At 33.3% G+C, this 57,671-nt stretch carries 52 protein-coding genes, 1 pseudogene and 1 other annotated feature; of the genes and pseudogenes, 50 read left to right on the top strand and 3 right to left on the bottom strand.

The window, feature by feature from the left end; genetic code table 11:
• Positions 1-128: 128 nt before the first annotated feature.
• Positions 129-1,505 (bottom strand): MocR-like pyridoxine biosynthesis transcription factor PdxR, encoded by a 1,377-nt coding sequence (gene pdxR, locus KA873_RS09845; RefSeq protein WP_210140278.1) that lies wholly within the window; start codon positions 1,503-1,505, stop codon positions 129-131.
• Positions 1,506-1,602: 97 nt separating this feature from the next.
• Here pdxR and pdxS point away from each other — a divergent pair, with 97 nt between their 5' ends.
• Positions 1,603-2,490, top strand: a complete 888-nt coding sequence (pdxS, locus tag KA873_RS09850) for a pyridoxal 5'-phosphate synthase lyase subunit PdxS (RefSeq protein WP_019468591.1) — start codon at positions 1,603-1,605, stop codon at positions 2,488-2,490.
• A 1-nt stretch (position 2,491) separates the two neighbouring features.
• Complete coding sequence (gene pdxT / locus KA873_RS09855) at positions 2,492-3,067, top strand: pyridoxal 5'-phosphate synthase glutaminase subunit PdxT (protein WP_119517583.1); 576 nt, start codon at positions 2,492-2,494, stop codon at positions 3,065-3,067.
• A 69-nt stretch (positions 3,068-3,136) separates the two neighbouring features.
• Here pdxT and KA873_RS09860 read toward each other — a convergent pair whose 3' ends face one another.
• Positions 3,137-4,351 carry a NupC/NupG family nucleoside CNT transporter gene (locus tag KA873_RS09860; RefSeq protein ID WP_107384973.1) on the bottom strand — a complete coding sequence of 405 codons (1,215 nt, stop codon included), beginning with the start codon at positions 4,349-4,351 and terminating at the stop codon, positions 3,137-3,139.
• A gap of 156 nt (positions 4,352-4,507) precedes the next feature.
• Between KA873_RS09860 and KA873_RS09865 the strand changes: the two genes are divergently transcribed.
• From KA873_RS09865 to tuf, 28 genes are all read left to right on the top strand, one after another.
• Positions 4,508-4,969 (top strand): CtsR family transcriptional regulator, encoded by a 462-nt coding sequence (locus tag KA873_RS09865; RefSeq protein ID WP_019468588.1) that lies wholly within the window; start codon positions 4,508-4,510, stop codon positions 4,967-4,969.
• A 24-nt stretch (positions 4,970-4,993) separates the two neighbouring features.
• Positions 4,994-5,545 carry a UvrB/UvrC motif-containing protein gene (locus KA873_RS09870; protein WP_019468587.1) on the top strand — a complete coding sequence of 184 codons (552 nt, stop codon included), beginning with the start codon at positions 4,994-4,996 and terminating at the stop codon, positions 5,543-5,545.
• Positions 5,538-6,548, top strand: coding sequence for a protein arginine kinase (locus KA873_RS09875; protein ID WP_019468586.1), 1,011 nt, complete (start codon positions 5,538-5,540; stop codon positions 6,546-6,548). The genes KA873_RS09870 and KA873_RS09875 overlap by 8 nt, the downstream gene beginning before the upstream one ends.
• A gap of 11 nt (positions 6,549-6,559) precedes the next feature.
• Entirely contained in the window at positions 6,560-9,022 is a 2,463-nt protein-coding gene (locus tag KA873_RS09880; RefSeq protein ID WP_107384975.1) for an ATP-dependent Clp protease ATP-binding subunit, read from the top strand.
• 347 nt (positions 9,023-9,369) lie between these two features.
• Complete coding sequence (gene radA, locus KA873_RS09885) at positions 9,370-10,740, top strand: DNA repair protein RadA (RefSeq protein WP_107384976.1); 1,371 nt, start codon at positions 9,370-9,372, stop codon at positions 10,738-10,740.
• Between the two features lie 74 nt (positions 10,741-10,814).
• Positions 10,815-11,873, top strand: a complete 1,059-nt coding sequence (locus tag KA873_RS09890) for a PIN/TRAM domain-containing protein (RefSeq protein WP_210140279.1) — start codon at positions 10,815-10,817, stop codon at positions 11,871-11,873.
• Between the two features lie 440 nt (positions 11,874-12,313).
• The gene (gltX, locus tag KA873_RS09895) at positions 12,314-13,768 is read left to right on the top strand and encodes a glutamate--tRNA ligase (RefSeq protein WP_107384255.1); all 1,455 of its coding nucleotides are present in this window, start codon (positions 12,314-12,316) and stop codon (positions 13,766-13,768) included.
• Positions 13,769-14,091: 323 nt separating this feature from the next.
• Positions 14,092-14,733, top strand: coding sequence for a serine O-acetyltransferase (gene cysE, locus KA873_RS09900; protein WP_037539884.1), 642 nt, complete (start codon positions 14,092-14,094; stop codon positions 14,731-14,733).
• Positions 14,717-16,117 (top strand): cysteine--tRNA ligase, encoded by a 1,401-nt coding sequence (gene cysS, locus KA873_RS09905; protein WP_107385922.1) that lies wholly within the window; start codon positions 14,717-14,719, stop codon positions 16,115-16,117. The genes cysE and cysS overlap by 17 nt, the downstream gene beginning before the upstream one ends.
• Before the next feature lies 1 nt (position 16,118).
• Positions 16,119-16,505 carry a Mini-ribonuclease 3 gene (locus tag KA873_RS09910; RefSeq protein ID WP_037539882.1) on the top strand — a complete coding sequence of 129 codons (387 nt, stop codon included), beginning with the start codon at positions 16,119-16,121 and terminating at the stop codon, positions 16,503-16,505.
• 7 nt (positions 16,506-16,512) lie between these two features.
• Positions 16,513-17,262 (top strand): 23S rRNA (guanosine(2251)-2'-O)-methyltransferase RlmB, encoded by a 750-nt coding sequence (rlmB, locus tag KA873_RS09915; protein ID WP_107384253.1) that lies wholly within the window; start codon positions 16,513-16,515, stop codon positions 17,260-17,262.
• Positions 17,259-17,783, top strand: a complete 525-nt coding sequence (locus tag KA873_RS09920; RefSeq protein WP_019468577.1) for an NYN domain-containing protein — start codon at positions 17,259-17,261, stop codon at positions 17,781-17,783. The genes rlmB and KA873_RS09920 overlap by 4 nt, the downstream gene beginning before the upstream one ends.
• Before the next feature lie 72 nt (positions 17,784-17,855).
• Positions 17,856-18,437 carry a sigma-70 family RNA polymerase sigma factor gene (locus KA873_RS09925; RefSeq protein WP_210140280.1) on the top strand — a complete coding sequence of 194 codons (582 nt, stop codon included), beginning with the start codon at positions 17,856-17,858 and terminating at the stop codon, positions 18,435-18,437.
• Between the two features lie 122 nt (positions 18,438-18,559).
• The gene (rpmG, locus tag KA873_RS09930; protein ID WP_071560108.1) at positions 18,560-18,703 is read left to right on the top strand and encodes a 50S ribosomal protein L33; all 144 of its coding nucleotides are present in this window, start codon (positions 18,560-18,562) and stop codon (positions 18,701-18,703) included.
• 127 nt (positions 18,704-18,830) lie between these two features.
• Complete coding sequence (gene secE, locus KA873_RS09935; protein ID WP_019468575.1) at positions 18,831-19,010, top strand: preprotein translocase subunit SecE; 180 nt, start codon at positions 18,831-18,833, stop codon at positions 19,008-19,010.
• Between the two features lie 14 nt (positions 19,011-19,024).
• The gene (gene nusG, locus KA873_RS09940; protein ID WP_107384250.1) at positions 19,025-19,573 is read left to right on the top strand and encodes a transcription termination/antitermination protein NusG; all 549 of its coding nucleotides are present in this window, start codon (positions 19,025-19,027) and stop codon (positions 19,571-19,573) included.
• 328 nt (positions 19,574-19,901) lie between these two features.
• Entirely contained in the window at positions 19,902-20,324 is a 423-nt protein-coding gene (gene rplK / locus KA873_RS09945) for a 50S ribosomal protein L11 (protein WP_019468573.1), read from the top strand.
• A 227-nt stretch (positions 20,325-20,551) separates the two neighbouring features.
• A complete protein-coding gene (rplA, locus tag KA873_RS09950; protein ID WP_019468572.1) occupies positions 20,552-21,247 on the top strand; it encodes a 50S ribosomal protein L1 in 696 nt (231 codons plus the stop codon).
• Positions 21,248-21,337: 90 nt separating this feature from the next.
• Positions 21,338-21,485: a sequence feature (ribosomal protein L10 leader region), on the top strand.
• A 76-nt stretch (positions 21,486-21,561) separates the two neighbouring features.
• Positions 21,562-22,071: a 50S ribosomal protein L10 gene (rplJ, locus tag KA873_RS09955; RefSeq protein WP_019468571.1), complete on the top strand. Its 510-nt coding sequence runs from the start codon at positions 21,562-21,564 to the stop codon at positions 22,069-22,071.
• Positions 22,072-22,114: 43 nt separating this feature from the next.
• Positions 22,115-22,483: a 50S ribosomal protein L7/L12 gene (rplL, locus tag KA873_RS09960; protein WP_046207683.1), complete on the top strand. Its 369-nt coding sequence runs from the start codon at positions 22,115-22,117 to the stop codon at positions 22,481-22,483.
• Positions 22,484-22,734: 251 nt separating this feature from the next.
• On the top strand, positions 22,735-23,343 hold the full coding sequence (locus KA873_RS09965) for a class I SAM-dependent methyltransferase (protein ID WP_107504651.1): 609 nt from the start codon (positions 22,735-22,737) through the stop codon (positions 23,341-23,343).
• 199 nt (positions 23,344-23,542) lie between these two features.
• A complete protein-coding gene (rpoB, locus tag KA873_RS09970) occupies positions 23,543-27,094 on the top strand; it encodes a DNA-directed RNA polymerase subunit beta (RefSeq protein ID WP_119517576.1) in 3,552 nt (1,183 codons plus the stop codon).
• A 170-nt stretch (positions 27,095-27,264) separates the two neighbouring features.
• Positions 27,265-30,858, top strand: a complete 3,594-nt coding sequence (gene rpoC, locus KA873_RS09975) for a DNA-directed RNA polymerase subunit beta' (protein WP_210140452.1) — start codon at positions 27,265-27,267, stop codon at positions 30,856-30,858.
• A 284-nt stretch (positions 30,859-31,142) separates the two neighbouring features.
• Complete coding sequence (locus KA873_RS09980; protein WP_107384245.1) at positions 31,143-31,397, top strand: ribosomal L7Ae/L30e/S12e/Gadd45 family protein; 255 nt, start codon at positions 31,143-31,145, stop codon at positions 31,395-31,397.
• Between the two features lie 95 nt (positions 31,398-31,492).
• The gene (gene rpsL, locus KA873_RS09985; protein ID WP_019468565.1) at positions 31,493-31,906 is read left to right on the top strand and encodes a 30S ribosomal protein S12; all 414 of its coding nucleotides are present in this window, start codon (positions 31,493-31,495) and stop codon (positions 31,904-31,906) included.
• Between the two features lie 71 nt (positions 31,907-31,977).
• Positions 31,978-32,448 carry a 30S ribosomal protein S7 gene (gene rpsG / locus KA873_RS09990; protein ID WP_019468564.1) on the top strand — a complete coding sequence of 157 codons (471 nt, stop codon included), beginning with the start codon at positions 31,978-31,980 and terminating at the stop codon, positions 32,446-32,448.
• 118 nt (positions 32,449-32,566) lie between these two features.
• Positions 32,567-34,660 (top strand): elongation factor G, encoded by a 2,094-nt coding sequence (gene fusA, locus KA873_RS09995; protein ID WP_107385928.1) that lies wholly within the window; start codon positions 32,567-32,569, stop codon positions 34,658-34,660.
• A gap of 215 nt (positions 34,661-34,875) precedes the next feature.
• Positions 34,876-36,063, top strand: coding sequence for an elongation factor Tu (tuf, locus tag KA873_RS10000; RefSeq protein ID WP_064264070.1), 1,188 nt, complete (start codon positions 34,876-34,878; stop codon positions 36,061-36,063).
• 158 nt (positions 36,064-36,221) lie between these two features.
• On the opposite strand, the gene KA873_RS10005 is transcribed toward tuf, so the two are convergent.
• On the bottom strand, positions 36,222-37,394 hold the full coding sequence (locus tag KA873_RS10005; RefSeq protein WP_119517575.1) for a M20 family metallopeptidase: 1,173 nt from the start codon (positions 37,392-37,394) through the stop codon (positions 36,222-36,224).
• 190 nt (positions 37,395-37,584) lie between these two features.
• On the opposite strand from KA873_RS10005, the gene KA873_RS10010 reads away from it, so the two are divergent.
• The 20 genes and pseudogenes from KA873_RS10010 (at position 37,585) to KA873_RS10105 (ending at position 57,528) form a co-directional block, all read left to right on the top strand.
• Positions 37,585-38,772, top strand: a complete 1,188-nt coding sequence (locus tag KA873_RS10010; protein ID WP_046207675.1) for a glycine C-acetyltransferase — start codon at positions 37,585-37,587, stop codon at positions 38,770-38,772.
• Between the two features lie 219 nt (positions 38,773-38,991).
• Positions 38,992-39,453: pseudogene (locus KA873_RS10015) on the top strand (P-loop NTPase family protein); the annotation flags it as partial.
• 108 nt (positions 39,454-39,561) lie between these two features.
• Positions 39,562-40,131, top strand: a complete 570-nt coding sequence (locus KA873_RS10020; RefSeq protein WP_210140281.1) for a GNAT family N-acetyltransferase — start codon at positions 39,562-39,564, stop codon at positions 40,129-40,131.
• 24 nt (positions 40,132-40,155) lie between these two features.
• The gene (locus KA873_RS10025) at positions 40,156-40,662 is read left to right on the top strand and encodes a GNAT family N-acetyltransferase (protein ID WP_107384241.1); all 507 of its coding nucleotides are present in this window, start codon (positions 40,156-40,158) and stop codon (positions 40,660-40,662) included.
• A gap of 290 nt (positions 40,663-40,952) precedes the next feature.
• A complete protein-coding gene (locus tag KA873_RS10030) occupies positions 40,953-41,618 on the top strand; it encodes a YveK family protein (protein ID WP_210140282.1) in 666 nt (221 codons plus the stop codon).
• Positions 41,619-41,631: 13 nt separating this feature from the next.
• Positions 41,632-42,318 (top strand): polysaccharide biosynthesis tyrosine autokinase, encoded by a 687-nt coding sequence (locus tag KA873_RS10035; RefSeq protein ID WP_210140283.1) that lies wholly within the window; start codon positions 41,632-41,634, stop codon positions 42,316-42,318.
• A gap of 2 nt (positions 42,319-42,320) precedes the next feature.
• Positions 42,321-43,088, top strand: coding sequence for a tyrosine-protein phosphatase (locus tag KA873_RS10040; RefSeq protein ID WP_210140284.1), 768 nt, complete (start codon positions 42,321-42,323; stop codon positions 43,086-43,088).
• A gap of 24 nt (positions 43,089-43,112) precedes the next feature.
• Positions 43,113-44,912 carry a polysaccharide biosynthesis protein gene (locus KA873_RS10045; RefSeq protein WP_210140285.1) on the top strand — a complete coding sequence of 600 codons (1,800 nt, stop codon included), beginning with the start codon at positions 43,113-43,115 and terminating at the stop codon, positions 44,910-44,912.
• Between the two features lie 28 nt (positions 44,913-44,940).
• Positions 44,941-46,263: an O-antigen polysaccharide polymerase Wzy family protein gene (locus KA873_RS10050; RefSeq protein ID WP_210140286.1), complete on the top strand. Its 1,323-nt coding sequence runs from the start codon at positions 44,941-44,943 to the stop codon at positions 46,261-46,263.
• 4 nt (positions 46,264-46,267) lie between these two features.
• On the top strand, positions 46,268-47,455 hold the full coding sequence (locus tag KA873_RS10055) for a flippase (protein WP_285159976.1): 1,188 nt from the start codon (positions 46,268-46,270) through the stop codon (positions 47,453-47,455).
• Positions 47,456-47,466: 11 nt separating this feature from the next.
• Positions 47,467-47,985, top strand: coding sequence for an acyltransferase (locus tag KA873_RS13695; protein ID WP_210140288.1), 519 nt, complete (start codon positions 47,467-47,469; stop codon positions 47,983-47,985).
• Positions 47,985-49,052, top strand: coding sequence for a glycosyltransferase (locus KA873_RS10065; protein ID WP_210140289.1), 1,068 nt, complete (start codon positions 47,985-47,987; stop codon positions 49,050-49,052). Before KA873_RS13695 ends, KA873_RS10065 begins: the two co-directional genes overlap by 1 nt.
• A 19-nt stretch (positions 49,053-49,071) precedes the next feature.
• On the top strand, positions 49,072-50,073 hold the full coding sequence (locus tag KA873_RS10070) for an NAD-dependent epimerase (RefSeq protein ID WP_210134131.1): 1,002 nt from the start codon (positions 49,072-49,074) through the stop codon (positions 50,071-50,073).
• A 22-nt stretch (positions 50,074-50,095) separates the two neighbouring features.
• Positions 50,096-51,271, top strand: a complete 1,176-nt coding sequence (locus KA873_RS10075; RefSeq protein ID WP_210140290.1) for a glycosyltransferase — start codon at positions 50,096-50,098, stop codon at positions 51,269-51,271.
• Positions 51,264-52,613, top strand: coding sequence for a phenylacetate--CoA ligase family protein (locus tag KA873_RS10080; RefSeq protein ID WP_210140291.1), 1,350 nt, complete (start codon positions 51,264-51,266; stop codon positions 52,611-52,613). The genes KA873_RS10075 and KA873_RS10080 overlap by 8 nt, the downstream gene beginning before the upstream one ends.
• Positions 52,614-52,625: 12 nt before the next feature.
• The gene (locus tag KA873_RS10085; RefSeq protein ID WP_210140292.1) at positions 52,626-53,900 is read left to right on the top strand and encodes a nucleotide sugar dehydrogenase; all 1,275 of its coding nucleotides are present in this window, start codon (positions 52,626-52,628) and stop codon (positions 53,898-53,900) included.
• 27 nt (positions 53,901-53,927) lie between these two features.
• Complete coding sequence (locus tag KA873_RS10090) at positions 53,928-55,058, top strand: glycosyltransferase family 4 protein (RefSeq protein ID WP_210140293.1); 1,131 nt, start codon at positions 53,928-53,930, stop codon at positions 55,056-55,058.
• Positions 55,059-55,094: 36 nt separating this feature from the next.
• Positions 55,095-55,988 carry an NAD-dependent epimerase/dehydratase family protein gene (locus KA873_RS10095; RefSeq protein ID WP_210140294.1) on the top strand — a complete coding sequence of 298 codons (894 nt, stop codon included), beginning with the start codon at positions 55,095-55,097 and terminating at the stop codon, positions 55,986-55,988.
• 2 nt (positions 55,989-55,990) lie between these two features.
• On the top strand, positions 55,991-56,548 hold the full coding sequence (locus KA873_RS10100) for a sugar transferase (protein ID WP_210140295.1): 558 nt from the start codon (positions 55,991-55,993) through the stop codon (positions 56,546-56,548).
• Positions 56,549-56,595: 47 nt separating this feature from the next.
• The gene (locus KA873_RS10105; RefSeq protein ID WP_119517815.1) at positions 56,596-57,528 is read left to right on the top strand and encodes an LCP family protein; all 933 of its coding nucleotides are present in this window, start codon (positions 56,596-56,598) and stop codon (positions 57,526-57,528) included.
• Positions 57,529-57,671: the final 143 nt, after the last annotated feature.

Below are 57,671 nucleotides of genomic sequence, written 5' to 3' on the forward strand. Positions count from 1 at the left end.
TTCCAGTTCGAAGAACTGTAACATTGAGTTGATACACATGCATAAGTACCACTAGCTCAATAAATTGAGAGTGGTACTTTACTATTCTGAAATTTTAGCTAGTAGGAAATCTAGCAAAGAAATTCATACTAGACCGTTAATGATTTAATCAGTGCGTCTGTATGTGCTTTGAGTTGTGATATTGGGATGCCACCGAAGCCTAGTATGAATTTAACTGTGCTTTGGTCACTATCATATTTGTTAAAGGGTATTATTTTTAAATCATTTGCCTTTGCACGTTCTAAGCATTGCTTCATAGTCAAATGATTTTTAACAGTGAGTGTAAAATGCATACCCGCTAAAGCACCATCTATTGTTAATTGTGATTGATAGGGAGCTAATGCATTTAAAATTGTTGTTAATTTATGACGATATACATTTCTCATTTTATTGAGATGTCTTTCAAAACTACCTGATTTCATGAAGTGTGAAACTATTTTTTGTGTATGCGCAGGTACTGTATTTCCTTCTTTGTTTTCTAACTTGTCATATTTTGATAGTAAATTATTTGGTAAAACTAAATATGCAATTCGACAGCTTGGAAATAAAGATTTGGAAAAGGTACTAATATATATTACTTTGTCTTTAGTATCAAGACTTTGTAAAGCAGGAATGGGTTTGCCGAAGTAGCGAAATTCAGAATCATAATCATCTTCAATGATATATCTATCAGTGCTTTGTTGTGCCCAAGTGATAAGTTGGGTTCTTTTTTTTAAACTCATGACATAACCTGTTGGAAATTGGTGCGATGGCGTGACATATGCGATATTATTATTTGATTTCTGAAAGCAATCTATTTCTATTCCTGTACTATTTACTGGTACTTGAAGATAAGCAATTTGCTTTTTATCTAATACTTGCTTAATAGGTGGGTAGCTAGGATTTTCTATTAAAAACCGACCATCATTTAAAATGTCAGTTAAAAGGTTTATAAGCTGCTCTGTTGAAGATCCAATGATAATTTGTTCAGGTCGGCAGTTAACGCCACGGCTATTAAATAAGTAATGCGCAATTTCTTGTCTTAATGAAATTTCTCCCTTTAAATTAGCATGTTGTAGTAAATCAATTTCTTCATCTTCAAATGCATCTTTTGCATATTTTCTAAATTGTTTCATAGGAAAATATTCAGCATCAATTTCAGATAAATTAAATGCTAATGAATGGTCTGACTGTACTGCATCATGATTATTTTTTGAGTGATTATGAATATAGAATTGATCTGGTTTTCTTGTGACAATTGGAAGCGTTTCTATATCTGAAACAAAATAACCCGAACGAGGTTTAGAATAAATATACCCTTCATCTAATAATAGCTGATATGCATGTTCTATTGTTGTGTTACTTACAGATAAATGTTGTCCTAACACACGTTTAGACGGAAATTTATCTTCAGACTTATATTGTCCTTCAATAATTTGTTGTTTTAAATTTTCGTATAAATTGATATAAAGATGATTTTTAGACAATAAACTGACCCCCTAAATTATTTCAAAAGTGTACCTTTTTAAATACCAGTTTATCTTTTAAAATGAATTTAATCAACTAAGTAAAGGGGTAAATAAAATGTCTAAATTTACTGGATCAGAAAGAGTTAAAAGAGGAATGGCTGAAATGCAAAAGGGCGGCGTTATTATGGACGTTGTCAATGCTGAACAAGCGAAGATTGCAGAAGAGGCAGGAGCAGTTGCTGTAATGGCATTAGAACGTGTTCCTTCAGATATTAGAGCGGCTGGTGGCGTTGCTAGAATGGCCAATCCTAAAATCGTTGAAGAAGTAATGAATGCTGTTTCTATACCTGTAATGGCAAAAGGACGTATTGGTCATATAACAGAAGCACGTGTACTAGAAGCAATGGGTGTTGACTATATTGATGAATCAGAAGTTTTAACGCCTGCTGATGAAGAGTTCCACTTACGCAAAGATACTTTTACAGTACCATTTGTTTGTGGTTGTCGTAATTTAGGTGAAGCAGCGCGTCGTATAGGCGAAGGAGCGGCAATGCTACGTACAAAAGGCGAACCTGGTACTGGTAATATTGTTGAAGCTGTCAGACATATTAGACAAGTTAATGCTGAAGTAAGCCGTATAACAGTAATGAATGATGATGAAATTATGACGGAAGCTAAAAATATAGGCGCACCTTTTGATGTATTAAAATCAATTAAAGAAAATGGCAAGTTGCCAGTTGTGAATTTTGCAGCGGGTGGTGTAGCAACACCACAAGATGCTGCTTTGATGATGGAATTAGGTGCAGATGGCGTATTTGTTGGTTCTGGTATTTTTAAATCAGAAGATCCTGAAAAATTTGCAAAAGCAATTGTACAGGCTACGACACATTATCAAGATTACGAATTGATTGGTAGATTAGCTAAAGAGTTGGGAACAGCAATGAAAGGTTTAGACATTAATGATTTATCACTAGAAGAACGTATGCAAGAGCGTGGTTGGTAATATGAAAATAGGTGTTTTAGCTTTACAGGGTGCTGTGAGAGAACATTTGAAGCATATTGAATTAAGTGGCCACGAAGGTATTGCCATTAAACATGTGGAACAATTAGACGAAATTGATGGTCTTATACTACCAGGTGGTGAATCGACAACGTTACGCCGTTTAATGAATTTATATGGGTTTAAAGAAGCATTACAACAATCTAAATTACCTATGTTCGGGACTTGTGCAGGTCTTATAGTTATGGCAAAGGATATTGTTGGAGAAGAAGGATATCTCAATAAATTAGATATTACGGTTCAACGAAATTCGTTTGGAAGACAAGTGGATAGTTTTGAAAGTCATTTAAATATTACTAGTATAGCAGAAGATATAGAAGGTGTGTTTATCAGGGCACCACATATTGTAGAAGTACATGGGAATGCTACGATATTGAGCACAGTTAGTGAGAAAATTGTAGCAGTTCAAGAAGGCCGTTATTTAGGTGTATCTTTCCATCCAGAATTAACAGAAGATTATCGCGTAACGCAATATTTCATTGAACATATTGTAACACCTACGACAATTGAGAAAGTTTAATACAGCGCAAGAAAAAAACAGGTCAATTCCAAAATGGATTGACCTGTTTTTTTCTTTTTGTCAATTTAATTAGATAAAGAAACCTGCGATTGCTGCAGAAATAAATGATACAAGTGTTGCACCAAATAAAAGTTTCAAACCAAAGCGCGCTACCATATCACCTTTTTCATTGTTAAGTGATTTGATTGCGCCGGAAATAATACCAATAGAACTAAAGTTAGCAAAAGAAACAACAAATACGGAGATTACACCTTTAGCGTGGTCACTGATATTTTTAACTTCATTTAAACTTTGCATAGCGACAAATTCATTAGATAGTAATTTTGTTGCCATAATCGAGCCAGCTTGAACAGCATCGTCCCAAGGTACTCCAATTAAAAATGCTAATGGTGCAAATATAAATCCAATCAAAGTTTGGAAATCCCATGTAATACTTCCACCAGAAACTGCAGTGAAAATTGCACTCACAACGCCGTTTAACAAAGCGATAATTGCTATATAACCGATAAGCATCGCACCTACAATTACAGCAACTTTAAACCCATCTAAAATATATTCCCCTAACATTTCGAAGAAGGATTGTTTTTCTGTTTCACTTTCTTCAACAATTAATTTATCTTCTTTTGCATCTACCTTATATGGATTGATAATAGAAGCAATGATAAACCCACCAAATAAGTTTAATACTACAGCTGTAACTACATATCTGGGTTCAATTAATGTGAAATAAGCACCTATAATAGAAGCCGATACTGTAGACATCGCGGAAGCAGTTAATGTATAAAGACGTTGTTTAGGGATAAGTGCTAATTCTTTTTTGAGTGAAATGAAAACTTCTGATTGTCCCAAAATTGCCGCTGCCACCGCATTATATGATTCCAAGCGACCCATTCCGTTTACTTTAGAAATAGCTAAACCTAAATAATTAATAATGAACGGTAATATTTTTGTGTATTGTAAGATACCAATTAATGCTGAAATAAAAACGATTGGTAATAATACATTGAAGAAGAACGGTGGATTTTCAGGATCTACAAATTCAAATCCACCAAATACAAAATTGACACCTTCAGCAGCTTTAGCTAATAAATAATTAAAGCCATCTGAAATGCCACCAATGACCGTAATACCAAATTTTGTTTTTAATAATATAAACGCAAATACAAGTTGTATTACGAGTAATAAACCGATGTATTGCCAGCGAATATTTTTTCTGTCAGAACTAAAGAGGAAAGCTAACCCAAGAAACACAGCTATACCAATTAAACCGATAATAATATGCATAATAATTCATCCCTTTAAATTTTTTCTTAATTCCTATAATACAATAAACAAGCGCTTACTTACATCTAAAAACGAAAAAATTTAAAACATATTGGTTGAAAAAGGTCAAAGTTGGTCATATAATATAGTCAAAGAAGGTCAAAAGAGGTGATAATCATGCATAACATGTCCGACATCATAGAACAGTACATTAAAAAATTATTTGAAGACACCAATGAAGACGTTGTTGAAATTCAACGTGCCAATATTGCACAGCGATTTGACTGTGTGCCTTCTCAACTAAACTATGTGATTAAAACACGTTTTACAAATGAACATGGTTATGAAATAGAAAGTAAAAGAGGTGGCGGTGGTTATATTCGAATCACTAAAATTGAAAACAAAGATGAAACAGGTTACATTAATCATTTACTTCAACTCATCGGACCATCTATTTCACAACAGCAAGCATATTACATCATAGATGGTTTGTTAGATAAAGCTTATATTAGTGAACGCGAAGCAAAAATGATTTACGCTGTAATTGATAGAGAAACTTTGAAAATGGATGTATTATCAAGAGATATTATACGTGCTAATATAGTGAAACGAATATTACATGTAATAAATTATTATTAAAGAAATTAAGAGAGGTGTTTAGTCGTGCTGTGCGAAAATTGTCATTTAAATGAAGCAGAGGTAAAGTTAGCAGTTAAAGGACAAGACGGTGTACATGAAAAATGGGTTTGTGCTACATGCGCGCAAGGCGGTAACCCGTGGACTCAAAACCAACAAATGCAGTCACAAGATGACATTGAAGGTGCGTTTGTTGTAAAACAAATATTACAACATTTAGCAGCGAAACACGGTATTGATTTCGATGAAATTGCATTTAAAGAAGAGAAGAGATGTCCTACTTGTCAAATGACATTAAAAGATATTGCGCATGTTGGTAAATTTGGTTGTGCAGACTGCTACGCAACTTTTAAAGATGACATTGTCGATATTGTACGGCGTGTACAAGGTGGTCAAATCGAACACACTGGAAAAACACCGCGCTCTTCACATAGAAAGTTAGCTTTAAAAAAACAAATAGAAGAGAAAACGTCTTATTTAAATCAGTTGATTGAAGAACAAAATTTTGAAGAAGCTGCAGTTGTTAGAGATGAAATTAAAGCATTGAAAGAAGACAGCGAGGTGAAACATGATGAGTAAAAATGATATCAGCACTCACATTAGTGAGTGGATGAGAGACGAAGCAGAAAGTCCAATCGTAATGTCTTCGAGATTGCGTTTGGCCAGAAATTTAGAAAATCATGTACACCCTTTGATGTTTGCATCAGAACAAGATGGCAATAGAGTGATAAATGAAGTTCAAGATGCGCTTCCTAACATGTTTATACAGAGATTAGACACGATGGATCAACAGAGCAAATATAAACTTGTAGCGAAACATCTTATAAGTCCCGAGTTAATAAAGAGACCTGCTGCTGCAGTACTTTTAAATGAAGATGAATCTTTAAGCATTATGGTTAATGAAGAAGATCATATACGAATTCAAGCCATGGGTAATGATTTATCATTACAAACATTATACGAAAGAGCCTCTGCATTGGATGACACACTAGACAGTGAATTAGATGTGAGTTTTGATGAAACACTTGGTTATTTAACTACCTGTCCGACGAATATTGGTACTGGTATGAGAGCAAGCGTAATGTTACATTTACCTGGACTTACGATTATGAAGCGGATGAATAGAATCGCTCAAACGATAAATCGTTTTGGATTCACGATAAGAGGTATCTATGGTGAAGGTTCTCAAGTATACGGTCACATTTATCAAATTTCCAATCAACTGACACTTGGAAAAACAGAAGAAGAAATTATTGAAAGTTTAACTGAAGTAGTACAACAAATTATTAATGAAGAGATGCAAATTCGCGAACGACTAAGCAAGCATAATAAAATTGAAACTTTAGATAGAGTATATCGTTCGTTAGGTATCTTAAAATATAGTAGACTAATATCTATGGAAGAAGCATCATTTAGATTAAGTGAAGTAAAATTAGGTATAGACTTAGACTATATTGATTTAGAAGACTTCAAATTTAATGAGTTGATGGTTGCAATTCAATCGCCATTCTTATTAGATGATGAAGATGATAGGACAGTTAACGAAAAAAGAGCAGATATATTAAGAGAACATATAAATTAGGAGGTCATGCTATGTTATTTGGTAGACTGACAGAACGTGCACAACGTGTATTGGCACATGCTCAAGAAGAAGCAATTCGCTTAAATCATTCAAATATAGGAACAGAACATTTACTTTTAGGTTTAATGAAAGAACCAGAAGGTATTGCAGCAAAAGTGTTGGAATCTTTTGATATTACTGAAGAAAAAGTAGTAACAGAAGTTGAAAAATTAATTGGCCACGGTCAAGAACAAATGGGTGCGTTACATTACACACCTCGTGCTAAAAAAGTTATTGAGTTATCAATGGATGAAGCAAGAAAATTACACCATAACTTCGTCGGCACAGAGCATATATTACTCGGCTTAATTAGAGAAAATGAAGGCGTGGCTGCACGTGTTTTTGCTAATTTAGACTTAAACATTACTAAAGCACGCGCTCAAGTAGTGAAAGCTTTAGGAAGTCCTGAAATGAGTAATAAAAATGCACAGGCAAATAAATCCAATAATACGCCAACGTTAGATAGTCTTGCACGTGATTTAACAGTAATTGCTAATGATGGCACACTAGATCCTGTCATTGGCAGAGATAAAGAAATCACGCGTGTGATTGAAGTATTGAGCAGACGTACTAAGAACAACCCAGTATTAATTGGGGAACCAGGTGTCGGTAAAACAGCAATTGCTGAAGGTTTAGCACTTGCAATTGTTAATAATGAAGTACCTGAAACACTTAAAGGTAAACGTGTGATGTCATTAGATATGGGAACAGTCGTTGCTGGTACGAAATATCGTGGTGAATTTGAAGAACGCTTGAAAAAAGTTATGGAAGAAATTCACCAAGCAGGTAACGTCATTCTTTTCATTGATGAGCTACACACATTAGTAGGTGCTGGTGGTGCAGAAGGTGCTATCGATGCATCAAATATCTTAAAACCAGCATTGGCACGTGGCGAACTACAATGTATCGGTGCGACTACACTAGATGAATACCGTAAAAATATTGAAAAAGATGCAGCGTTAGAACGTCGTTTCCAACCTGTTCAAGTAGATGAACCAACTGTTGAAGATACAATTGAAATCTTAAAAGGTTTACGTGATCGTTATGAAGCACATCATCGCATTAACATTTCTGATGAAGCTTTAGAATCAGCAGCGAAATTAAGTCATCGCTATGTATCTGATCGTTTCTTACCAGATAAAGCCATCGACTTAATTGATGAAGCAAGTTCAAAAGTAAGACTAAAAAGCCATACAACACCACCAAACTTAAAAGAGTTGGAACAAGAAATTGAACAAGTGAAAAATGAAAAAGATGCAGCTGTACATGCACAAGAATTTGAAAATGCAGCTAATTTACGTGATAAACAAACTAAATTAGAAAAACAATACGAAGAAGCAAACAATAATTGGAAAAATAGCCAAAACGGCGCGAACACATCCTTATCTGAAGAAGATATTGGTGAAGTTATCGCTGGTTGGACTGGCATTCCATTAACAAAAATTAATGAAACAGAATCTGATCGCTTGCTTAACTTGGAAGATACGTTGCATAAACGTGTTATTGGTCAAAAAGAAGCAGTGACATCAATCAGTAAAGCAGTGAGACGTGCAAGAGCTGGATTAAAAGATCCTAAAAGACCAATTGGTAGCTTTATCTTCTTAGGCCCTACAGGTGTCGGTAAAACAGAATTAGCACGTGCATTAGCAGAAACAATGTTTGGTGAAGATGATGCAATGATTCGTGTAGACATGAGTGAGTTCATGGAAAAACATGCTGTCAGCCGTTTAGTAGGAGCGCCTCCAGGCTATGTTGGTCATGATGATGGCGGTCAATTAACTGAAAAAGTAAGACGTAAACCATATTCAGTTATATTATTTGATGAAATCGAAAAAGCGCACCCTGATGTATTTAATATCTTGTTACAAGTATTAGATGACGGACATCTAACAGATACAAAAGGTCGTCAAGTAGACTTCCGTAATACTGTGATTATTATGACATCTAACGTTGGTGCCCAAGAATTACAAGATCAACGTTTTGCAGGATTTGGCGGCGCATCTGAAGGACAAGATTATGAATCAATCCGTAAGACAATGATGAAAGAATTGAAAAATGCTTTCCGTCCAGAATTCTTAAACCGTGTAGATGACATCATTGTATTCCACAAACTTTCTCAAGATGAATTGAAAGAAATTGTGACAATGATGGTAAATAAACTTACAGATCGTTTATCAGAACAAGATATCGACATTATCGTGTCTGATGCAGCTAAAGAACGCATCGCTAAAGAAGGATATGACCCAGAGTATGGTGCTAGACCACTGATTCGAGAAATTCAAAAAACAATTGAAGATAACTTGAGTGAGTTAATCTTAGATGGTAACCAAATCGAAGGTAAAAATGTCTATATCGATCATGACGGTAAAGAATATAAATATGATATTAAAGATAGAACAGAAGATAAAAAAGAAAAAGAAACTTCTGAATCATAAAATTAGATAAATATAGGTAATAGTGCCAACGCGTTTCTCAAGTATTTATATATAGCTTGAGAAACGCTTTTTTTATTAAGCAAATGTGATACAGTATGATGAAGAAATATGATGTTAACTTGTATCTAATTTGGATATCAAGAAAGTATATCTTTTTGATGGTGCTGTAGACATAATAGTGTTATTTTAAAAAAATAGATTTTTGCAATATATTCATTTGTATATTACAATATAAAGCTATTTATTTAGCATATAAAATATCAAAATAAATCATTTGTAAATAAAATTTGTTTTTACATAAACATAGGTATAAAATAGATTTGTTCAATAAAGATGGAGGTGCAGTTTTGGCCAAAAAGAAAGTGGTTTTTGAATGTATGGCATGTGGTTACCAGTCGCCTAAATGGATGGGGAAATGTCCTAACTGTGGTGGATGGAATCAAATGGAAGAAATAATAGAACAGAAAACGACAAGCCCAAAACATGGTGTACGTAGTCGCGAAAATACTGCCAAAGTACAGAAGTTAAATGATATTAAGCATGAGACAACACCACGTATTAAAACGAATTCAGCAGAATTTAATCGAGTGCTTGGTGGCGGGGTTGTAAATGGTTCGCTTGTATTAATTGGTGGCGATCCAGGTATCGGTAAATCAACACTATTGTTACAAATATGTGCTGCATTATCACAAGATAAAAATGTTTTATATATAACTGGTGAAGAATCATTAAACCAAACAAAATTAAGAGCGGATCGATTAGATGAAGACTCAAGTAATTTAAATGTATTTGCAGAAACAGATTTAGAAGTGATACATGAGACAGTTAAACAATTGAAGCCTGATTTGCTTGTTGTAGATTCTATACAGACCATTTTCCACCCTGAAATCAGCTCTGCGCCCGGTTCGGTATCTCAGGTGAGGGAGAGTACACAGAGCTTGATGAATATAGCTAAACAACTAAATATTGCCACTTTTATTGTTGGTCATGTAACGAAAGAAGGTCAGATTGCAGGGCCTCGTCTGTTAGAACATATGGTAGATACGGTACTTTATTTTGAAGGTGATGAGCATCATGCTTATCGTATTTTAAGAGCGGTGAAAAACCGTTTTGGCTCTACGAATGAAATGGGTATTTTTGAAATGAAGCAGAGTGGATTAAAAGGTGTTAAAAACCCTTCAGAAATGTTTTTAGAAGAGCGTTCTACGAATGTTCCAGGTTCAACAATCGTGTCTACGATGGAAGGTACAAGACCATTATTAATTGAAGTTCAAGCCTTAGTAACACCAACAACCTTTAATAACCCTAGACGTATGGCTACAGGAATAGATCACAATCGTTTAAGTTTGTTGATGGCTGTATTAGAGAAAAAAGAGAATTATTTACTGCAACAACAAGATGCTTATATTAAAGTAGCTGGTGGCGTAAGATTAACAGAACCTGCTGTCGATTTAGGAATCATTGTTGCTACAGCCTCAAGTTTTAAAGATTTAACTGTAGATGGATTAGATTGTTTTATTGGTGAGGTTGGTTTAACCGGAGAAGTGAGACGTGTTTCTCGCATTGAACAACGTGTACAAGAAGCGGAAAAACTAGGTTTTAAACGCATTATTATTCCTGAATCTAATATTGGGGGCTGGGAATTTCCTAGCAATATCAAAGTCATTGGTGTGACAAATGTGCACGAGGCATTAAAATATGCCTTAACAAAACATTAATCAACAACATATATTTAAATGATTACATGGCTCATGTAATCAAAATAGCTTTCATGCGAAAGGAGCGTTAGCATTTGAACATGATAAGACTCATTGTAATCTTGTGCTATATTATATTGGGTGCAAGTTTAGGCGTGTATCTTATTCCAGAAATTATTGCAGATGCTGGTTTGAGTCATTTCATGCTACTTACAAATAATTATTTCAATGGGCTATTAGGGATTATACTATTTTTTGTAATCTTTGGATGGTTTATTAAAAAGGTAACTTTAGCAATGAAAGATCTAGAACAAATGATTATGCGTCAAAGTGCGATAGAAATATTGTTTGCCACAATTGGACTCATTATAGGGTTGCTTATTTCCGTAATGATATCATTTATTTTCCAAATTATTGGCAACAATGTGTTAAATCATTTTGTACCAATCATTGTTACAATCATATTGGGATATTTAGGTTTTCAATTTGGTTTACGTAAGCGTGATGAAATGCTTTTGTTTTTGCCAGAAAACATGACGCGTTCTATGGCTATGAACACACGAAATGCGATGCCAAAAGTGATTGATACGAGTGCAATTATAGATGGACGTATTCTAGATGTTTTAGAATGTGGTTTTGTAGATGGAGAAATCCTAATTCCGCAAGGTGTGATTAATGAACTGCAAGTCATTGCAGATGCGAACGATAGTGTGAAGAGAGAAAAAGGGCAAAGAGGCTTAGATATGCTAAATGCATTACATGATGCACAACACCCTACACGTATCATACAACCTACAAAATCACACAGTGATATAGATGCAATGTTAATTAAACTATCGCTCCATTATAGAGCTCAAATTATAACTACAGATTTTAATTTAAATAAAGTTTGTCATATACAGGGGATTCAAGTACTAAATGTCAATGATTTATCAGAAGCCATTAAGCCAACGGTTCACCAAGGTGATCGACTTAACTTATTGTTAACTAAGATGGGCAAAGAAGCCGGACAAGCAGTGGGTTACTTAGAGGATGGTACAATGGTTGTCGTAGATAATGCTAAAAAACATATTGGTGAGCACGTTGATTTAGAAGTCGTCAGTTTATTACAAACATCTTCTGGACGCATTATTTTTGCGAAAAAAATATATTGAAATTGAAGTGAAGGTTTCATTTGAAATGTAGCAACAACAGTTACAGTTTCACATGAAACCTTTTTTAGCGTAAAACACTAAATAGAGAAGATGTAAAAGAATTCTTATATAAACAGTTAAATTTAAGCGCGGTAATATCATAATCAGCTTTAAAGTGCTACAATAGATAGCGAAATTGTATTACTATATTTAGAATTATACTGTTGAATTTAAAAACAAAGAAATGTTTGATTTTAATATAGTAATGCTTTAAAAAATGATGAGCTATGATATTATAAGTAAGCGAACAAGCAATATACTTTAAATGCTGAAACATTATTTTTTAATATGAACTTCATTGGAGTCGTGTTGACATAAGCGTTGTGTATTTTATGGGTAAACACAGTTAAGATGAAAAAAATAAAATTAAATCGTAAAAATTTTAAACAGGAGTGAACATAATGAGTAATCGTGTAAGAGTTAGATATGCACCAAGTCCAACAGGCTATTTGCATATTGGTAATGCAAGAACTGCATTATTTAACTATTTATTTGCTAAACATTATGATGGAGATTTTGTAATACGTATAGAAGATACGGATAGCAAACGTAATTTAGAAGACGGAGAATCATCACAATTCGATAACCTAAAATGGTTAGGTATTGATTGGGACGAATCAGTAGATAAAGATAAAGGTTATGGTCCTTACCGTCAGTCAGAACGCGCTGAAATATATAATCCACTTATCCAACAATTATTAGATGAAGATAAAGCATATAAATGTTATATGACAGAAGAAGAGTTAGAAGCAGAACGTGAACAACAAATTGCGCGTGGTGAAATGCCACGTTATGGTGGGAAACATGCACATTTAACTGAAGAAGAGCGCCAACAATTTGAAGCCGAAGGACGTAAACCATCTATTCGTTTTCGTGTTCCAAAAGATACAACTTATAAATTCGATGATATGGTTAAAGGTGAAATTTCATTTGACTCAAACAATATGGGAGATTGGGTAATTGTCAAAAAAGACGGTATACCAACATATAACTTTGCCGTAGCTGTTGATGATCATTACATGGAAATTTCAGACGTTATACGTGGTGACGACCATATCTCTAATACACCAAAACAATTAATGATTTATGACACATTTGGTTGGGAACCACCAAGATTTGCGCATATGTCATTGATTGTAAATGAAGAACGCAAAAAATTAAGTAAACGTGATGGCCAAATACTTCAATTTATTGAACAGTATAGAGATTTAGGTTACTTACCTGAAGCATTATTTAACTTTATTACATTGTTAGGTTGGTCTCCTGAAGGTGAAGATGAAATCTATTCTAAAGAAGAGTTCATCAAAATCTTCGACGAAAAACGTTTATCTAAATCACCTGCATTTTTTGATAAACAAAAATTAGCTTGGATTAACAACCAATATATGAAGCAAAAAGATACTGAAACAGTATTTGAACTTGCTTTCCCACATTTAGTTAAAGCGGAATTATTACCTGAAAACCCTTCTGAAGAAGATAAAGCATGGGGTCGTAAACTTATTGCACTTTATCAGAAAGAAATGAGTTATGCTGGCGAAATTGTTCCGTTATCTGAAATTTTCTTCAGAGATGAACAAACATTAGGTGAAGATGAGCAAGAAGTTATTGATGGTGAACAAGTTCCTGAACTTATGAACCATTTATATGGCAAATTAGAAGCTTTAGAACCTTTTGAAGCTGCTGAAATTAAAAAAACAATTAAAGAAGTTCAAAAAGAAACAGGCATCAAAGGTAAACAATTGTTTATGCCGATACGTGTAGCTGTAACTGGACAAATGCATGGACCAGAGCTACCAAATACAATTGAAGTTTTAGGTAAAGACAAAGTGTTGAACCGCTTAAAAAAATACGTTTAATGCAAAGTGTGAATAAAAAGGCTTAAAGGTATAACACTTGAAAAATTACAATTTACCAACTATTATAATATGTGAATTGGCTAAAGGATTAGTATGCAATGGTATGTGTCAAGAGAGTGTGCGGTCGCTGTGAGCACAACACAAACATTGTTGAATGCACCTTTAGTTTGAAGAATTAAATAATGTAAATGAGTCAATATAAGTTGTATTACTACGTGATTGAGGAATCAGCTTATTAAAAAAGAGTGGAACCGTGCAAAGCACCTCTAACAATATGATGTTGGAGGTGCTTTTTTAATAAGGAGGTCGCAACCTTGTTTGAAATTTTGAAAAGAATCAAAGATGATGTAAATATGGTGTTTGAGCAAGACCCAGCAGCACGTACGACATTAGAAGTGGTTACATCTTATGCCGGAGTACATGCAGTGTGGAGTCATTTAATTGCACATGCTTTATATAAAAAGAAAAAATATGTATTAGCAAGATTGATTTCTCAAATTACACGCTTCTTTACAGGGATAGAAATACATCCAGGCGCTCAAATTGGCAAGCGTTTATTTATTGATCACGGTATGGGCGTAGTGATAGGTGAAACATGTAGGATTGGTGATAATGTTACTATTTATCAAGGTGTTACTTTAGGTGGAACAGGTAAAGAAAAAGGAAAGCGTCATCCTGATATTGGAGACAATGTACTAATTGCAGCTGGAGCAAAAGTACTTGGTAATATTAAAATTAATTCAAATGTTAATATTGGCGCGAATTCCGTAGTGTTGAACTCGGTGCCTAGCTATTCTACAGTAGTCGGCATACCAGGACATATTGTAAAACAAGACGGAAGAAGAATCGGTAAAACATTTGACCATCGTAATTTACCTGACCCTATTTATGAGCAATTAAAACAATTAGAGAAACAACTTGAGAAAACAAGAAATGGAGAGATTCAAGATGATTACATTATATAATACACTTACACGTCAAAAAGAAACGTTTAAGTCAATAGAACCAGGTAAGGTTAAGATGTATGTTTGTGGGCCAACTGTATATAATTACATTCATATTGGGAACGCAAGACCTGCAATTAACTATGATGTTGTTAGAAGATATCTTGAGTACCAAGGCTATGAAGTGATTTATGTTTCAAACTTTACGGACGTAGATGATAAATTAATAAAACGCTCCAAAGAATTAAATGAACCAGTAAATACAATAGCTAACCGCTATATCGATGCATTTTATGAAGATGTGGGCGCATTAAATGTCAAAAAAGCGACTTCAAACCCAAGAGTCATGAATCATATGGACGATATTATTAAGTTTATAGAAGAACTTATAGAAGAAGGATACGCTTATGAAAGTGGTGGCGATGTTTATTTCAGAACACGTAAATTTGAAGATTATGGTAAATTAAGCCATCAATCGTTGAATGATTTAAAAGTAGGCGCACGTATTGAGCAAGGGGAACAAAAAGAAGATGCACTCGATTTTACATTATGGAAACAGGCGAAACCAGATGAAATCAGTTGGGATAGTCCATTTGGCAAAGGTAGACCAGGCTGGCATATTGAGTGTTCAGTGATGGCTTATCACGAGCTAGGTGCAACAATTGATATTCATGCGGGTGGTACAGACTTACAATTTCCACACCATGAAAATGAAATCGCTCAATCAGAAGCACATAACCATGCGCCATTCGCAAATTATTGGATGCATAATGGTTTCATCAACATTGATAATGAAAAAATGAGTAAGTCATTGGGCAATTTTGTCTTAGTGCATGACATTATTAAAGAAATCGATCCAGATGTCTTACGCTTTTTCATGATTAGTGTACATTATAGAAGCCCGATTAACTATAACATGGAGCTTGTTGGGGCAGCTAAAAGTGGATTAGAACGTATTCGTAATAGTTATCAATCCCTTGAAGAGCGAGAAGCAATTGCAACTAATATTGAAGCGCAAGACCAATATATTGATGAAATCAATCAAATATTAGATCAGTTTGAAACAGTTATGAATGATGATTTCAATACTGCTAATGCCATCACAGCTTGGTATGATTTATCAAAACTAGCGAATAAATATGTCTTGGAAAATACGACATCTACCAAAGTGATTGCACGTTTTAAAGAAGTTTATCAAATATTCAGTGATGTTTTAGGTGTTCCTTTAAAAGCATCAAACAGTGATGAATTATTAGACGAAGATGTCGAAGCGCTCATTGAAGAACGAAATCATGCACGAAAAAATAAAGATTTTGCACGTGCAGACGAAATTCGTGACCAGTTAAAAGAACAAAATATTATTTTAGAAGATACGCCACAAGGTGTGAGATTCAAACGTGGGTAACATGAATAATAAGTTGTTAAATCCATTAACTTTAGCATATATGGGTGACGCCGTTTTAGATCAATTTGTAAGAGAATACATTATATTGAAGTTAAAAGCGAAACCCAATCGTCTACATCAAGAGGCTAAGCGTTATGTTTCTGCAAAAAGTCAGGCACAATCACTTGAGTACTTATTTGAAAATAACTGGTTTACAGATGAAGAATTAGATATCGTGCGTCGAGGCAGAAATGCTAAGAGTTATACTAAAGCCAAAAACACAGATATTCAAACCTATCGAAAAAGTTCAGGTTTAGAAGCAATCCTAGGGTTTTTATATCTAGAAAAAAATCAAGAACGACTCACCTCGTTGCTTGAATGCATTGTAAAAAATGTAGATGAAAGGTAGTGAGACTTTGGAAGAGATTGTAATCGTAGGTCGTCATGCCGTAAAAGAAGCGATTGTTTCTGGGCATACAATAAATAAGGTTTTAATTCAGGATACAGTAAAAAAAGGACAAATCAATGATATTTTAAAAAAGGCAAATAGTAACAAAATCATTGTACAAGCAGTGCCAAAATCGAAATTAGACGGTTTGTCTGATGCACCTCACCAAGGTGTCGCTGCGTACATTGCACCATATGAATATGCAGATTTTGATGCGTTTTTAGCACAACAAAAAGATAACGAAAAACTGTCTACTGTTCTAATTTTGGATGGCTTAGAAGATCCCCACAATTTAGGATCGATTTTAAGAACTGCGGACGCTTCAGGTGTGGATGGCATCATTATTCCTAAAAGGCGATCGGTTGCACTCACACAGACAGTTGCAAAAGCATCTACAGGTGCGATTGAACATGTACCTGTCATGCGTGTTACAAACTTAGCGAATACTATTGAAACATTAAAAGATCATGGTTATTGGGTAGTTGGTGCTGAAGCGGAAAATTCAACAGATTATCGTGAAATGGATGCCGGTATGCCATTAGCAATCGTTATCGGAAGTGAAGGCCAAGGTATGAGCCGACTTACAAAAGATAAATGCGACTTTTATATAAATATTCCGATGGTAGGGCATGTAAATAGTTTGAATGCCTCTGTTGCGGCAAGTTTAATGATGTATGAAGTCTACCGTAAACGTAATCAGATTGGAGAAAAACCATGAAGGATCGTTTCTTGATTATTGACGGTTATAATATGATTGGCCAATCACAAGATTTAAGTCAAATAGCCCAAGAAAATTTGGAAGAAGCACGTGATCAGCTACTAACTGCGATTGCAAATTATAATGCAGTCATAGCTGATGAGGTTGTTTGTGTGTTTGACGCTTACGAACAATCGGGCATGTCGTCAGAATATATGTATCATGGTGTGAAGATTGTCTTTACTAAAGAAAAAGAAACAGCAGACAGTTTTATAGAAAAATATGTGTATGATTTATATGACAAACATACAAGACACATCACAGTGGTAACAAGTGATATGAGTGAACAACATGCCATATTTGGTGCGGGTGCTTATCGTATCTCTTCAAGAGAGATGTGGAGAGACTTGAGAGAAAATGAAGTTTCGGTTTCAAAAAAGCTTGAAGGGTTCAATGAGCAGAAGCCACGGACGCGTATAGAGCTGTCCAATGAAATTTTGGAAGAATTTGAAAAAATCAGAAGGGGTAACAATCATAAATAAGAAGATTGTCCCCTTGCTTTTTTTACAGAGTACTTTGTATGCTAACTTTAACCTAATGAAAGGATTTAAAGTATGCTACAAAGAACAAACCATCAAGAACCAACATCAGTCTCAAAAAGCAAATGGCAAGATATTCATTTCTTAATCGATTTACTAGAGAAATTACAACCACATATATTGAAATGTTTGAATCATTTTTCAATACATCCAGATGACAAAGAAGATCTACAACAAGAAATACTTTTTAAATTATTCAAAGCGTTAAGACAATTTGATTTTTCTAAAGAAATCCCATTGGTACATTATGTAAATCGCACTATCAAAAATGCTAAAAATGATTATATAAGAAAAAAATTAGCGGATTTAAGACGGCAAAGATTGTTAGAAAACGAAATGTTAATTAGTGTCCAAATGTTAAGGCAAGCGCGACAAACGGATAAAATTATTTTAAGAAAAGAAACACTGACGATGCTGCATCAAAGAATTGAAAAATTAACAGAGCTAGAACAAGGCATTATAAATTATATTTTAAAGGACTATAAACCATCTGAAATTGCCTGCATTTTAAATCTAAATGTTAAAATAGTTTACAATACGATGCATAGATGTAAACTGAAATTGAAGCGTGCATTTAACCCAAAGCGTCCGAATTAAAATCAGTGATTGATAGGTATTAATTGATTTTTGGGTTAATAGAAAGCAATGGTGGAAGATTGACAATTGACAGAGATGTTATGTATAGTAGATTGGTATTATAATGAGTAAGGTGAAGTAAAATGAAAAAAGTGCCATTAAGCTGTGAAACGTGTGGAAATAGAAATTATAATGTTCCTAAGCAAAGTAACCTTACATCAAGATTGACATTGAAGAAGTATTGTCCAAGATGTAACGCACATACAGTTCATAAAGAAGCAAAATAATGTCGGTATATTAGATTAAGTAATTGAGTAAATATAACCTTCCAATTTAGTTGTGAGTATTGTATTTGCTTAATTTGTCGTATGTATAAGCAAATGAGAAAATCGAATTAATACGGAGGTATTGCTAATGGCTAAAAAAGAAAATTTCTTTCAAGGCGTAAAGTCAGAAATGGAAAAGACAAGTTGGCCAACGAAAGAAGAATTATTTAAATATACTGTAATCGTTGTGGCAACGGTAGTATTTTTCTTAGCCTTCTTCTATGTCTTAGATTTAGGTATTGGTAGAGTTATAGAGTTAATTAAATAGATAGGAGTGACGACATGTCTGAGGAAGTTGGCGCAAAGCGTTGGTATGCTGTGCATACTTATTCTGGTTATGAGAACAAAGTTAAAAAGAATTTAGAAAAACGTGTGGAATCTATGAATATGACTGAACTGATATTCAGAGTGGTTATACCTGAAGAGGAAGAAACACAAGTTAAAGATGGCAAAGCTAAAACATTAACTAAAAAAACATTTCCTGGCTATGTATTAGTTGAATTAATCATGACTGATGAATCATGGTATATTGTCAGAAATACACCAGGTGTTACAGGATTTGTTGGTTCAGCAGGTGCTGGATCAAAACCGAATCCATTATTACCTGAAGAAGCACGTTTCATCTTGAAACAAATGGGCATGAAAGAAAAAACAATTGATGTTGAATTAGATTTAGGTGAGCAAGTTAAAATCAAATCAGGTCCATTTGCTAATCAAGTTGGTGAAGTTCAAGAAATTGAAGCAGATAAATTTAAATTGACAGTTCTTGTAGACATGTTTGGTAGAGAAACACCTGTTGAAGTAGAATTCGATCAAATTGAAAAATTATAATCATATGATACAGGATGGATGGTCTATGTGTCATAGACCATTGAAACTGAATGAATGATTTAGTTTGAGGATTATATGAGTGAATGCAAGTGCACAGGCACTTGCATAAGCAAGAAGTGTTACTTTATATGCATTAAACTCCCTAATCACTAAAGTGATAAGGGGTTCTATAAAAAAAGTTACACTTTACTCTTGCTTTATGATTTAAATAGATGTTATAATACTGTGGTCGCGCTCATAGAGCGTTCATTTCGTCACGAAATGTAGAAGAGTGGGAGGACAAAACTGAGTCCTGTGACCACATCACGATATCAAGGAGGTGCACATCGTGGCTAAAAAAGTAGAAAAAGTTGTTAAATTACAAATTCCTGCAGGTAAAGCAAACCCAGCACCACCAGTTGGTCCAGCATTAGGTCAAGCAGGTGTGAATATTATGGGATTCTGTAAGGAATTCAACGCACGTACACAAGAAGATGCAGGTTTAATTATTCCGGTAGAAATCAGTGTTTATGAAGATCGTTCATTTACATTCATTACAAAAACTCCACCGGCTCCAGTATTACTTAAAAAAGCAGCTGGCGTTGAAAAAGGTTCTGGCGAACCTAATAAAAACAAAGTTGCTACAGTAACTAAAGATCAAGTACGTGAAATTGCAAACCAAAAAATGCAAGATTTAAACGCTGCAGACGAAGAAGCAGCTATGCGTATTATCGAAGGTACTGCACGTAGTATGGGTATCACTGTTCAATAATATTAAAATTAACTGAAAACATAGATTGACGATAAAGCAGATGACAGAAATGACAAACAGGATCAAAGCGTTCAATATTGTCGTAATAAGAGGGAAATTGTCATTTATTTAGGAAGTGTTTCCTGAGATGCAATACGATTAAAACCTCTCTGTTATCTGCTCTTAACTTGCAAAAGCGAGTAAATGTGGGAGGAAATTCCGCTAAAACCACTAAAGGAGGACATGAAATGGCTAAGAAAAGTAAAAGATTTCAAGAAGTAGCTAATAAAATTGATCGCCAAAAACACTATAGTGTTGAAGAAGCAGTTGAATTAGCTAAAGAAACAAGTATCGCTAACTTTGACGCATCAGTTGAAGTAGCATTCCGTTTAGGAATTGATACACGTAAAAATGATCAACAAATCCGTGGTGCAGTTGTACTTCCAAATGGTACAGGTAAATCACAACGTGTATTGGTATTCGCAAAAGGAGACAAAGCAGCTGAAGCAGAAGCAGCAGGTGCTGATTTCGTTGGTGAAAGTGAATATGTTCAACAAATCCAACAAGGTTGGTTTGACTTTGACGTAGTAGTAGCTACACCTGACATGATGGGCGAAGTTGGTAAACTTGGTCGTGTATTAGGACCTAAAGGTTTAATGCCAAACCCTAAAACTGGTACTGTAACAATGGATGTTACAAAAGCAGTTGAAGAAATCAAAGCAGGTAAAGTAGAATATCGTGCTGAAAAAGCTGGTATTGTACATGCTTCAATTGGTAAAGTATCATTCGATACTGACAAACTTGTTGAAAACTTCAAAGCTTTACAAGATGTGTTAACTAAAGCGAAACCATCTTCAGCTAAAGGTACTTACTTCAAATCTGTTGCTGTTACAACAACAATGGGCCCTGGAGTAAAAGTCGATACTTCTAGCTTCAAACTTTAATCTTAAATATAAATGATGATAAGACTGGATGGATTGATTCAGTCTTATCTTTAAAAATATATTGACATACTGCATTTAACCAGTTATATTGGTTAATGTATTATTTTACCTAAGACAGTAGGAGTTAGTGATAACTTAAAAATAATCCTACCGAGGCTAAAATTGACTTGAACGTGAAGATTTTTAGATCTTTCAAGCACTTTTTGCCGCGGGTAGAAAGTGCTTTTTTTATTGAGATAAAGTTGTTAATTCATGTAATTAGCAGTTGTAATCAAGATTAAAAGCACCAAATAAAAAACTATGGAGGTGTCTAAATGTCTGCTATCATCGAAGCTAAAAAACAACAAGTTGATGTAATTGCTGAATCATTGAAAAATTCAGTATCTACTGTAATCGTTGACTATCGTGGTCTAACTGTTTCAGAAGTAACTGAATTACGTTCACAATTACGTGAAGCTGGCGTTGAATTCAAAGTATTAAAAAATACAATGGTTCGTCGTGCTGCTGATCAAGTTGGTTTAGAAGGTTTAAATGAACATTTAGTAGGTCCTACTGCAGTTGCTACTTCAACAGAAGATGTTGTTGCTCCAGCAAAAGTATTAGCAGGATTTGCTAAAGAACATAAAGCTTTAGAAATTAAAGTAGGTGTTATGGAAGGCAGTGTTATCTCTGCTGAAGAAGTTAACACAGTTGGTACATTACCATCACACGACGGTCTTGTTTCTATGCTTTTATCAGTATTACAAGCTCCAGTACGCAATTTCGCTTATGCAGTTAAAGCTGTTGGAGAAGATAAAGAACAAAACGAAGAAAGCGCTGAATAATTGCGCATAATAAACTAATAAAAATTAATGGAGGAATATTAAAATGGCTAATCAAGAACAAATCATTGAAGCAATTAAAGAAATGTCAGTTTTAGAATTAAACGACTTAGTAAAAGCAATTGAAGAAGAATTTGGTGTAACTGCAGCAGCTCCAGTAGCAGCAGCAGGTGCAGCAGGTGGCGGAGACGCTGCTGAAGAAAAAACAGAATTTGATGTTGAATTAACATCAGCTGGATCATCTAAAATCAAAGTCGTTAAAGCTGTTAAAGAAGCTACTGGCTTAGGATTAAAAGATGCTAAAGAATTAGTTGACGGAGCTCCTAAAGTAATCAAAGAAGCTTTACCAACTGAAGAAGCTGAAAAACTTAAAGAAGCATTAGAAGAAGTTGGCGCTACAGTAGAATTAAAATAATTCTAGCTGGCTAACAGTTCATAATTATATATTGAAGGTTGTCCAAGCAGCTTAACACATTAGCTATTTCGATACGCTAATCTTAAATGTAATATGGATTGCCTGAAATCTTTGAGAAATGAAAACCCCGTTATCGATATAACGGGGTTTTATCTTATTTGACCTATCCTGAACGAATTATTTGTTACTACAAAATTTCGTTGAGGGTATAGTATTAATCTAAGACGAATTAGATTAAAAGAGGTGTAGTCATGAGTCATTACTATGATGAAAATCCTGAAGTAGAAAGCGATGAACTTCCCTTTACGTATTCCTACAAAAGCTATGATTTAAAATTAGTTACTGATTCAGGTGTGTTTTCTAAAGGGAAAATAGACTTTGGTTCAGATTTATTAATCAATACATTTTTAAACGAAAATCCCCCGGGTCCTACTAAAAAAATTATAGATGTTGGTTGTGGTTATGGTCCGATTGGTTTGATGATTGCAAAAGTGTCTCCACACCATGAAATTACAATGGTTGATGTAAATCAGCGTGCACTTTCTTTATCGATTAAAAATCAAAAGAAAAACCATCTAGAGAACGTCGACATCAAGGAAAGTGACGGGTTATCACAAGTAGAGAATGATGCTTTTGATTTTGTGCTAACTAATCCACCGATTAGAGCAGGGAAAAAGGTAGTTCACAGCATCTTAGCTGATGCGTATCACAAATTAAAAGTGAATGGCGCCCTTTATGTTGTGATTCAAAAAAAACAAGGTATGCCATCCGCGAAGAAAAAAATGGAAGAAACATTTGGCAACGTAGAAGTATTAGAAAAGCGCAAAGGCTATTATATATTAAGAAGTGTTAAAGGTTGATTAAAAACCACTGTTCTGATATAGTAATAGAATGTAAAAAATTATGTTCAATAAGTGTGTACTTTTACGTATAAATTAACAAAGTATATAAGGTGAAATAGAAAATGGTGTCATGAGTTATGCTACCGTTTTCTTTTTGTCTAATTATATTTGCTGATTTAGTAAAAGTAAACACGCAATTTTTGAGGGGTGAATCTGTTTGGCAGGTCAATTTGTCCAATATGGAAGACATCGTAAACGTAGAAACTATGCGAGAATTTCAGAGGTATTAGAATTACCGAATTTAATTGAGATTCAAACTAAGTCTTACGAGTGGTTCTTAGAAGAAGGTTTATATGAAATGTTTAGAGACATTTCACCGATTGAAGATTTCACAGGTAATCTGTCTTTAGAGTTTGTTGATTACAGACTTGGAGAATCAAAATATGATTTAGAAGAATCGAAAAACCGTGATACGACGTATTCTGCACCTCTACGTGTAAAAGTACGTCTAATCATTAAAGAAACAGGCGAAGTGAAAGAGCAAGAAGTGTTTATGGGTGATTTCCCATTAATGACAGATACAGGTACATTTGTGATTAATGGTGCTGAACGTGTTATCGTATCACAATTAGTTCGTTCACCATCCGTTTACTTTAATGAAAAATTAGATAAAAATGGTCGCACAAACTATGATGCAACAATTATTCCTAACCGTGGTGCATGGTTAGAGTATGAAACTGATGCTAAAGATGTAGTTTATGTACGTATTGATAGAACAAGAAAATTACCACTAACAGTATTATTAAGAGCTTTAGGCTTCTCAACAGATCAAGAAATTATTGATCTTTTAGGAGATAATGAGTACTTACGTAATACGTTAGAAAAAGATGGTACAGAAAATACTGATCAAGCATTATTAGAAATTTATGAGCGTTTACGCCCAGGTGAACCTCCTACAGTAGAAAATGCGAAAAGCTTATTATACTCTCGTTTCTTTGATCCGAAACGTTATGACTTAGCGAGTGTGGGTCGTTATAAAGCGAATAAAAAACTTCATTTAAAACACCGTTTATTCAATCAAAAATTAGCAGAACCAATTGTTAATGCTGAAACAGGTGAAATTGTAGCTGAAGAAGGTACTGTCTTAGATCGTCGTAATTTAGATGAAATCATGGATGTATTAGAATCTAATGCTAACAGTGAAGTTTTTGAACTTGAAGGTACTGTGATTGATGAACCAGTAGAAATTCAATCTATTAAAGTATATGTTCCTAATGATGAAGAAGGACGCACAACGACAGTTATTGGTAATGCGTTCCCTGATTCAGAAGTGAAATGTATTACACCAGCTGATATCATCGCATCAATGTCATATTTCTTTAATTTACTAAGTGGTATTGGATTCACAGATGATATTGACCATTTAGGTAATCGTCGTCTACGTTCAGTAGGGGAGTTACTACAAAACCAATTCCGTATTGGTTTATCAAGAATGGAACGTGTGGTACGTGAAAGAATGTCTATCCAAGATACAGATTCTATTACACCACAACAATTAATCAATATTCGTCCAGTCATTGCGTCAATTAAAGAATTCTTTGGTAGTTCTCAATTGTCACAATTCATGGACCAAGCCAATCCATTAGCAGAATTGACACATAAACGTCGTCTATCAGCATTAGGACCTGGTGGTTTAACACGTGAACGTGCTCAAATGGAAGTGCGTGACGTTCACTACTCTCACTATGGTCGTATGTGTCCAATCGAAACACCAGAGGGACCAAACATTGGTTTGATTAACTCATTATCAAGTTATGCACGTGTAAATGAATTTGGTTTCATTGAAACGCCATATCGTAAAGTAGATCTTGAAACAAATAGTATCACAGAACAAATTGATTATTTAACAGCTGATGAAGAAGATAGCTATGTTGTAGCACAAGCAAATTCTAAGTTAGATGAAAATGGTCGCTTCTTAGATGATGAAGTTGTTTGTCGTTTCCGTGGTAATAACACAGTTATGGCAAAAGAAAAAATGGACTACATGGATGTATCTCCTAAACAGGTTGTTTCTGCAGCAACAGCATGTATTCCATTCTTAGAAAACGATGACTCTAACCGTGCATTAATGGGTGCGAACATGCAACGTCAAGCAGTTCCATTGATGAATCCAGAATCACCTTTCGTAGGTACTGGTATGGAACACGTAGCAGCTCGTGACTCTGGTGCAGCAATTGTTGCTAAACACAAAGGCCGTGTTGAACACGTTGAATCTAATGAAATCCTTGTACGTCAACTTATCGAAGAAGATGGACAAGAATACGAAGGCGAAATCGATCGCTATCCATTAGCTAAATTCAAACGTTCAAACACAGGTACTTGTTATAACCAAAGACCAATCGTTGCTACAGGTGATGTCGTAACGAAAGGTGAAATTTTAGCCGATGGTCCTTCAATGGAACTTGGTGAAATGGCGTTAGGTAGAAACGTAGTTGTCGGTTTCATGACATGGGACGGTTACAACTATGAAGATGCTGTAATTATGAGTGAACGCCTAGTGAAAGATGACGTATATACTTCTATTCATATTGAGGAATATGAATCAGAAGCACGTGATACAAAACTAGGACCTGAAGAAATTACACGTGATATTCCTAACGTTTCAGATAGTGCGCTTAAAAACTTAGATGACCGTGGTATTGTATACGTAGGTGCTGAAGTTAATGATGGAGACATTTTAGTAGGTAAAGTAACGCCTAAAGGTGTAACAGAATTAACAGCAGAAGAACGCTTATTACATGCAATATTCGGTGAAAAAGCACGTGAAGTACGTGATACATCATTACGTGTTCCTCATGGTGCAGGCGGTATTGTTCTAGACGTTAAAGTCTTCAACCGTGAAGAAGGAGATGACACATTATCTCCAGGTGTAAACCAATTAGTACGTGTTTATATCGTTCAAAAACGTAAAATACATGTTGGTGACAAAATGTGTGGTCGTCACGGTAACAAAGGTGTTATTTCTAAGTTAGTTCCTGAAGAAGATATGCCTTATTTACCAGACGGTACACCAATTGACATCATGTTGAACCCATTAGGTGTTCCATCACGTATGAATATCGGACAAGTATTAGAGTTACATTTAGGTATGGCTGCTAAAAACTTAGGTATTCATGTTGCATCACCAGTATTTGATGGTGCGAGTGATGAAGATGTATGGTCAACGATTGAAGAAGCAGGTATGGCACGTGATGGTAAGACAGTATTATATGATGGACGTACGGGTGAACCATTCGATAACAGAATCTCAGTCGGCGTTATGTATATGCTGAAACTTGCACACATGGTTGACGATAAATTACATGCGCGTTCAACTGGACCATACTCACTTGTTACGCAACAACCACTAGGTGGTAAAGCACAATTTGGTGGACAACGTTTCGGTGAGATGGAGGTATGGGCACTTGAAGCTTATGGTGCTGCCTACACACTTCAAGAGATCTTAACTTATAAATCTGATGACACAGTAGGTCGTGTTAAAACATACGAATCTATTGTCAAAGGTGAAAATATCACTAAACCTGGCGTTCCTGAATCATTCAGAGTATTGATGAAAGAACTTCAAAGTTTAGGATTAGATGTTAAGATTATGGATGAGCATGACAATGAAATTGACATGCAAGATAACGAAGATGAAGATGCAGTAGAACGTAAAGTGGACCTTCAACAAAAAGAAGCGCCACAATCACAAAAAGAAATTACTGACTAATACAGATCGCATTTAAGTTTATAAAGAGATATACCATATTGAGGTGAAGTCGTCGTACTTGCCTCATTATGGGTTTATCTAATATTGATAAAGAGCAATCAATCAATTTGCACAGCTAATCTAAATTGAAGGAGGTAGGCTCCTTGATTGATGTAAATAATTTCCATTATATGAAAATAGGACTTGCTTCACCTGAAAAAATCCGTTCATGGTCTTTTGGTGAGGTTAAAAAGCCAGAAACAATTAACTATCGTACTTTAAAACCAGAAAAAGATGGTCTATTCTGTGAGAGAATTTTCGGACCTACAAAAGACTGGGAATGTAGTTGTGGTAAATACAAACGTGTACGCTATAAAGGTATGGTTTGTGATAGATGTGGAGTAGAAGTAACTAAATCTAAAGTGCGCCGTGAAAGAATGGGACACATTGAATTAGCTGCGCCAGTTTCACATATTTGGTACTTCAAAGGTATTCCAAGCCGCATGGGACTATTATTAGACATGTCACCAAGAGCATTAGAAGAAGTGATTTACTTTGCTTCTTATGTTGTTGTAAATCCAGGACCAACTGGTTTAGAGAAAAAGACATTACTATCTGAAGCAGAATTCAGAGAGTACTATGATAAATTCCCTGGTCAATTTACAGCTAAAATGGGTGCTGAAGGTATCAAAGAATTATTAGATGAAATTGATTTGGATACAGAATTAAAAGAATTACGTGATGAGTTAGAGTCTGCAACAGGACAAAGACTTACACGTGCGATTAAACGTTTAGAAGTAGTTGAATCATTCAGACATTCTGGTAACAATCCAGCTTGGATGGTATTAGACGTACTTCCAATTATTCCACCAGAAATCAGACCAATGGTTCAATTAGACGGTGGACGTTTTGCAACAAGTGATTTAAACGACTTATATCGTCGTGTTATCAACCGTAACAACCGTTTAAAACGTTTATTAGATTTAGGTGCACCTGGCATCATCGTACAAAACGAAAAACGTATGCTACAAGAAGCAGTTGATGCACTCATCGATAATGGTCGTCGTGGTCGTCCAGTAACTGGACCAGGTAACCGCCCATTAAAATCACTTTCACATATGCTTAAAGGTAAACAAGGTCGTTTCCGTCAAAACTTATTAGGTAAACGTGTTGACTATTCAGGTCGTTCAGTTATCGCTGTTGGACCTAGCTTGAAGATGTATCAATGTGGCTTACCTAAAGAAATGGCTTTAGAACTATTTAAACCATTCATCATGAAAGAATTAGTTCAACGTGAAATTGCGACAAACATTAAAAATGCTAAAAGCAAGATTGAACGTATGGATGATGAAGTATGGGATGTATTAGAAGACGTAATTAAAGAACATCCAGTTCTTTTAAACCGTGCACCAACGCTGCATAGATTAGGTATTCAAGCATTTGAACCTACACTTGTAGAAGGTCGTGCCATTCGTCTACACCCACTTGCTACAACAGCTTATAACGCTGACTTTGATGGTGACCAAATGGCTGTTCACGTACCATTATCTAAAGAAGCACAAGCAGAAGCACGCATGCTTATGCTTGCAGCACAAAACATCTTAAACCCTAAAGATGGTAAACCTGTTGTTACACCATCACAAGATATGGTATTAGGTAACTATTACCTTACTTTAGAACGTAAAGATGCTGTAAATACTGGTACAATTTATAATGATACAAACGAAGTGTTAAAAGCATACGCAAATGGTTATGTACATTTACACACACGTATAGGTGTGCATGCAAGTTCATTCAATAACCCAACATTTACAGAAGAACAAAATCAAAAAATCTTAACAACATCTGTTGGTAAAGTTATCTTTAATGAAATCATTCCTGATTCATTTGCATACATTAACGAACCAACAAAATATAACCTTGAAAACAGTACGCCAGACAAATACTTTGTTTCTGCTACTGAATTAGGTGAGGGTGGATTAAAAGCATATTTTGATGAGCAACCACTTAGCGAGCCATTCAACAAGAATTTCTTAGGAAATATCATTGCAGAAGTCTTCAATCGATTCAGCATCACAGATACATCTATGATGTTAGATAGAATGAAAGACTTAGGCTTCAAATTCTCTTCTAAAGCTGGTATCACTGTTGGTGTATCTGACATTGTGGTTTTACCAGATAAACAACAAATTTTAGATGAACATGAAAAACTAGTTGATAAAGTACAAAAACAATTCAACCGTGGTTTAATTACAGAATTTGAACGTTACAATGCAGTTGTTGAAATTTGGACTGATGCTAAAGACCAAATTCAAAACGAATTAATGGGTTCACTTGAAAAAACAAACCCAATCTTTATGATGAGTGACTCTGGTGCCCGTGGTAACGCATCTAACTTTACACAGTTAGCTGGTATGCGTGGACTTATGGCTGCACCATCAGGTAAGATCATTGAATTACCAATCACTTCATCATTCCGTGAAGGTTTAACAGTGTTAGAATACTTTATCTCTACACATGGTGCGCGTAAAGGTCTTGCCGATACAGCACTTAAAACAGCGGACTCTGGTTATCTTACTCGTCGTCTGGTTGATGTGGCACAAGATGTTATCGTTCGTGAAGAAGACTGTGGTACTGACCGTGGTTTACTAGTATCTGATATTAAAGAAGGTACTGAAATGATCGAACCATTTAGCGAACGTATTGAAGGTCGTTATTCTAAAGAAACGATTCGTCACCCAGAAACAGATGAAGTTATCGTTCGTCCAGATGAGTTAGTAACAGCAGAAATTGCTAAGAAAATCACAGACGCTGGTATAGAAGAAATGTATATCCGTTCAGCATTTACATGTAACACACGTCATGGTGTATGTGAAAAATGTTATGGTAAAAACCTTGCTACTGGTGAAAAAGTTGAAGTTGGTGAAGCAGTTGGTACAATTGCTGCCCAATCAATCGGTGAACCAGGTACACAGCTTACAATGCGTACATTCCACACAGGTGGTGTAGCAGGTAGTGATATCACGCAAGGTCTTCCTCGTATCCAAGAGATTTTCGAGGCGCGTAACCCTAAAGGTCAAGCAGTCGTTACCGAAATTGAAGGTGTCGTAGATGACATTAGTGTTGCCAAAGACCGTCAACAAGAAATCGTCATCAAAGGTGCAAATGAAACGAAATCTTACTTGGCTTCAGGTACTTCAAGATTAAAAGTTGAAGTTGGCCAAAGTGTTGAACGTGGTGAAGCACTTACAGAAGGTTCTATTGAACCTAAGAACTTCTTATCTATATCTGGTTTAAATGCTACAGAAAGCTATTTATTAAAAGAAGTTCAAAAAGTTTACCGTATGCAAGGTGTTGAAATTGATGATAAACACGTTGAAGTTATGGTAAGACAAATGTTACGTAAAGTACGTATCATTGAAGCTGGAGATACGAAATTACTTCCAGGTGCACTTGTAGATATTCATAACTTTACAGATGCTAACCGTGAAGCGTTCAAAGAACGTAAACGTCCAGCAACATCTAAACCTGTATTACTAGGTATAACAAAAGCTTCTCTTGAAACAGAAAGCTTCTTATCAGCAGCATCATTCCAAGAAACAACACGTGTTCTTACAGATGCAGCTATCAAAGGTAAACGTGATAACTTACTTGGACTTAAAGAGAACGTTATTATCGGTAAGCTTATCCCAGCTGGTACAGGTATGAGACGTTACAGTGATGTACAGTATGATAAAGCGACACCTGAAGAAGTCGTTGAAGAGATTCAACCAACTGAAATCTAGTATAGCTTTTGAAATGTAAAATGGTTTATCATTCATTTGAAGTTGTATAAATATAGAGACATGTGTTGAGGTTGTAAGGCCCCATCACATGTCATATGTTTTAAGCGACTGACCATTTGATCTCGGGCGAAATAAAAGATTTGATGGAAACATTTAATCTTTATTTCGCTCTCTTATTTTTTTGTATATTTTCTGCAAAAAATGTTAATTAAAGTTGACTCCGCAGTAATTTTGATGTTATTATTATTAAGGTTGATGCAAGCAGAACTTTGGAGGATATTTAGATGTCTAATGAAAAAGTTGCACGCTTTAACAAACAACACTATGTTATTGGTCTTAAACAAACGCTGAAAGCTTTGAATAAAGATCAAGTGACATCATTGATTATCGCTAAAGACGTTGAAGTTCATCTGATGACTCGCGTGTTAAGTCAAATCAATCACAAAAACATATCTATCTCATTTTTCGAGAGCAAACAAGCTTTAGGAAAGTATGTAGGTATAAACGTTAATGCGACTGTTGTTGCATTATTGAAATGAGATTAGTAAGATTCTTTCTTACTAAATTTTATTTACCTTTAAAATGAACCACCTGGATGTGTGGGATTATAAAAGAAGAGAGGAGGACATATTTCATGCCAACTATTAATCAATTAGTACGTAAACCAAGACAAAGCAAATCAAAAAACTATGATTCACCAGCATTGAACAGAAACTACAACAGTAAAAAGAAAAAGTACACTAGCTTAAACTCACCACAAAAACGTGGTGTTTGTACACGTGTAGGTACAATGACACCTAAAAAACCTAACTCTGCGTTACGTAAATATGCTCGTGTGCGTTTGTCTAACAACATCGAAATCAACGCTTATATTCCTGGTATCGGACACAACTTACAAGAACACAGTGTTGTACTTGTACGTGGTGGACGTGTAAAAGACTTACCTGGTGTGCGTTACCACATCGTACGTGGTGCACTTGATACTTCAGGTGTTGACGGTCGTAGACAAGGTCGTTCATTATACGGAACTAAAAAACCTAAAAAATAAGGTTAAGATTGCGTAAATTTTCGTTATAAATAATGGAAATATATTATAATTAGGAAGGGAGGATTTATATTATGCCTCGTAAAGGATCAGTACCAAAAAGAGACGTATTACCAGATCCAATTCATAACTCAAAATTAGTTACTAAATTGATTAACAAAATTATGTTAGATGGTAAACGTGGAACAGCTCAAAAAATTCTTTATTCTGCATTTGAATTAGTTCAAGAACGCAGTGGTCGTGAAGCTATCGAAGTTTTCGAAGAAGCTATCGACAACATCATGCCAGTATTAGAAGTTAAAGCTCGTCGTGTAGGTGGCTCTAACTATCAAGTACCTGTAGAAGTTCGTCCAGAACGTCGTACTACTTTAGGCCTTCGTTGGTTAGTTAACTATTCACGTCTTCGTGGTGAAAAAACGATGGAAGAACGTTTAGCTAACGAAATTTTAGATGCTGCAAACAACACTGGTGGTGCAGTTAAGAAACGTGAAGACGTTCATAAAATGGCTGAAGCTAACAAAGCCTTCGCTCACTATCGTTGGTAGGATAGTAGGTTTTTCCCTGAGCATGTTCCACACTGATAGTTTACTATCTAGGTGCATGCTTAGGGCATCGCCATATTTATAGTATTTATTCGCAGTTATACTGGAAGGAGAAAAATACATGGCTAGAGATTTTAGTTTAGAAAGAACTCGTAATATCGGTATCATGGCTCACATCGATGCTGGTAAAACAACTACGACTGAACGTATTCTTTACTATACTGGACGTATCCATAAAATTGGTGAAACTCATGAAGGAGCTTCACAAATGGACTGGATGGAACAGGAGCAAGACCGCGGTATCACAATCACATCAGCTGCAACAACAGCTTCATGGGATGATCACCGTGTAAATATCATCGATACACCAGGACACGTAGACTTCACTGTTGAAGTTGAACGTTCATTACGTGTACTTGATGGTGCGGTAACAGTACTTGATGCGCAATCAGGTGTTGAACCTCAAACTGAAACAGTTTGGCGTCAAGCAACAACTTACAGCGTTCCTCGTATTGTTTTCGTAAACAAAATGGACAAATTAGGTGCTAACTTTGAATATGCTGTAAGCACAATTCATGATCGTCTACAAGCGAATGCACAACCAATCCAATTACCAATTGGTGCGGAAGATGAATTTGAAGCAATCATCGACTTAGTTGAAATGAAATGTTTCAAATACAACAATGACTTAGGAACTGAAATTGAAGAAATTGAAATTCCTGAAGATCAAAAAGAAAGAGCTGAAGAAGCTCGCGCAACACTTATTGAAGCAGTAGCTGAAACAAGTGATGAATTAATGGAAAAATATCTTGGTGACGAAGAAATTACTGTAGCTGAATTAAAAGACGCTATTCGTGAAGCAACTAATAATATTGAATTCTACCCAGTTCTTGTTGGTACTGCCTTCAAAAACAAAGGTGTTCAATTAATGCTTAACGCAGTAATTGATTATTTACCATCACCATTAGATGTTAAACCAATCGTCGGCCACCGTGCTGATGATCCAGAAGAAGAAGTTATCGCAAAAGCAGATGACAGTGCTGAGTTCGCTGCGTTAGCTTTCAAAGTAATGACTGACCCTTATGTTGGTAAGTTAACATTCTTCCGTGTGTACTCAGGTACATTAACATCAGGTTCTTATGTTAAAAACTCTACGAAGAATAAACGTGAACGTGTAGGTCGTTTACTACAAATGCACGCTAACTCTCGTCAAGAGCTTAACACAGTTTACTCAGGAGATATCGCTGCTGCGGTAGGTCTGAAAGAAACTGGTACTGGTGATACTTTATGTGGTGAGAAAAATGACATTATCTTGGAATCAATGGACTTCCCAGAACCTGTTATTCACCTATCAGTTGAACCAAAATCTAAAGCTGACCAAGACAAAATGACTACAGCTTTAGTTAAGTTACAAGAAGAAGACCCAACATTCCATGCACACACTGACGAAGAAACTGGACAAGTTATCATCGGTGGTATGGGTGAGCTTCACTTAGACATCTTAGTTGACCGTATGAAAAAAGAATTTAACGTTGAATGTAATGTTGGTGCGCCAATGGTTTCATACCGTGAAACATTTAAGCAATCAGCACAAGTTCAAGGTAAATTCGCGCGTCAATCTGGTGGTCGTGGACAATATGGTGACGTTAAAATTGAATTCGAACCAAACGAAACAGGTGGCGGTTTCGAATTCGAAAACGCTATCGTTGGTGGTGTAGTTCCTCGTGAATACATTCCATCAGTTGAAGCTGGACTTAAAGATGCTATGGAAAACGGTGTATTAGCTGGTTATCCATTAATTGATGTTAAAGCTAAATTATTTGATGGTTCATACCATGATGTCGATTCATCAGAAATGGCCTTCAAAATTGCTGCATCATTAGCACTTAAAGAAGCTGCTAAAAAATGTGAACCTGTTATCTTAGAACCAATGATGAAAGTAACAATTGAAATGCCTGAAGAATACATGGGTGACATCATGGGTGACGTAACATCTCGTCGTGGACGTGTTGATGGTATGGAACCTCGTGGTAATGCACAAGTTGTAAATGCCTTTGTACCACTTTCAGAAATGTTCGGTTATGCAACATCATTACGTTCTAATACACAAGGTCGTGGAACATACACTATGTACTTCGATCACTATGCAGAAGTTCCAAAATCAATTTCTGAAGAAATTATCAAGAAAAACACTGGTAATAAATCAGCTGAATAATTAAACTTGTATTGTGCAGTGACAGTCTGTACAATACATGTAAAGCATAATTATATGGCTTACAGTTTTATTGATTGATTTTTTAGGGAAAATGCATTATAAAGGTACTGTATGGTACTTTTAACCTAAATTAATCATCTTCTCATGATGGTGAGAAACTGTCATGAGAGATAAATTTAACAATTAATTTTCTAACGAATAGGAGAGATTTTATAATGGCTAAAGAAAAATTCGATCGCTCAAAAGAACATGCCAATATTGGTACAATCGGACACGTTGACCATGGTAAAACTACTTTAACAGCTGCTATCGCAACTGTTTTAGCAAAAAATGGTGACTCTGTTGCACAATCATACGACATGATTGATAACGCTCCAGAAGAAAAAGAACGTGGTATCACAATCAATACTTCACACATCGAGTATACAACTGAAAAACGTCACTATGCTCACGTTGACTGCCCAGGACACGCTGACTATGTTAAAAACATGATCACTGGTGCTGCTCAAATGGACGGAGCTATCTTAGTAGTATCTGCTGCTGATGGCCCAATGCCACAAACTCGTGAACATATCCTTTTATCACGTAACGTTGGTGTTCCAGCATTAGTTGTATTCTTAAACAAAGTTGACATGGTTGACGATGAAGAATTATTAGAATTAGTAGAAATGGAAGTTCGTGACTTATTAAGCGAATATGACTTCCCAGGTGACGATGTACCTGTAATCTCTGGTTCAGCATTAAAAGCACTTGAAGGCGACGCTGACTATGAGCAAAAAATCTTAGACTTAATGCAAGCTGTTGATGACTTCATTCCAACACCAGAACGTGATTCTGACAAACCATTCATGATGCCAGTTGAGGACGTATTCTCAATCACTGGTCGTGGTACTGTTGCTACAGGCCGTGTTGAACGTGGTCAAATCAAAGTCGGTGAAGAAGTTGAAATCATCGGTATGCAAGAAGATTCAAGCAAAACAACTGTTACTGGTGTAGAAATGTTCCGTAAATTATTAGACTACGCTGAAGCTGGTGACAACATTGGTGCGTTATTACGTGGTGTTGCACGTGAAGACATCCAACGTGGTCAAGTTTTAGCTGCTCCTGGTTCAATTACACCACATACAAACTTTAAAGCGGAAGTTTACGTTTTATCAAAAGATGAAGGTGGCCGTCATACGCCATTCTTCAGTAACTACCGCCCACAATTCTATTTCCGTACTACTGACGTAACAGGTGTTGTTACTTTACCAGAAGGTACTGAAATGGTTATGCCTGGCGACAACGTAGAAATGGAAGTTGAATTAATTTCTCCAATCGCTATCGAAGACGGTACACGTTTCTCTATCCGTGAAGGTGGACGTACTGTTGGATCAGGCGTTGTAACTGAAATCTACAAATAAGATATTTTATCTTGATATAGATTTGAAGAGTCTCCAATTTTTGGAGGCTCTTTTTTATATTCGTGTTAAATCTTTTTTAACTGTTTATTAGAACAAATGAGGTCACCGTTCAAAAATTGAAATCTTTGGTTATAGAAAACGCCTTAGGCATTAAAAGCCTAAGGCGTTATTACATTTTCTAACTCTAATATTTTTAAAAACTGGCTGGCACTATATTTTAACGCTTTTTCATCTAGATTAAAATACGGACTATGATGTGGGTGTGTGGTACCTTTTTCAGGATTACCGCAACCTGTTAAAAAGAATGCGCCAGGACGCACTTTTTGATAATGTGAAAAGTCTTCGCCAATCATCATTAATTCTGATTCGTTAAATCTTAAATTCATATCATTTGTAGCTTGTTTAACAATATCAAAACATTTTGGATTATTATGGACAGGTAAATAGCCTTTGATATAATCAAAATCATAAGTGATGTCGTTCGCAACAGCTAAGCCTTGTAAGAGCTTATCCATTTTGTGCATCACATGTGCTTGTACTTCTGTATCGAAAGTACGCACGGTGCCTTTACAAAACGCTGCATCTGGAATGACATTATCTGCTGAACCAGACTGTACCATACCGAAGCTAATAACGGCTTGTTTTACGGGATCTATTGTTCTAGAAACAATCTTTTGTGCACTAATGATAAATTCAGCCATAATAACCACTGGATCGATTGTTTCGTGTGGTTTTGCACCGTGCCCACCTTGGCCATGAATTGTTACATTGAATTCATCAGGAGAAGCCATCATTGCACCAGGACGAGAATAAATTGTGCCCGTAGGATAGCCACTCCACAAATGGTTTCCATATACTCTATCTACATTTTGTAAGCAACCATCATCAATCATTTCTTGTGAGCCACCCGGCATAATTTCCTCACCATATTGGAAAATCAGTACAACATCACCATTTAATTTGTTTTTATGCGCTTCAATTATTTCAGCAACCGCTAATAATGTTGCTGTATGGCCATCATGTCCACATGCATGCATCGCACCAGGATTTTTAGACTTGTAATCTACCTCTGTTAATTCATTGATTGGTAAAGCATCAAAATCAGCACGCAATGCAATCGTTGGACCGTCTCCTTGTCCGCTAAATGTTGCGACGATGCCATTTCGTCCGACGGGTGAACGTACTTCACATGATAGTTGGCTGAGTTGATTTAGGATGTAGTCACGTGTGTGATACTCCTCAAATGATAATTCAGGATATTGATGCAAATAGCGACGAATTTGAATCATTCTGTTTTCCTTTTCTCTTGCTAGTTGAAACCAATCAAACAACTTCAACCCTTCTTCCTTAAAATGATTATTCTATTATATCATTTTAAATGACTTTACTGTAGAGACAATTATTATGACTTTAATTAAATTGCAGGAAACGCTTTAACGATTCGTGGGATTCTACTTTCCTGATACAAGAAAATGGGTTATGATAAGATTAAATAGTAGATAACTCAAAGGGGGATTTTCAGTGGTACAGTCATTACATGGCTTTTTAGATGAAAATATTCAGTATTTGAAAGATAATGGACTTTATAACGAAATTGATACAATTGAAGGTGCGAATGGACCAGAGATTAAGATTAACGGGAAAAATTATGTTAATTTATCTTCAAATAACTATTTAGGACTTGCAACAGATGAAGATTTAAAACAAGCTGCTAAGGATGCTATTGATACACATGGTGTAGGTGCAGGTGCAGTAAGATCTATTAATGGTACATTAGACCTTCATGATGAATTGGAAGAAACACTTGCGAAATTTAAAGGTACAGAAGCTGCAATTGCATACCAATCAGGTTTTAATTGTAATATGGCAGCAATTTCAGCTGTTATGAATAAAAATGATGCTATTCTATCAGACGAATTAAACCACGCATCAATTATTGATGGATGTCGCTTATCTAAAGCGAAAATCATTCGTGTCAATCATTCAGATATGGATGATTTACGTGCTAAGGCAAAAGAAGCTGTTGAATCTGGACAATACAATAAAGTAATGTATATTACTGACGGTGTATTTAGTATGGATGGCGATGTTGCCAAATTACCAGAAATCGTAGAAATTGCAGAAGAGTTCGGTTTAATCACATATGTTGATGACGCACATGGCTCTGGTGTCATGGGTAATGGTGCAGGTACAGTGAAACATTTTGGCCTTCAAGACAAAATTGATTTCCAAATCGGTACATTATCTAAAGCGATTGGTGTTGTAGGTGGCTATGTAGCTGGTACACAATCATTGATCGATTGGTTGAAAGCACAATCAAGACCATTCTTATTCTCGACATCACTAGCGCCTGGTGATACAAAAGCCATCACTGAAGCTGTTAAGAAATTAATGGCATCAACAGAATTACACGATAAACTTTGGGAAAATGGTAATTACTTAAAAGATGGACTGAAAAAATTAGGTTTTGACATTGGTAATTCTGAATCACCAATTACACCAGTAATCATAGGTGACGAAAAAGAAACACAAGCATTTAGTAGTCGCTTAAAAGATGAAGGTATATATGTGAAATCTATCGTCTTTCCGACAGTGCCAAAAGGTACAGGGCGTGTTCGTAATATGCCTACTGCTGCACATACAAAAGAAATGCTTGATCAAGCATTAGCGGCATATGAAAAAGTAGGTAAAGAACTAGGTACAATTTAGCGCTAACTAGCTAGATATTAAACGAATATAAATGAAGCAACAAACTGCTAGACTGCTTATGTCCTATTTGTATGGGCATGGGTTGTCTAGCTTTTTTTGATTTTAATCATATTAATAGGGTATAGGTTTAACACTTATGACAGCATATACATAAATTACAATTTTTCTTGGATCTAGGGTGATACAATGACAAAACTGATATTATAAAGGGGAAACTCTGGCAGTGGTAAAACGACCATTGCCCATAAATTGCAAAACACGTTAGGCAATGGTGTCATGCTCGTGGGTCAAGACGAAATAAGACGCCATATGTTAAATGTTCCTGATAGCCCTGGGAATTTGTCAATTGAGCTAATAAAACACATTACTGCATATGGTATAGCGCATTGTGAATATGTTATTTTAGAAGGTATTTTCAACAAAGAAAAATATGGTAATATGTTACAGGGCATTATTTCAAGTGCTCATATTAAAAGTTATCTTTATTATTTTGACTTACCTTATGAAGAAACTGTGAGAAGACATCACTCAAAAGTATATACCGATTTTAGTGCAGAAAAACTTGCAATTTGGTTTGTTGAAAAAGATACATTAAATGTAAAAAATGAGAAATTGATTCCTGAAACGATGACACAAAATGATATACTCACGATGATCTTGAATGACCTAAATAACGAGTGAAAATCGTCATTAGAATCAGTTCGTATTTTTAATAAATTAAAAGGTTGATTTTATGCCAAATGATGTTATAGTTTTGGGTGCTGACGCCTTATGTTAAGGGGTTTTTGAATGAAAAATAATTTAGGGTTGCAATTCACTACACAACGGCTTATCATTAGACCGTTAGAAGAAAATGATTATGAGTCATGGTTGTCAGGATTTGTTAATCGTCATCCTGCGCAATATAAGTATGATAAGGGCCAAGTTGATATGTCAGATGCCACAGAACCATGGTTTGCAGCAATGGTTTCAAAGCATCAACAAGCTATTAAAGATGATGATTTGTATATATTCGGCATCTTTGATAAAACAGGACGTCATCTTGGCATGCTTAATATTAAAAATTTAAGCCGAGACCAATTTCAATGGGCTGAAATCGGTTATTTTATCCATAATCAATACTGGCATCAAGGGTATGCTTATGAAGCTTTAATAGAACTTGTGAAACAAACAAAAGAAACATTAAAGTTTCATAGAATAGAAGCACATATCAATTTGGATAATCGACCTTCTATTCAGTTAATTGAAAAATTAGGTTTTGAGTTTGAATGTATTCGAAAAGGATTTATTTTCGAACAAGGACAATGGACTGACAACTACGTGTATTATCTCAATACACATGACGAACCAATGGGATAGTAAATAAAAGGAAGGAGTGTCAACATGGTTGAATTTAGAGAGTTAACAATGGCTGACGAAACATTATATTGTGATTATATGAAAGAATGGATAGATCACGATGAAAAGGTAGTGCCTGAGATTACGAATATTACCAAGTATAATAATTTTGAAGAAATTGTTCATGCATTAGCAGACAACAAATCTAATGATGAAACAGTAGATAATACGACATTGTTTTTAATTGACGATGATAAGATTATTGGTGCTGCCAATATTCGCCATAATTTGAATGAAAAGCTAAAAATCATTGGCGGCCATGTTGGCTACGGTATTCGTAAGAGCTACCGAGGTAAAGGCTTTGGTAACAAAATCTTGAAAAAGTCATTAGATTATTTATCACGCATTGGTGTACAAGAAGCATTGATTACCTGTGAAAAAGATAATGAAGCCTCTGCAGCTGTCATCTTACACAATGGTGGAGAAGAAATAGAATCTTCAACATTAGATGATGGCACAATTGTCCGTCGCTTCCAGATAGAAATCGCATAAAAGAGCAAATATTTTACTATATTACACAAACTGCCGACAAACTATTCACTTTGTCGGCAGTTTTTTATATAGTGATTGATATTTAAATGCATGGAATATTACATAACATTTCATTTTAATAGAGAAACATTTAAATAATTAAATCAATATTAAGTTTTATTAAATTAATTGTAAAAGAAAGTTAATTTTAGCAATAAATTCATAATTATTTTAGAATATTTTTAAAAAGGTATTGAAATGCATAATAAAAGTTCTATATAATAAGTTAAAATGGTAAAATGGAGGCTTATATGGAAAGTACAATAGATTTAACAAAAATTTTAAGAATATTAAAAAATAATTTAAAACTACTAATTATATTGCCGCTTATTTGTTTATTAATAAGTGCGATTATTACTATGTTTTTTTTAGATGAAGAATTTCAATCATCGACACAAGTATTAGTGAATCAAAAAGAAAGTGATTCACAAATGATGGCGCAAGAAGTGCAAAGCAATATTCAACTTGTCAATACATACTCTGAGATTGTAAAGAGTCCACGAATACTGGACAAAGCATCAAAAGAATTAGATCGCAAATATTCTACTTCAGAACTATCGAACATGATAACGGTTACGAATCAAGCTGAATCACAATTATTAAATATTGATGTGGTAAGTAAAAGCGGTAAAGATTCAGAAGTGGTTGCTAACAAAATAGCAGAAGTATTTAGTGATGAAGTTCCTGATATTATGAATGTAGATAATGTGTCTATTCTCTCTACTGCGGATGATACTACAAAACAAGTTGCGCCAAAAACAATGATGAATCTTATCATGGGTATTGTCTTTGGTTTAATATTAGCTTGTATTATTATTTTTATTAAAGAAATATTTGACAAACGTATTAAGTCAGAAACAGATGTTGAAAATGAATTGGAATTACCAGTACTAGGGTCAATACAAAAATTTAATTAAGGAGGTATTTAAAATGCCAAAGAAAAAAAGAACTATTTCACCTTTGTATGTTCATGACAAACCCAAGTCTACAGTCAGTGAAAAATTTAGAGGGATACGTTCAAATATTATGTTTTCTAGTGCAGAAAAAGAAATACAAAGTCTGCTAATCACTTCAGAAAAACCAAAGTCAGGTAAAAGCACTGTTTCCGCGAATATTGCAGTGACCTATGCACAAGCAGAGTACAAAACATTGATTATTGACGGAGACATGAGGAAGCCCACACAGCACTATATCTTTGATTTACCCAATAATAGTGGACTGTCAAATTTAATTGTAAATAAAGCTACGTATGAAGATTCAATAAAAGAAACCAAAGTGGAGAATTTATCAATATTAACTGCTGGGCCGACACCACCGAACCCATCTGAATTAATAGCTTCTGCTCAATTTAATGAAATATACAATGAATTATTAAAGAAATATGACTTTATTGTAATTGATACACCACCAGTAAATACAGTTACAGATGCACAAATTTATGCTCAAACCATTCAAAATTGTGCGCTTGTGATTGATACAGAAAAGAATAATAAAAATGAAGTGAAAAAAGCGAAAGATTTGATTAATAAAGCAGGTGGGAAATTATTAGGAGCTATAATGAACAAAACTGCAATTGATAAATCATCTAGTTATTATTATTACTATGGAGATGACTGAAAATGATTGATATACACAATCACATATTGATGGATATCGATGATGGACCACAAAGTATTAATGCAATGATTGATTTACTGAATCAAGCAAAAAGTGAAGGGATAAATAATATTGTCGTAACACCACATCATCTGCATCCCAAATATAATAATAATATTCAACTTGTTAAAGAAGAGATAAAGGCTTTAAAACAAAATGAAGATGTTCAAAAATTAAATATCAATTTTTATGCTGGGCAAGAAATTAGAGTTTCAGATAAGGTTATTGATGACATTAATAATGGGAATATTGAAGGTATCAATAATTCAAACTACTTACTATTAGAATTTCCTAGCAATGAAGTGCCACATTACAGCAAACAATTATTTTATGAATTACAAACCATGGGTTATATTCCGATTATTGCACATCCAGAACGTAATAAGGCGATTGTTCAAAATTTGGGTTTATTATATGAGCTCATCAATGGCGGTGCATTAAGTCAACTTACGACTTCATCATTATTGGGAGGATTTGGAAGTAATGTAAGGAGCACTTCTTTAAAAATAATCAATAATAATCTAGCACATTTTATTGCATCAGATGCACATAGTGCGACAACAAGACCATTTGTAATGAAACAGTTATTTGAAGAAAGAAAATTAAAAGCTTATTATGAAGAATTTGAAAACTATTTAGAAAACGGGAAGTTAATGATAAATAATGAAAGGATTTCCAAACAAATACCAACGCAAGAGTATAAGCAGAAAAAGTGGTTTGGTCTTTTCTAGAAAAAGTGAATGAGGGGATTAAGAGTGACAAAGGTTTCTGCAAAATTGCGATTTTTAATACTAATCATTATAGATTCACTAATTGTTACATTTTCAATATTTTTAGGATATTCCATATTAGAACCATATTTTAGAGGCTATTCAATTGATTTATTAGTATTATCATCAATTATCTTGTTAGTTTCACATCATATTTTTGCATATGTGTTTAATTTGTATCATCGTGCATGGGAGTACGCGAGTGTAAGTGAATTAATGTCAATTGTAAAAGCGGTTACAAGTTCTATAGTTCTTACCATCATATTAGTTGCTTTAATAACAGGTGATAGCCCATTTCTACGTTTATATTTTATTACATGGATGATGCATTTATTATTAATTGGGGGATCTAGACTATTTTGGAGAGTTTATAGAAAATATTATATAGGGAATTCAATTGATAAAAAATCAACATTGGTTGTAGGTGCAGGGCAAGGCGGATCAATGCTGATACGCCAAATGTTACGTAGCCATGATATGCGCATGCAGCCTGTACTAGCAGTAGATGATGATAAAGAAAAGCAAAAAATGACGATAACTGAAAGAGTGAAAGTTCAAGGGTTTATTAAAGATATCCCTGAATTAGTAAAAAGATATAATATAAAAAAGATTATTATAGCAATACCAACTTTAAGCACCAAGAGATTAAATGAAATTAATGAAGTTTGTAATATTGAAGGTGTAGAGTTATTTAAAATGCCTAATATTGAAAATGTAATGTCTGGGGAAATAGAAGTAAATCAACTAAAAAAAATTGATGTTGAAGATTTACTTGGTAGGGATCCAGTGGAACTAGATATGGCATCCATAGCAAAGGAATTAACGCATAAAACAGTACTAGTTACTGGTGCTGGTGGTTCTATTGGTTCAGAGATATGCAGACAAGTATGTAAATTCGAACCAGACCGTATTGTTTTATTAGGACATGGAGAAAATAGTATTTATTTAATTCATCAAGAGTTAAATAAACTATTTGGTGAAGCAATTGATTTTATACCGGTGATCGCAGATGTACAAAATAAAGAACGCATGTTAGCAATTATGCAAAAATATAAACCATATGCAGTTTACCATGCAGCAGCACATAAACATGTACCGCTTATGGAATTTAATCCGATGGAAGCAATTCGAAATAATATCATAGGAACTAAAAACACTGCTGAATCAGCAAAAGAAGCAGAAGTCAGTAAATTTGTGATGATTTCTACGGATAAGGCAGTAAATCCGCCTAATGTTATGGGAGCGACTAAGCGTGTAGCTGAGATGGTAGTTCAAAGTATGAATGACACACATTGTCAAACGAGTTTTGTTGCAGTTCGATTTGGTAATGTGTTAGGTTCTCGAGGGTCAGTCATACCATTATTTAAAAAGCAAATTGAAGCTGGCGGACCAGTAACAGTAACTCATCCAGAAATGACAAGATATTTCATGACAATTCCTGAAGCTTCTAGACTTGTACTACAAGCTGGCGCATTAGCAGAAGGTGGAGAAGTATTTGTATTAGATATGGGAAAACCAGTAAAAATAGTTGATTTGGCAAAAAACTTAATACATTTAAGTGGTAAAAAAGAAGAAGATATAGGTATTCAATATAGTGGTATCAGACCAGGTGAAAAATTATTTGAAGAACTTTTAAATGAAAATGAAGTCCATTCAGAACAAGTGTATGAAAAGATTTATAGAGGGAAAGTTGATTACCATTCCAAAGCTGGAGTTGATTTTATCGTGGAAGATTTAATAAATAATTTTTCGAAAGAAAAACTCTTAAAGATAGCAAATAGATAAATATAAAAATGTATATTGGGGTTTTAAAATGAAACTAAAGGACAAAGTAATTTTAATTATAAATTTTGTTACAGTATTATTTAGTATAATTGCATTTATCGGTTATTTAAATAATTTGATAGATTTTAGAATTGTTACAATTTCATTATGTATAACTATTGCTATAACCGTGTATTTACTTTACAAAAAAAGAAAAGGCTTTTTATTAGTTTATTTAATATATTTATTTTTAACTAATTTTGGTGTATTTGTAACAAATATATTTTTAGTAAATCCTTTAGTAGAGTATCATGGTGACTTATCTTGGTACAATATAAATACATCTAATTTGTTTAGCATTGCTACTTTTGCGATATTAATTTTTACAATTTTAAGTAATTTTATTAGTGTGTTTAGCAAAGTGAATCCTAGTATAAATTTTGATATCAAAAAAAGCGGGAATAAGTTGTTTTATTATACAGGAATATTTTTGATTATTGGATTTACGGTTCAATTTCTTTTTTATATTGTAACTGGCAAGTTAGCGATTAATACTTATGGGGATTATGTAAGTAGTATACAAGAATTGCCAATGTATACGTATGGTATATTCTTTTTTTCAATTGGTATTGCTTTTGCATTTACTAATGTCAAAAAAGAACATATTAAATATTTAGTAATTATATTAACTCCACAGATACTACTTTTTTTAATGACTGGAAATAGAGGAGAAGTATTTTATCCCATTCTATCAGCACTTGGAGTATTAATAGTAAGGAATTATAAAATTAAATGGTGGATGATAATTACAATGGTTTTTACATTGTTTTTTGTAATACCATTTATTAAAGTCTTCAGAAATATGGATAGTAGCTCGCTTGAAAAGATTGATATAAATTGGTTTTCTTCACTTGTTGAAATAGGTTACACACTTCGTCCTTTAGGTTATGTAACTAGGTGGATCGATGGTGGGGAAAGTATAGCTTATGGCAAAAGTTACTTAGCACCTATCCAAAATATACTTTCATATATTATACCTGGGTTACAACCTGTAAACTATGAAATGGTTGGTTATGGCTTTAGATATAGACTACCTGATATGGGTTTTAATGTAATTGCAGAAGCATACTACAACGGTGCAATTATTGGAGTATTTATTGTAATGGTATTATTAGTGCTTTTACTTTGGAAATTCACAAATTTTAAATCGTTTGAAATGCTATCAATGGGGACTGCAATTGTAAGTGTATTAATTAATAATATAAGAAATGCATTTTCATTCGTACCTGCATACATATTAATTATCATTGTAATAGTGGTTATATTACTGTTTATAGATAATTATATAAAAAAAGAAATGAAGGCTGATTGAATTGGTGAAAAATTTTAATTATATGTTTGTAGCTAATATAGTGTCTGCATTATGCAAATTTTTAATTTTACTAGTAATAGTTAGATTAGGAACACCTGAGGATGTAGGACGTTATAATTATGCTTTAGTTATAACTGCTCCAATTTTTTTATTTATATCCCTAAAAATAAGGTCTGTAATTGTCACAAATGATAAATATAGTCCGAATGAATATATATCAACAATTTTTTTAATAAATATTATTGTTTTAATATTTATTGCAATTTTTATTTATATATTAGGGAATGGTGATTTAACTACTATATTAATAGTATCGTTAATAAAATTATTTGAAAATATAAAAGAAGTACCTTATGGAATATATCAAAAAAATGAGAGTCTCAAATTACTTGGAATTTCAATGAGTATTTATAATATACTAAGTTTAATTTTGTTTTATATTATATATTCTTTTTCACACAACTTGAATATGGCACTTTTATTTTTAGTAATAGCCTGTATATTCTCATTTACCATTATCGATAGATGGTATCTAAATAAATATTATAATGTGAAACTACACTATAATAGTAATATTGCAAAATTTAAGGAGATTTTTATTCTTGCAATACCTCTTGCTTTTTCAAGTGCATTAGGATCATTAAACACCGGAATTCCTAGGATAGTATTAGAAAATTTATTCGGAAAATATACATTAGGTATATTTTCTACAATAGCGTATGTTTTGGTAATTGGGGGATTATTTGCAAATTCAATCAGTCAAGTTTTTTTACCCAAACTTAGAAAATTATATAAAGATGAAAATAAAATTGAGTTTGAAAAGTTAACTAGAAAAATGGTGTTTATAGGAATTTTCATTGGTATGTGCTCGGTAATATTGAGTTTGTTTTTAGGTGAGCCATTGTTATCATTGTTATTTGGAAAAGAATATGGTGAAAATAATATAATATTAATCATTCTTTCTTTTGGTTTGCTTTTTATACTCAGTGGTGTTTTTTTGGGGACAACTATAATAGCTACAGGAAAGTATAATGTGAACTACAAAATTTCTCTAATACTATTGTTTTGTATTTTGATATTTAGTTTCTTCTTAATACCAAAATACTCTTTATTAGGTGCTGCTTTAACTATTACTCTTTCACAATTTGTTGCTTTAATAAGCTATTACTATTTTTACAAAAGAATATTTTGAGGTGATAATTAATGAAAAAATTATTTTTAAAGTTAATGAAGAAGAATCTGACTGAAGAGAAAATAAGGAAATTGGGCGTAAAAGTTGGAAATGACTGTAGGTTTTTAAGTGTTGATAAATCAACATTTGGATCTGAGCCTTATCTGATTCAAATAGGAAATCATGTGACAATAACTAGTGGTGTGAAATTTGCTACTCATGATGGTGGGGTATGGATTTTTAGAAAAGAGTATCCAGAGATAGATAATTTTCATAGAATATTTATCGGTAATAATGTTTTCATAGGTATTAATTCAATAATTTTACCGGGAGTAACAATAGGGAATAATGTAGTAGTAGGCGCGGGAAGTGTTGTAACAAAAGATGTACCTGATAATGTAATTGTTGGTGGTAATCCTGCCCAAAAAATTAAAAGTATAGAGGCATATGAAACTAAAATATTAGAAAACGCGGATTACACAAAAAAACTTAATTATAATGAAAAGAAAATATATCTATTAAATAAATTCAAAGAGAACAGGTATAAATAATGATTAAAGTTATGCATATATTTAGCAGAATGAATCGTGGCGGTGCAGAATTAAGAACTATTGATACAATGAAACGATTAAATAGGGAGTTTGAGTTTCATGTGTGTGCTACATCAGGGAAAAAGGGCGAATTAGATGATGAATTAGAGTCTATGGGTATTACGATGCATTATTTAGATATTAAAAAATTTAGTTTTCCTTTCAAATTTATAAAGCTATTGAAAAAGAAAAATATAGATGTTGTACATAGTCACATACTTTTTATGAGTGGGTTGATTCAATTACTTTCCTTTTTATCAAAAGTAAAAAATAGAATAACACACTTTAGAACTTCCAAAGATAGTAAAGAACAATATAGTAAAATAAGAAAAGCTAGAAATAAAGTACTGAAAATCATTATAGAAATCTTTAGTACGAAAATTTTATATGTAAGTAATCTAGCAAATAGGAATTTAATTTCAAGGAAAATTTTTCTGAAAAAACATAAAACACTTTACAATGGATTTGAAATAAGTGAATTAAATAAACACTTTGAAAAAGAAGAAAACAGTTTTATTTATGTCGGGAGATTTTTTCATACTAAGAATCAATTATTTTTGTTAGACGTAATAGAAAATTTAAAAAAAGAATTCAATACTAGTATTGAAATTACCTTTGTCGGCAATATTGAAACTGATTATGGAAAAAAATTCTTGAGTATAGTAAATGAAAGAGATTTAAATAAAAATGTTAAGATTATTGGAGAAGTAAATAATCCATTAGATTATTTAAAAACGAGTGAATATTTTTTATTTCCTAGTGAATTAGAGGGGTTACCTGGAGCATTGATAGAAGCGCATCTTCACAAATGTATTGTTATATCTTCGAATATAAAAGAAAATGCTGAAGTAAATGAATATTTTACAGAATCTTCATTTGAATTAGAATTAAATCCAAAAACATGGGCCTCAACTATTGAAAAGCTAATTTCAGGAAAAAAGCATGTAAGTTTTAATGATTCTAATGCTTTTGATATCAATATGACTACACAAGAATTAAAAGAAATTTATATGAGTAAAACTTTATAGATGAAGGGATTGTATTTTCATGAAAATTTTAATCACAGGTACTGCAGGTTTTATTGGATCACATCTTGCGAAAAAGTTAATTAAACAAGGACATCATGTTATAGGTGTAGATAGCATAAATGATTATTATTCAGTTTCTTTGAAAGAAGATAGACTAGAATCGATCGGAAAAGAGAATTTTACTTTTTACAAATTAAAATTAGAAAATTACGAAGATTTAGTAAAAATATTTAAAGATGAAAAACCAGAAGTGGTTGTTAATTTAGCAGCTCAAGCGGGTGTTAGATACAGCATAGATAATCCAAAAGCGTATATAGATGCTAATATTGTTGGTTTCGCTAATATACTTGAATGTTGCAGACATTTTGATATACAAAATTTAATTTATGCATCATCAAGTTCTGTATATGGCGCAAATACTTCCAAACCATTTAGCACTTCGGATAACATAGATCATCCATTAAGTTTATATGCTGCAACTAAAAAATCTAATGAATTAATGGCACATACGTATAGTCATTTATACAATTTGCCAACTACCGGTTTAAGATTTTTCACAGTATACGGACCTTGGGGAAGACCAGATATGGCACTATTTAAATTCACAAAAGCGATTGTAAATGATGAGGTTATAGATGTTTATAATCACGGGAATATGATGAGAGATTTTACTTATGTGGATGATATTGTAGAAGCAATAAGTAGATTAGTGAAAAAACCTGCATCGCCAAATAAAGAATGGTCAGGAGCAAATCCAGATCCTAGTTCTTCTTATGCTCCTTATAAAATATATAACATAGGAAATAACAGTCCAGTCAGATTAATGGAGTTTGTAGAAGCAATTGAAAATAAATTAGGAAAAGAAGCTAAGAAAAACTACATGGATTTACAACCAGGAGATGTACCTGAAACTTATGCAAATGTAGATGACTTGTTTAGAGATATTGATTTTAAACCAGAAACTACAATTCAAGATGGTGTAAATAAATTTGTTGATTGGTATTTAGAATATTATAAATAATGAAGGGAAGGGGGGGGTTCATATGCAATTACTCTTTGTACATGATTTCCCAGTTGAAAAATATAAAGATAATTATTATTCAATAGGGTTCTCTCACAAAATTTGGAATAGATATTTAACAATTTTTGATAAAATGCTCATAAACTCACGAGTGAAAAATGTAGATAATGTGGAAATTATTAATAAGTCAAATGGAGAAAAAGTGAATTTCAAAACAATAGATAGCTATAAATCACCTAAATCTCTATTTTTTAAACACAGGGAAATAATTGAAACACTTACAATTTCGATTAAGAAAAGCGATGGTGTTTTAATTAGGCTACCAAGTGTTTTAGGATTTATTGCAGCTCAAATATGTAAAAAACTCAATAAACCTTATATGGTGGAAGTAGTTGGTGCAGCATTTGACGCATATTGGTTTCATGGATCAATATTCGGTAAGATTTTATCGTTACCTATGGAATGTTTACAAAAAAATGCAGTGAAAAATGCTAGTGTAGCAATTTATGTTACTAAGAAATATTTGAGTAACAAATATCCTTGTAATGGGGAAGAGTTTAAAGGTATTTCAAACGTACAAGCTGTAGAAAAATTTAATAAGAACTTAGATGTTGGTAATAAAATTAAAATAGGACTTATTGGATCTACATTTGTTGATTATAAAGGACATGACGTAGCTATAAAAGCAGTAAGTAATTTGGTGAATGAAGGCTATAACATTGAATTAGAATTTGTGGGTGATGGACCCAACCAGAAATTTGTGAATATGGCTAAAAAATATAAGATTGAAAATAATATTATTTTTAAAGGGAAAATTTATGATAAGACAGATTTAAATAACTGGTTTAGAAATTTAGATTTGTATATTCAACCAAGCTTAACAGAGGGGCATTGTCGAGCAATTGTCGAAGCAATAGGAAATGGAGTGCCTACATTAGCATCCAAAGCTGGTGGTAATTCGGATAGCGTTAATAAAGAATATTTGTTTAAACCAAAAGATGCAGTTAAATTAGCAAAACTAATTAAAAAATCTATTATGTCTAAAAAATATCGAGAAAAAAACATCTTAGAAAACAAAAAAAACATTTTGGGTTATAACCTGAAAAATATTCAAATAGAAAGGGAACAGGCGCTGCTAAATTATAAAAAAATAATAAATGATTTTTATTTAGCGAAAGGAATAAATAAAAATGCTTGAATATATATATAATCATTCACCAATAATTTTCCAAAATTTAATGGTTTCAATAAAAGGTAAAATATTCATAAAACAAAGATATACTAAACATTATTTTGAAGAAATAAAGAAACTTAGAGAGTGTAATGATTTTTTTGAACTACAAAATCACAGATTTAAAGAATTTTATAATTATATCAAAAGAAATAGTGAATTCTATTCTGAAATAATTAAAAAAAATAACCTAAGTGATATAAAAATCACTGTGGAAAATATAAACCAATTACCTGAAATTACGAAAGATGATATTAGAAAAAATGTTGATAGAATTATTACTAAAAAGAAAAATAGACTTATAAAAATGGGTACTGGTGGTTCGACTGGTAAAAGTATGGTTTTCTATACTAATGCATATGATATGTCTAGAAAAATAGCGTACCTTGATTACTTCAAAGAACAACATGGAGTATATAAAGGTATGAAAAGAGTTAGCGTAGGAGGCAGAAAAATTGTGCCTATTAAACAAAAAAAGAAAGTATTTTGGCGATATAATAAACCACTAAATCAATTAATGATATCTGCATATCATGCAGATGGTGAAAATCTTAAATACTATATTAAAAAATTAAACAAATTCAAGCCTGAAACTTTGGATGGATATACTACAGTCATTCATAGGATTGCGAAATATATTTTAGATAACGATATAGAATTAAGTTTTACGCCGATTGCTATTTTTCCGAATGCAGAAACTTTAACTGATTTAATGAGGGATGATATTGAAAAAGCTTTTAATTGTCCAGTGCGTAATCAATATGCTTCTTCTGAAGGAGCACCTTTTATTACAGAGAACAAAGAAGGCGAGCTAGAAATTAATGTAGCAACTGGAGTATTTGAGTTTGAACAAATTCATGGTAATATCTATGAGTTAATAGTGACAGGTTTTTATACTACTAGTACACCATTATTGAGATATAAAATTGGAGATTCAGTAGAATTAGAAAATGTACTACCTGTAAATTATAAGCAAAAAGATATAAAGATTAAAAGAATTATTGGTCGTAATAATGATTTTTTACAGTCTAGAGAGAAAGGGATTGTAACTAATGTAAATTTATCAACAGCAATAAGATTTGTTGAGAATGATGTTATTGAATCACAATTTGTACAGAATGAAATTGACAATATTATAGTGTATTTAGTAATTAGTAATAATGCAGATAAAAATAATATTATTAAAAAATTAAAATATGAGTTGAAATTCAGGTTTGGTACAAGTACTAATTTTCATTTTAAATTTGTCAATAAGATACCTTCAACATCTGGTGGAAAAAAAAGATTTGCAATTAATAACATTAAATAAGGGGATAAGAAAATGAATAGAAATATTGCTGTAGTTGGATTAGGTTATGTAGGTTTACCAGTAGCTGTGACTTTTGGGAATAAACATAAGGTAATCGGATTTGATATTAATGAAACAAGGATTCAAGAGCTACAAAATAATTACGATAGAACAAATGAAGTTACAGAAGATAAATTGAAGCAAACTAATATAGAGTACACTTCAAATGCAGCGGATTTGAAAAAAGCTGATTTTATTATTGTGGCTGTACCTACGCCAATCGATAAACATAATAAACCGGATTTATTACCATTATTAAAAGCCAGTGAAACAGTTGGGAAAGTCATTACGCCTGACACAATAGTAGTTTACGAGTCAACTGTATACCCTGGTGCAACAGAAGAAGAGTGTGTACCTGTATTAGAAAAACATTCTGGACTCGTTTGTGGTAAAGACTTTTTTGTTGGTTATTCACCTGAGAGAATTAATCCAGGAGATAAAGTACATACTTTCGAAACAATTACTAAAGTAGTATCAGGTCAAACATCTGAAGTGTTAGAAGTAGTTGCAGACGTATACAGCTCAGTCGTCACAGCGGGAGTTCATAAAGCATCTTCTATTAAAGTAGCAGAAGCGGCAAAAGTCATTGAAAACACACAACGTGATGTAAATATTGCTCTAATGAATGAATTAGCAATCATTTTTGATAAATTAGATATAGATACTAATGAAGTACTTAAAGCATCAGGAACAAAATGGAACTTCTTGAATTTTAAGCCAGGATTAGTAGGTGGGCATTGTATTGGTGTAGATCCATATTATTTAACACATAAAGCTCAGGAAGTTGGTCACCATCCTGAAGTAATCTTAGCAGGAAGAAGAATAAATGATAATATGGCAAAACATATTGCTTCTAATGTTATTAAAGAACTGTTGAAACAAGGATTAGAAGTACAAGGTGCGACAGTAAATATGTTAGGTCTTACATTTAAAGAAAATTGTCCAGACTTAAGAAATACAAAAGTTGTTCACATCATTGAAGAATTAAAAGAATATGGACTAAACGTAACAGTGAATGATGTTGAAGCGGATAAAAATGAAGCAAGTAGGTTATTTAATATTGAGTTAACAGATAAAAAAGATTTAAGACCTGCAGACGCATTAATTTTTGCAGTTTCACATAAAGATTATATGGATAATAAAAAGGAGTATATTAATTTAGCGAAAAGTAATGGTGTAGTTTCTGATATTAAAGGAATAATCAACAGTAATGATCTTATTGAAAGTCAGAGATTATGGAGATTATAAGTATAAAATTAAATTGTGGGGTTTTGTATGAAAAATCAAAAAGTGTTTCATTTAGTCACTGTTTCTAAAAGTATTCCACTGATGAAAGGGCAAATAGAATTTCTAAGGGAAAAAGGATTTAATGCTTGTATTATATCTTCTAATGGAAAAGAAATACGAAAGTATGATGAATGTGCTTATAGGATAATAAATATGCAAAGGGAAATATCAATATTAAAAGATATAAAATCATTAGTTAATCTAATAGTCTTGTTTCTTAAAGAAAGACCGCTAATTGTCAATTCGGGCACTCCAAAAGCCGGATTACTAGGGACAATTGCGGCATTTATTACAATGAGACCCAATAGAATTTACACAGTTAGAGGTTTAAGATTAGAAACAGTTACAGGTTTGAAATATAAAATATTATACATTATGGAAAAAATAGCAATGATGTGTTCTACAGACATAATAGCAATATCTGATAGTTTAAAAGAGAAAATTATAGAGTTAGGATTAGCGAAAGAGAGTAAAATCACAATATTAGGACAGGGTAGTTCCAATGGACTTAATTTGAAAGATTTTAATGATTTGAATAATAAAATTGATATTAATATCAAAGAACAATTAAATAACTCATTTGTTATTGGATACATTGGTAGAATAGTAAAGGATAAGGGGATAAGTGAGTTGATTAGATCTTTTCAAAAATTACAAAAACTAAAATATAATGTAAAATTATTGGTTGTTGGTGATTTTGAAAAAGCTAATACTATCAGTGAGGAAGAAATAAAAATATTAAAGAATGATACTAATATAATATGGGTTAACCGTGTTGATAATCCAGTTGCCTATTTTAATAATATGGATGTGTTTGTTTTTCCAACATATAGAGAAGGATTTGGAAATGTAAGTATTGAGGCGCAATTATTAAAAATTCCAGTTATAACTACAAATGTAACTGGGGCAAGAGATACAGTTATAAATGGAAAAACAGGTTTTATTGTAGAAAAAAATGATGTTGATTCAATAGTAGAAAAAATAGAATTATTGATTAATGATGATAATTACCGTAAAAAATTAGGGGAAAATGGTAAAGAGAGAGTTGAAAAATCTTTTTCAAATGAAATAATTTGGGAAGATATGGAAAAATTATACACAAATTTACTAAAAAAATAAGAGATTAATTTTTGTAGTGAATTCAGGAGGGCGTTAATGAAGATATTAATAACTGGAGCAAATGGCCATTCAGGTAGAATTTTTTTAAATAATTTAGAAAAGGAAAATTCAAAATTATTTGATGAAGTTCATATAACAGTAAGAAAAAATAATTTAGATGAATTTATCACTAAATCGAAATTAAATATAATTAAACATCATGGTGATTTAAACGATTCTGAATTTGTAAATAAAATAACAAAAGATATAGATATAATATTGCATATAGCTGGAATTCAAATGAGTAAAATATTATTTGAAAAAGCAGTTCAAAATAAGGTCAATTGGATTATAGCAATTCATACTACTGGACGATATTCCAAATTTAAATCTGCATCAGCAGAATATATAGAAATAGAGGACAAATTGCTTGAACTTAGAGACGAAATAAATATCACAATTTTACGTCCGACTATGATATATGGTTCTAGTAGAGATAAAAATATGAATAAACTCATAAAATTTATAGACAAATTCCCAATTTATCCAATTTTTGGAAATGGGAAAAATCTGATGCAACCAGTTAATGCAATAGATTTAGCACGTTCCTATATTCAAGTAATTGAAAATTCAGAAGTAACAAAAAATCAAAACTATAATTTATCAGGTAAATATCCTGAAAAATACAAAAGTTTGATTAATACAGTTTCCCAATATTTAAATAAAAAAATTGTACTAATTAAATTACCTATCTTTTTTTCCTATTACTTTGTTAAATTATTTAGAAAAATAATACCTAAATTTCCTTTGAATGAGGAACAAGTGCTTAGAATGAAGGAAAATAAAGATTTTACCCATTTAAAAGCAACTGAAGATTTTGGTTATACCCCAATGAGTTTTGAAGAAGGTATTAAAGAAGAAATAAAAGAATATAAAAGGAATATGAAATAATTATGAAAAGACTTTTCGATGTTTTAAGTTCACTATATGCACTAACCATATTTTCTCCGTTGCTAATTTTTGTTTCTATAGCAATTAAAATAGAATCCCAAGGGCCGATTGTTTTCAAACAAGATCGACCAGGATTAAAAAACAAGTTATTTAAAATTTATAAATTTAGATCAATGAGACAAGATACACCAAATGTTGCAACTGATAAGTTAGATCCTACAGATTACATTACTAAAACAGGAAAATTTATCAGAAAAACATCTATAGATGAATTACCACAGTTATTAAATATTTTAAAAGGTGATATGGCTGTAGTTGGGCCTCGACCTGCTTTATATAATCAGTATGAGCTTATTGAAAAAAGAACGAATGTAAATGTTCATTTAGTTAAACCTGGTTTAACAGGATTAGCACAAGTTATGGGGAGAGACGACAATAGCGATGATCAAAAGGTGCAATATGATAAATTTTATATTGAGAATCAATCTTTTAAATTAGATATGTATATTATATATAAAACTATAAAAAATACTATTTCTTCTGAAGGAGTTAGTCACTAATTTATAGAATTTAGAAGAGGAAGAACAAATCGACAAGGAGTAATGTGATGAAAAAAAAGAGAAAATCATTAACAAAGAAAATTGTCGTCACAATAGTTATTGCGTTAGCACTGCTAATTATTATAGCTGTAGCATTTATATTCTATAAACTTACGTCATTAAATAGTTCAATTAATGATCCACTTGATAGAAAACATTCTGAACTTAGAGATGGGCCAATAAAAAAAGGAGAGCCAATTTCAATAGCGCTTTTTGGTATAGACTCTGATGAAATAAGGGATTCAGAACACGGTGGGCAAAGATCAGATTCAATCGTACTTCTGTCAATTAATCCAAAAGATAAAAAAACAGAAATGATTAGTGTGCCTCGTGATACACATGCTGAAATTGTTGGTAAAGATACAGAAGAAAAAATTAATCACGCCTATGCCTATGGTGGTCCAGATATGGCAGTGAAATCTGTAGAAAAGCTAATGGATGTACCTATTGATCATTATGCAGCCATAAATATGGATGGTGTTTCTACACTTATAGATGAAGTTAATGGTGTAGATGTTGTTAGTAATGCAACTTTCAATGTTAGAGACTATACCTTTGAAAAAGGTAAGAAATATCACATGGATGGTAAAGAAGCATTGGCGTTTATGCGGAGTAGGAAAGAAGCAGGTGCTGGTGGAGATGAAGGAAGACAAGCGCGACAACAACTTGTTATCGAAGCAGTAGCTAAGAAATCAATGAATCCAAGTTCAATACCGAAAATCAATTCAATATTTAATGCGGTAGAGGATAACGTCAAAACTGATTTGAGTTTAACTGATTTAAACGGTATTCGATCTGATTATAAGAGTGCACAAAAAAATGTGAATCGTCATACTTTAAATGGTGAAAATACATTAGGTGATGATGGATTATACTATTTTTATCCAAGTAATAATGACCAAATAGTTAAAGATTATAAAGATAATTTGAATTTAAAATAACTAATACTTAAAACCGTCAACACTAAAAAAGTAGTTGGCGGTTTTATTATATGAATATTTATTTATGAAAACGCCAACATGAAATAAAAGACTTCGCAAAAAATTTCAAGTATAATTGTTTTTAATACTAGGTATTAATTTTA

It is taken from the genome of Staphylococcus sp. GDY8P45P (genome assembly GCF_017892745.1).
GTDB classification, from domain to species: Bacteria; Bacillota; Bacilli; order Staphylococcales; family Staphylococcaceae; genus Staphylococcus; species Staphylococcus cohnii.

What these genes read in the sequence shown, in the direction of transcription:
- pdxS (WP_019468591.1), top strand. Translation starts at nt 1,603, where the DNA reads ATGTCTAAATTTACTGGATCAGAAAGAGTTAAAAGAGGAATGGCTGAA.
- pdxT (WP_119517583.1), top strand. Translation starts at nt 2,492, where the DNA reads ATGAAAATAGGTGTTTTAGCTTTACAGGGTGCTGTGAGAGAACATTTG.
- KA873_RS09860 (WP_107384973.1), bottom strand. Translation starts at nt 4,351, where the DNA reads ATGCATATTATTATCGGTTTAATTGGTATAGCTGTGTTTCTTGGGTTA.
- KA873_RS09865 (WP_019468588.1), top strand. Translation starts at nt 4,508, where the DNA reads ATGCATAACATGTCCGACATCATAGAACAGTACATTAAAAAATTATTT.
- KA873_RS09875 (WP_019468586.1), top strand. Translation starts at nt 5,538, where the DNA reads ATGAGTAAAAATGATATCAGCACTCACATTAGTGAGTGGATGAGAGAC.
- KA873_RS09880 (WP_107384975.1), top strand. Translation starts at nt 6,560, where the DNA reads ATGTTATTTGGTAGACTGACAGAACGTGCACAACGTGTATTGGCACAT.
- gltX (WP_107384255.1), top strand. Translation starts at nt 12,314, where the DNA reads ATGAGTAATCGTGTAAGAGTTAGATATGCACCAAGTCCAACAGGCTAT.
- cysS (WP_107385922.1), top strand. Translation starts at nt 14,717, where the DNA reads ATGATTACATTATATAATACACTTACACGTCAAAAAGAAACGTTTAAG.
- KA873_RS09910 (WP_037539882.1), top strand. Translation starts at nt 16,119, where the DNA reads ATGAATAATAAGTTGTTAAATCCATTAACTTTAGCATATATGGGTGAC.
- KA873_RS09920 (WP_019468577.1), top strand. Translation starts at nt 17,259, where the DNA reads ATGAAGGATCGTTTCTTGATTATTGACGGTTATAATATGATTGGCCAA.
- KA873_RS09925 (WP_210140280.1), top strand. Translation starts at nt 17,856, where the DNA reads ATGCTACAAAGAACAAACCATCAAGAACCAACATCAGTCTCAAAAAGC.
- rpmG (WP_071560108.1), top strand. Translation starts at nt 18,560, where the DNA reads ATGAAAAAAGTGCCATTAAGCTGTGAAACGTGTGGAAATAGAAATTAT.
- secE (WP_019468575.1), top strand. Translation starts at nt 18,831, where the DNA reads ATGGCTAAAAAAGAAAATTTCTTTCAAGGCGTAAAGTCAGAAATGGAA.
- nusG (WP_107384250.1), top strand. Translation starts at nt 19,025, where the DNA reads ATGTCTGAGGAAGTTGGCGCAAAGCGTTGGTATGCTGTGCATACTTAT.
- rplA (WP_019468572.1), top strand. Translation starts at nt 20,552, where the DNA reads ATGGCTAAGAAAAGTAAAAGATTTCAAGAAGTAGCTAATAAAATTGAT.
- rplJ (WP_019468571.1), top strand. Translation starts at nt 21,562, where the DNA reads ATGTCTGCTATCATCGAAGCTAAAAAACAACAAGTTGATGTAATTGCT.
- rplL (WP_046207683.1), top strand. Translation starts at nt 22,115, where the DNA reads ATGGCTAATCAAGAACAAATCATTGAAGCAATTAAAGAAATGTCAGTT.
- KA873_RS09965 (WP_107504651.1), top strand. Translation starts at nt 22,735, where the DNA reads ATGAGTCATTACTATGATGAAAATCCTGAAGTAGAAAGCGATGAACTT.
- rpoC (WP_210140452.1), top strand. Translation starts at nt 27,265, where the DNA reads ATGAAAATAGGACTTGCTTCACCTGAAAAAATCCGTTCATGGTCTTTT.
- KA873_RS09980 (WP_107384245.1), top strand. Translation starts at nt 31,143, where the DNA reads ATGTCTAATGAAAAAGTTGCACGCTTTAACAAACAACACTATGTTATT.
- rpsL (WP_019468565.1), top strand. Translation starts at nt 31,493, where the DNA reads ATGCCAACTATTAATCAATTAGTACGTAAACCAAGACAAAGCAAATCA.
- rpsG (WP_019468564.1), top strand. Translation starts at nt 31,978, where the DNA reads ATGCCTCGTAAAGGATCAGTACCAAAAAGAGACGTATTACCAGATCCA.
- fusA (WP_107385928.1), top strand. Translation starts at nt 32,567, where the DNA reads ATGGCTAGAGATTTTAGTTTAGAAAGAACTCGTAATATCGGTATCATG.
- tuf (WP_064264070.1), top strand. Translation starts at nt 34,876, where the DNA reads ATGGCTAAAGAAAAATTCGATCGCTCAAAAGAACATGCCAATATTGGT.
- KA873_RS10020 (WP_210140281.1), top strand. Translation starts at nt 39,562, where the DNA reads ATGAAAAATAATTTAGGGTTGCAATTCACTACACAACGGCTTATCATT.
- KA873_RS10025 (WP_107384241.1), top strand. Translation starts at nt 40,156, where the DNA reads ATGGTTGAATTTAGAGAGTTAACAATGGCTGACGAAACATTATATTGT.
- KA873_RS10030 (WP_210140282.1), top strand. Translation starts at nt 40,953, where the DNA reads ATGGAAAGTACAATAGATTTAACAAAAATTTTAAGAATATTAAAAAAT.
- KA873_RS10035 (WP_210140283.1), top strand. Translation starts at nt 41,632, where the DNA reads ATGCCAAAGAAAAAAAGAACTATTTCACCTTTGTATGTTCATGACAAA.
- KA873_RS10040 (WP_210140284.1), top strand. Translation starts at nt 42,321, where the DNA reads ATGATTGATATACACAATCACATATTGATGGATATCGATGATGGACCA.
- KA873_RS10050 (WP_210140286.1), top strand. Translation starts at nt 44,941, where the DNA reads ATGAAACTAAAGGACAAAGTAATTTTAATTATAAATTTTGTTACAGTA.
- KA873_RS13695 (WP_210140288.1), top strand. Translation starts at nt 47,467, where the DNA reads ATGAAAAAATTATTTTTAAAGTTAATGAAGAAGAATCTGACTGAAGAG.
- KA873_RS10065 (WP_210140289.1), top strand. Translation starts at nt 47,985, where the DNA reads ATGATTAAAGTTATGCATATATTTAGCAGAATGAATCGTGGCGGTGCA.
- KA873_RS10070 (WP_210134131.1), top strand. Translation starts at nt 49,072, where the DNA reads ATGAAAATTTTAATCACAGGTACTGCAGGTTTTATTGGATCACATCTT.
- KA873_RS10075 (WP_210140290.1), top strand. Translation starts at nt 50,096, where the DNA reads ATGCAATTACTCTTTGTACATGATTTCCCAGTTGAAAAATATAAAGAT.
- KA873_RS10080 (WP_210140291.1), top strand. Translation starts at nt 51,264, where the DNA reads ATGCTTGAATATATATATAATCATTCACCAATAATTTTCCAAAATTTA.
- KA873_RS10085 (WP_210140292.1), top strand. Translation starts at nt 52,626, where the DNA reads ATGAATAGAAATATTGCTGTAGTTGGATTAGGTTATGTAGGTTTACCA.
- KA873_RS10090 (WP_210140293.1), top strand. Translation starts at nt 53,928, where the DNA reads ATGAAAAATCAAAAAGTGTTTCATTTAGTCACTGTTTCTAAAAGTATT.
- KA873_RS10095 (WP_210140294.1), top strand. Translation starts at nt 55,095, where the DNA reads ATGAAGATATTAATAACTGGAGCAAATGGCCATTCAGGTAGAATTTTT.
- KA873_RS10100 (WP_210140295.1), top strand. Translation starts at nt 55,991, where the DNA reads ATGAAAAGACTTTTCGATGTTTTAAGTTCACTATATGCACTAACCATA.
- KA873_RS10105 (WP_119517815.1), top strand. Translation starts at nt 56,596, where the DNA reads ATGAAAAAAAAGAGAAAATCATTAACAAAGAAAATTGTCGTCACAATA.